Below are 54972 nucleotides of genomic sequence, written 5' to 3'. Positions count from 1 at the left end.
GCTCGATCATCTCGACGAGCAGGTCATCCATCGACTTCGCGCTGATCACGAGACCCGCGTCCTCGAGCTGCGTGCGGTAGCGGTTGTTGAACTCGTAGCGGTGCCGATGGCGCTCGCCGACGACGTCGTTGCCGTACATCTCGCGCGCAAGTGTGTTCGGCTTGAGTCGCTGGTCCTGCAGTCCCAGGCGCATCGTGCCGCCGAGGTCGGAATCCGCGCTGCGCCGCTCGACTTCGCCCGTCGAGGTGCGCCACTCGGTGATCAGGCCGATGACCGGGTGCGGGGAGTGCTTGTCGTTCTCGGTGCTGTTCGCGCCGTTGAGCCCGGCCTTGTGGCGCGCCATGTCGACGACCGCGGCCTGCATGCCGTAGCAGATGCCGAAGTACGGCACGCCGTTCTCGCGCGCATGCGCGGAGGTCTGAACCTTGCCCTCGAAGCCGCGATCGCCGAAGCCGCCGGGCACGAGGATGCCGTCGACGTCCGAGAGCAGGCGCGCGCCCTCGCGCTCGATATCGCTCGATTCGAGCCACTTGAGCTTCACACGCGTGCGCTGGCGCAGGCCGCCGTGCTTGAGCGCTTCGGCGACCGACTTGTATGCGTCCTGGTGGTCGATGTACTTGCCGACCACGCCGATCACGACCTCGTCGTCCGGATATTCGCTCGCGTCGACCACGGCGTCCCATTCCGACAGGTCCGCCGGGCCGGCTTTGAGGCGCAGGCGCTCGATAATGAGGTCGTCGAGCCCCTCCTCGTGGAAACGGCGCGGCATCTTGTAGATGTTGTCGAGGTCGACCGCCGAGATCACCGCGCGCTCGGACACGTTCGTGAACAGCGCGATCTTGCGGCGCTCGGAGTCCGGCAGCGGCTGCTCGGAGCGGCACAACAGGATGTCGGGCTGGATGCCGATCGAGCGCATCTCCTTGACCGAATGCTGCGTCGGCTTGGTCTTGAGCTCGCCGGCCGCGGCGATCCACGGCACCAGCGTGAGGTGCATGAACAGCGCGTGCTCGGCGCCCCGCTCACTGCGGATCTGGCGGATCGCCTCGAGGAACGGCAGCGACTCGATGTCTCCGACCGTACCGCCGATCTCGACCAGCGCGAGGTCGAAGCCGTCGGTGGCCTCCACGATGCAACGCTTGATCTCGTCGGTGATGTGCGGGATCACCTGCACCGTGCCGCCGAGGTAGTCGCCGCGGCGCTCCTTGCGAATCACGTTGTCGTAGATCCGACCGGTGGTGATCGAATTCTTGCGGCTCAGGCGCGTGCGCAGATAGCGCTCGTAATGGCCGAGGTCGAGGTCGGTCTCGGCGCCGTCGTCGGTGACGTACACCTCGCCGTGCTGGAACGGGCTCATCGTGCCCGGGTCGACGTTGATGTACGGGTCGAGCTTCATCATCGTCACGCGCAAGCCGCGCGCTTCGAGCACGGCGGCCAGCGACGCCGCAGCGATGCCCTTGCCGAGCGAGGACACCACGCCGCCGGTGACAAAAATCAGGGGAGTCATGGAGTTGCTGCCGCTGGAAAGCGGTAGTTTAGCGGTTGGGCGCGGCCGCGGCGATGTCCAGTTATGCGGACGGCGCCGGGGCGACCGCTGTCCGGTTCAGCCAGCCGGGTCGCTGGCGTCTCGGTCGGCGCGACGGCCAACGGCGAGTCTGTACCGATGACGCGCCCGAAATCCCGCCCGCTTGACCGCCCTGCCCCCCGTCGCCATTCTCGCGCGGCCCCTCCCGCCCCCCAGGCGTCCGCCGTTCCGGCGACGAAAAGCAGGTCCATGAACAATCGCTACAACGCCGCCGACATCGAAGTGCTGTCGGGGCTCGACCCGGTCAAGCGCCGACCGGGCATGTACACCGACACCTCGCGCCCGAACCATCTCGCGCAGGAGGTCATCGACAACGCCGTCGACGAGGCGCTCGCCGGCCACGCGAAGACGATCGAGGTCACGATCCACGCCGATGGCAGCTGCTCGGTCATCGACGACGGCCGCGGCATGCCGGTGGACATCCACCCCGAGGAGAAGATCCCGGGCGTCGAGCTGATCCTCACGCGGCTGCACGCGGGCGGCAAGTTCAACAACAAGAACTACACGTTCTCCGGCGGTCTGCACGGCGTCGGCGTCAGCGTGGTTAACGCGCTGTCGACGCTCGTCGACGTGCGCATCAAGCGCGACGGCAACGAGTACCGGATGACGTTCAAGGACGGCTTCCGCGCGTCCAAGCTCGAGGTCATCGGCACGGTCGGCAAGAAGAACACCGGCACCCGCGTGCACTTCTGGCCGGATGCCTCGTATTTCGATACGCCCAAGTTCAACGTGCGCGCGCTGCGGCACCTGCTGCGCGCGAAGGCCGTGCTGTGTCCGGGCCTCACGGTGCGCCTGCTGGACGAAACCAGCGGCGAGAAGCACGAGTGGTACTACGAGGACGGCCTGCGCGATTACCTGCGCGGCGAACTCGCCGACCGCGAGCTGCTGCCGCCGGAGTTGTTCGTCGGCAAGCTGACCAAGGACACCGAGACGGCCGACTGGGCCGTGGCCTGGGTGCCCGAAGGTGAGCTCGTGCAGGAGAGCTACGTCAATCTGATCCCGACCGCGCAGCACGGCACGCACGTCAACGGCCTGCGCACCGGCTTCACCGATGCGCTGCGCGAGTTCTGCGACTTCCGCAACCTCCTCCCGCGCGGCGTGAAGCTTGCGCCCGAGGACGTGTGGGACCGCGTCGCGTTCGTGCTCAGCATCAAGATGGCCGACCCGCAGTTCTCGGGCCAGACCAAGGAGCGCCTGAGTTCGCGCCAGGCCGCGGGCTTCGTCGAAGGCGCCGCGCATGATGCGTTCTCGCTCTGGCTCAACCAGCACGTCGAACTCGGCGAAAAGATCGCGCAGCTTGCGATCGACCGCGCCAGCGCGCGCCTGAAGACCGAAAAGCAGATCACCCGCAAGAAGGTGACGCAGGGCCCGGCGCTGCCCGGCAAGCTCGCCGACTGCAGCAGCCAGGACCTCTCGCGCACCGAGCTGTTCCTCGTCGAGGGCGACTCGGCGGGTGGCAGCGCGAAGCAGGCGCGTGACAAGGACTTCCAGGCGATCCTCCCGCTGCGCGGCAAGATCCTCAACACCTGGGAAGTCGCTTCCGGCGGCGTGCTCGCGTCGCAGGAAGTGCACGACCTCGCGGTCGCGATCGGCTGCGACCCGGGCAAGGACGACATCAGCGGCCTGCGCTACGGCAAGGTCATCGTCCTCGCCGACGCCGACTCCGACGGCCTCCACATCGCGACGCTGCTCAGCGCCCTGTTCCTGCGGCACTTCCCGGCGCTCGTCGCGGCCGGGCACGTGTTCGTCGCGATGCCGCCGCTGTTTCGCATCGACTACGGCAAGCAGGTGTTCTACGCGCTGGACGAAGAAGAAAAGCGCATCCAGCTCGAGAAGATCGAGCGCGAGAAGCAGTCGAAGAAAAAGGGCTCGGGCGGTGCGATCAACGTCACTCGGTTCAAGGGCCTCGGCGAGATGAACCCGTCCCAGCTGCGCGAATCGGCGGTCCACCCCGACACGCGCCGCCTCGTGCAGCTCACCGTCGAGGACGGCGAGGTCACGCGCGCGCTGATGGACATGCTGCTCGCGAAGAAGCGCGCGCCGGATCGCAAGGCGTGGCTCGAACTGAAGGGCGACCTCGCGACGCTCGAGGTGTGATGCGTGAGGCCGGCGGCCGCGTGCGGCCGCCGTGCGCCGCTCAGCGGGCCGGCTCGAGGCAGGCGTCGAGCAGCGTTCGGATCACGGCCTGCGCCGGCGCGGCGAGGCGCTCGTCGTACGCGAACGTGGCCTCGTCCATGTAGACGCGCTGGCTGATCTCGAGCTGCACGGCCTCGATGCTGCGCGCAGGGTCGCCGTAGTGACGGGTGATGTAGCCGCCCTTGAAGCGGCCATTGATGACCCAGTCGTACGACGACTGACCCTCGAGTGCCGACTCCAGCCGCGCCTGCAGCGCGGGCGAACAGCTCGCCCCATCCGCAGTGCCGAGATTCAGATCCGGCAGCCGCCCGTCGAACAGGAATGGCAACTCGCTGCCCTTGATCGAATGCCCCTCCCACAGCACGGCCCGGCCGTGCGTGCTGTGCAGCCGGTCGAGCTCGGCTCGAAGCGCGTCGTGATACGGACGCCAGTAGCGCTCTACACGCTCGCGGACCTCGTCCGGTGTCGGCCCCTGCCCGTCCCGGTACACCGGCTCGCCGCAGAAGCGCACGGCCGGGCACAGGCCGGTGGTGTTCTGGCCCGGGTACAGCGAGGTGTCGTCGGGCGGGCGGTTCAGATCGACCACATAGCGCGAATAACGCGGCCCCAGTATCGAAGCGCCGAGCTCGCGCGCGAATGCGTACAGGCGCGAGACGTGCCAGTCGGTGTCAGGCGCGCGGCAGGCGTCGGGCGTCATGCGCGCGGCAAGCGCTTCGGGGATCGCATGACCGTCGTGCGGCAGGCTGATAAGCAGCGGCGCGCTGCCGCGGTGCAGGGTGTAGACGTCGTCCATCGTGCGATTGTCGTCGATGCAGTCCATCTCAGCGCATCAGGACGATCTCTTCCGCGCTCGTCGGATGGATCGCGACGGTGTCGCGCAGATCGTCGAGCGTCACGCCTTTGCGGATCGCGACCGCGAAGCCCTGCAGGATTTCATCGGCGCCTTCGCCCAGGAGGTGCAGGCCCACGACTCGGCGTTCCGCGCCCACGCAGACGAGCTTGAACAGGCTCCGCAGCGGCGAGTCCGCGAGCGCGTGCAGCATCGGGCGAAAGCCCGCGCGCGCCACGTGCACGTCGTCGCCGAACTGCGCGCGCGCCTGCGCTTCGGTCAGCCCGATCGTGCCGAGGGGTGGATGGGAGAACACCACGGTGGGCACGAGGTCGAGTGCGAGCGGTGGCACCTCGCGGGCGCCGAAGACGCGGTCCATGAGCCGGCGCGCGGTCGCGATCGCCACAGGCGTCAGCGCGATATCCGGAGTGACATCGCCGACGGCGTACACGCCGGGCACGACGGTGCGGTGACCCGCGTCGACCGGGATCTGGCCGCGTGCATTGACCTGCAGTCCCGCCTGCTCGAGGCCGAGCCCCGCGGCGTTCGGCCGCCGGCCCGTTGCAAATAGCACGCGGTCGAACACGGCACGATCGAGCGCGGGCGACGTCACCGTTCGCACCCCGCCTTTGGCCTGCTCGAGCGCCTGCACTTGCGTATCGAAGTGCAGCTGGATGCCGAGGTGGCGGTAGTCCTCCGCGAGTTGCGTCGCGAGCTCGACGTCGAAATGGTCGAGGAGGCGCGGTCCGCGAACGAGCAGGTCCACCCGGCATCCAAGCATCTGCAGCACGCCGGCGAGTTCGACCGCGATGTAGCCCCCGCCGACCACCGCCACGCGTTCGGGCGGCTGCGTCCAGCGGAAGAAATCGTCCGAGGTCCCGCCGAGTTCCGCACCCGGCAGTGGCGGCACGAACGGGCGGCCTCCCGTCGCGATCAGGATATGCGGGGCGCTGATGCGGACGCCGTCGTCGCCTTCGACGCAGTCCGGCGCGACGAACTGGCCGCGGACGGGAAGCACCGTAATGCCGGCCCCGTCCAGACGGCGGCGGTAGCTCGCGTGGATGTTCTCGACATAACGCTGCCGGTGCGCGATGAACGCGGGCCAGTCGAGCGCGCCGCCGGTGGTAGCGAACCCCAGCGTGCCGGCCTGGCGCAGGCGCCCCGCGAGTTCCGCAGCCAGCCACATGGCTTTTTTCGGCACGCAGCCCGCGTTGACACAGGTGCCGCCGAGCGCATCCGGCTCGAGCAGGGCCACGCGCGCCCCGTATTCGGCCGCACGGAATGCGCCGGCGAGACCGCCGGACCCTCCACCGATCACGATGAGGTCGAAATCGTGCGCCACGTGTCCTCCTTGTACTGGATGCCGCCTGCTCGCCCGGTGTGAAACCGGGCTGCGCGGCGCTATCGGTCAGCGTGCATCCCACGGTGTCGACGCTGCGCGTTCGTTGCAGGACCTGGGCGCTCCGACGCTTGCTGCCGGTCGGCGTCGAAGTGCGCTTGGCACGCGGCGCGCCGCGGACGTCGATTGTTGGGGGCCGTCGCAGCGGCGGTCCGCCCAGCGACGCGGGAGGCGAAGGACTGCGCTTGCGCCGTAAGCGACTGCACGCAACGAAGACAGCGGCGCTCCGCAGGCTCGGATGTTGGCGCGCTCCGATTGGACCGAACCGCGGCGACGGTCAGCCGGGCCGGTCGGAATCGCAGTCAACGCATTGATCGGTGGCCCACCGGCGGTGGACCGCGGATTCGATCGTCGCGACGCGGCCCAGCCCGGCCCGGCGGCACGCCGCTCCGTCAGACGAAGCGCGACGGCCGGTACGGCGTCGGATCGATCGCGGGCGCGCGTCCAAGCATGAGGTCCGCCAGCAGCTGCCCGGTGCCGGCGCTCATGCCGACGCCCATCATTCCGTGTCCCGTGGCGAGCCACAGGTGCTCGTGGCCGGGCGCGAGGCCGATGATCGGCACGTCGTCGCAACTCATCGGGCGCCATCCAAACCAGCGTTCACGCACTTCGGGGCCCACCGGCTCATGCAGATATTCGGCCGCGCCGCGTTCGAGCGCGCCGAGTCGGCGTTCGTTGAGCGTGTCGTCGAAGCCGGAGAACTCCATCGTGCTGCCGAGCCGGAACCCGCTGCCCCACGCGGTCACGCAGACCGAGCGCTCGCGTAGCACCAACGGCCGCTTGGGCACGAGGGATGGGGTTGAATAGGTGATCGAGTAACCCTTGCCCGGCTGCATCGCGTGTCGCAGCCACCGCTGCCCGAGCGCGACCGCCAGCCGCGGCGACCAGGCGCCGGTCGCGATCACGGCATCGCGCGCGCGCAGCACGCCGTGTGGGGTGCGCAGACTTACGTCGCCGCCGTTCGCGTCGATTGATTCGAGCGCGCAGTGCTCGTCGATGACAACGCCGCGCGCGCGCAGCGTGTCGGCCAGCGCCGCGATGTACCGGTCCGGACGCAGCGCTGCGTCGCCCGAAAACCGGATCGCACCCGCGACGCCGGGTTTCATCGCCGGCTCCTGCGCCTCATAGGTAGCCCCGTCGATGAGCTCGACGCCGATGCCGAGCTCACCCAGCAGCGGAAGTTCGCGCTGGCCGTGCTCGAAACGACGCGGATCGCGGAACACGTAGTCTTCGCCGGACTCGACGAACTCGCAGTCGAGCCCGTGCCGGGCGATCCACTCCTGCAGCCGGGCGCGCGAGTCGTTGAGCAGCGCCGACTTCGCGCGTGCGCTCGCTTCCCAGTCCCGTGCATTGCAGCGCGCCGCGAAGCGATACAACCAGCGCCAGAGCACCGGGTCGATCCGCGGGCGGATGTACAGCGGCGAGTCCGGCGACCGCATCATCTGCAGCGCCGTCGCAACCATGCCGGGCGCTGCGAGCGGCGGCGCGTGGCTCGGCGTGATCGTGCCGCAGTTGCCGTGCGAGCTGCCGCCGCCGACGCGGCCGGCGTCGATCACACGCACGCGGCGGCCGCCTTCGACAAGCGCCAGCGCGGTGCACAAGCCGATCACTCCGGCGCCGACGACGACCGCATCTTCGCGTGCTTCCATGCGCGCAGTTTACGGTGCGGCCGCGGTCTCCACGCGCGTGCGCGCCTGGCCGCCGTACGTCCATGCACGCCACAGGTGCTCCATCGGCCCGTGGCGATGACGAGCAAGCCAGGCGTGGCTCAACAGCACCTGCAGTGCGAAGACAACGATCACGAAGACCGGCTGCCAAGCGCGCGGCAGCTGCTCGAAGTAACCCAGCCCGTAACCCGAGAACACGAGCATGGCGATCACGGATTGCATGAGGTAGTTCGTCAGAGCCATGCGGCCGGCCGGTGCAAGCCACGCCAGCGCACGCCCGGTGGCCGGCGACTGCAGGCCGCGCATGACCCACGCCGCATAGCCGAGGCACATCAGCAGGTTCGCGACGGCATGCAGCCCGTATGCGACCGACATGCGCATGTCCATGCGGTCCGCCGCCATCGTCGGCTCCAGCCACCACGACAGCAGCATCAGTGCGAGCCCGACCGGCAGCGCCACCCAGCGCAGCGCGCCGAACAGGCGCGGGAACTCCGCCGGCCGCGCGATTGCGCCGCCGCGCACGAACCATGCGCCGAGCACGAACATGCCGAGCACGTGCCAGCCGAACATCAGCAGGTAGCCCATCATCGTCAGCGTGTCCTCGACGCGCTGCGCGACCGCAGCGAAATAGTCGCTGCCGCCGAACGCAAGCCGCTGCGCCTCGATCGTTGCTGCCGTGCCGGCGGCCTGAGCCTCGATGCCCTTCTGGAATTCGACGGCCGCGTCCGGGCTGGCCTGCATCATCGAGCCCATCAGACCGAACAGCAGCATCAGCCCGACCGGAAGGAGGTACAGCGCCGTCGACCACCGCGGCAGCGAACGCACCGACTTCCTGCGGAACATCAGCAGCAGCGGTAGCGAGATCAGCGCGTAGCTCACGAGCACGTCGCCCGACCAGATCAGGATCGAATGCAGCAGGCCGATCACCAACAAGCCCAGCGTGCGCCGCAGGTACAGGCGCCTGAACGGCCGATCCGCCTGCTCGGCGCGCTGCATCATCACGGCAAAGCCCATGCCGAACAGCAGCGAGAACAGGGTGTAGAACTTGCCCTGCACGAGGATGTGGATCACGGCGTCGACGGTGTAGTCGGCCCCTCGCAGCGCCGGGTCGGTGCCCATGACCCCGGCCATCAGCGGGCCGACCATCGCTTCGATGTTCATCAGGAAGATGCCGAGCAGCGCGAAGCCGCGCAGCACGTCCATCGCCTCGATTCGCTCGTTCCTTGAGATCGGCTGCAGCACCGTCGCAGTCCCCATGATCCGCCCTCCCTGAAAGCGCGCAGCATGCCCCGCACCCGCGCCCGCGTCTGCATGCCGGACGTCATCCACGGCGACGCGCTCCGCAGCGGGTCCAGGCGGCCGGACCCCGAAACGCAAACGGCCCGCCGAAGCGGGCCGTCGCGGGCACTGAACCGGGTGGGGATCAGTGGTGGTGGCCGCCTTCGCCGTGCACGTGACCGTGCTCGATTTCCTCGGCGCTCGCCTCGCGGACTTCGACGATCTCGATCGCGAAGTGCAGGTCCTTGCCGGCCATCGGGTGATTCAGGTCGACGTCGACCACGCTCATGCCGACCTTCTGGATCGTCACCGCGCGCGGGCCGAAGTTGGTGTTGAGGATGACCTGCATGCCGGCCTTCAGCGGCTGGCCTTCGAAATGCTTCTTCGGGATGCGCTGGGTCAGGCCTTCGCGCAGTTCGCCGTAGGCCTCGGCGGCCGGCACGTCGACTTCGAACTTGTCGCCCGCCGACTTGCCTTCCATCGCCTTCTCGAGGCCCGGGATGATGTTGCCGTGGCCGAAGAGGATCGCGAGCGGTTCGCGGCCTTCCGAGCTCTCGAGCGACTCCTGGCCCTGCTCGGAGACGGTGTAGTGGAAGCGGACGACGCTATCTTTTTCGATGTTCATGGCTCGGGCTCGGCTGGCGGCCAGAGGCCGCAATGAAACCGGCGGGAAATCGCCGGACTGGAACCACGGTCGTATTGTCGAGCCACGTTCGACCCGCCAAGCTGTCGGCCGTGACGAAGGCCGCGCATTATCCGGACAAGCCCCGCCCGATGCCAGTTTGCTCCTCCAGACACACCGCCCCAGCGGCGCTCGCGGTCCTGATCCTCGCGCTTGCAGGCTGCGGCGGCCCGCGTCAGGCCGCGCGTCCGGCCGCCCCGCCCCAGCGCGACTGGCCGGTGGTCGCCCCCGCCGACCCCGCCCGCGCGAATGCCGTGCTGATCCGCGCGCTCGGACTCGTCGGCACACCGTACCGCTACGGCGGCAGCCGGCCCGAGGACGGGTTCGACTGCAGCGGCCTGGTGAACTACGTCTACCGCGACATCCTCGACCTGCGGCTGCCCCGCAGCGCCCGAGCTCTCGCCGGCTGGCCGGGGCCGAAGGTCGACTCAGTGCGACTGGCGGCCGCGGACCTCGTGTTTTTCGCCCATGGCGACGGTGTCGATCACGTGGGCATCTACGTCGGCCAAGGCCGGTTCGTCCATGCACCGAGCAGCGGCGGCGCCGTTCGCATGGACCACCTCGACGGCGCGTACTGGCGCAGCCGCTATGCCGGATCCAAACGTGTCCTGCGCTGAATGAATGCGCGACGGCAGCAGCGGATGAGCTGATCTGGGACACCGGTCCGCCGGTTTCACGAATCTCTAACGAAATCTGAACCCCCTCGGATGCTTGAGCGGGCATGATCGCCGGCCATTCTGGTGATGACCGCGTGACGATGCATCCCAAAAGCACCGCCAATGCCGCCAATCCCCGTCGTCGCTTCGCGTTGACCTGGGTCCTCGCTGCATCGTTGGCCGCCCTTCCGTGGGTGGCCTCTGCAGCACCTGCCGTCGACCCTGCCGAAGTTGCCCCCGCGGCGTCCGCGGGCACCGAAGCGCCCGCTGCGGCGCGGGTCCGCCCGCCGATGCTGACCCTGCCCGATCGCGCCCTCGTGCTGGCAAGCGACCTCAACCGCCTGCTGAAGCCCGGCGCTGGCGACGCGAAAGCCGAAGGCGGCATGCGCGACGTGCTGCAGCGTGCAATGGCCCTGCTCGGCACGCCGTACCGCTGGGGCGGCAGTTCGCCCGACAGCGGCTTCGATTGCAGCGGCCTGGTTGGCTACGTGTTCCGCAACGCCCTCGGTATCGAGCTGCCGCGCGTCTCGCGCGAGATGGCGAAAGCCGGCGAACCGGTCGCTGACCGCGCGTCGCTGACCGCGGGCGATTTGGTGTTCTTCAGCCGCCGCGGCGACGAGGTTGACCATGTCGGCATCTATGTCGGCGAAGGCCGCTTCGTCCATGCGCCGCGCACGGGTCGCGACGTGACGGTTTCTAACCTCGACACCGGCTACTGGAGCGAGAAGTTCCTGCAGGCGCGCCGGGTCCAGGGCGGCTAACGCCGCTGCGTCCACCGATTTCGACGACGCGTTCGATGACGCCGCCCCCGGGCGGCGTTTTCGTTTCCGCAGGCCGGGTCAGGCGTCCGCACCGGGCTCGCGGAACCGTCGGATCGTCTGCTCGATGTCTTGCCCGAGCGCCATTACCTTCCGCGCGTACTCGGTGAGCCGGAGGTCGTGCGCGGTCTCCGGCGTCCAGCCCGGCACCGGGCATGGTGTGGCTGCCTCCTGATCCATCGCGACGAACACGATCACGCAATGCGTGCACAGCCGCTCCTCGCCGCCCATTGGGTCGCGCGCGGTGACCTCGACTGCGAAGTGCATGCTGCTCGTGCCGGTGTGCACGAGCGTGGCAGTGACCGAGACGATGTCGCCGATGTGCACGGGCGCGAGGAAGCGGATGCCGGCCACGGCCACCGTGACGCAGTAACGCCCGCTCCAGCCCACGGCCGCCGCGTAGCCCGCCTGGTCGATCCACTTCATGACCGTGCCGCCGTGCACCTTGCCGCCGAAGTTCACGTCGGTCGGTTCGGCGAGGAACCGCATCGTCAGTTCGCGCTGCTTGCCGCTCATTGCTTTCCGATCGTTGACACTGGGCGCCCGATCCTCGCATTCGCGGTGTCGACGCCGCGCCGCGCTGGCCGCGGGGCCACTAATTGCGGACACTGCGGCGCCCTGCCCCGGTCCTGACGCCGATGCTCCGTTCGTTGTTCCTGTCGTACGCGTTGCTGGTCGCGACGCCCGTGCTCGCCGCATCGCCCGCCCTGCTCCCGGCGCAGGCCGGCATCGAGACCCGTGATTCCTGGCGGCGGCCGATCGAGCCTTTCCGGATCGCCGAGCGCAGCTGGTACGTCGGCACGGAAGGGCTCGCCGCGGTGCTGATTCGGACCGATGCCGGTGCGGTGCTGATCGACGGCGGGCTGCCGCAGGCGGCGGGCCACGTGCTGGAGCAGCTGCGCAAGCTCGGCGTCGGGCCGGGTGAACTGAAGTGGATCGTCTTCAGCCACGCGCATTTCGACCACGCAGGCCCGGTAGCCGAGATCGCGCGGGCCACCGGTGCGCAAATCGCAGCCAACGCCGAATCGGCTGCGCTGCTCGCGCGCGGCGGCAGCGACGACGTCCACTTCGGCGATCGGCTGCTGTTCCCGCCGGCGCAGGCCGACCGCCTGCTGCTCGACGGCGAGTCGATCGAGCTCGGCGACCTGCGCCTGACGATGCACGCCACGCCGGGCCACACGCCAGGCAGCCAGAGCTGGACCTGGACCGACACGGTCGACGGCCGCCCGACGCGCATCGCCTATGCCGACAGCCTCAGCGCGCCGGATTACCGGCTGATCGACCACGCGCGTTACCCCCGCATCGTCGAGGACTACCGCCGGGGTTTCGCCGCCGTGCGCGCGCTGCCGTGCGACCTGCTGCTGACGCCGCACCCCGAAGCCAGCGGCTGGGCGACGGCCGATGCGGCGAATCGCCACCCGCGCCCGGAGCGCTGCGCTGCGTATGCCGACGGCGCCGAGAAGCGCTTCGACGCGCAGCTCGAGACGCAACGCGCCAGTGGGCAGCCAGGCGCGCGCTGATGCCGTACACCCCGATTGTCGCCACGCTCGGCTACGTGCTTTCGCCCGATCGCACGCAGGTGCTGCTCGTGCATCGCAACGCGCGGCCCGACGATGCGCACCTGGGCAAGTACAACGGCCTCGGCGGCAAGCTCGAGGCCGACGAGGACGTGCTGGCCGGCATGCGCCGGGAAATCCTCGAAGAAGCCGGCATCGACTGCACTGCGCTGTCGCTGCGGGGCACGATCAGCTGGCCCGGCTTCGGCAAGCACGGCGAGGACTGGCTCGGCTTCGTGTTCCTGATCACCGCGTTCGAGGGCGAGCCTTACACATCCAACCCCGAAGGCACGCTCGAATGGGTGCCGATTGCCCGGCTGCACGAATTTCCGATGTGGGAAGGCGACCGCGAGTTCCTGCCGCTGGTCTTCGATGACGATGCGCGCGCATTCCATGGCGTGATGCCGTACCGCGACGGCCGCATGGTGTCGTGGCGGTACTCCCGCGCCTGAGCGATGCGTCGCAGCGCCGCGACACTCGCGGCCGTCACCGCAGGCTGGGGCTGATCCGATACGAGTGGCGGTTCAGGGCGCCGCGCTTGCGTCGATCGCGACCGCACCGCGGCCGTTTTCTTGTCGGAACTCGAAGCGGTAGACCAGGCTCACCGGTTGGCGCACGGCGAGCGTGTCGGCGCAGCCCGGGCCGTCGCGGCGTTTCGTCGCCTCATCGGCGAACACACACTTGAATGCCGGATCGAAGCGCCAGGCATTGACGGCCTCGACCGCGGCGGCATCGAACGCGGCATCCGCTGCCGCGGTGCAGCCGGCACGATCGCGAAGGGGCCGCGCAAACATGACCCGCCCGTCGCCATCGACGGCCACGTGCACGCACACGGTCTGCGGCGGCAGCTGCTGCGCGAGCAACGCGCCCGGATACGCCGGCAGCGCATTCGAGGGCTCCGGCAGCGCTTCGTGGAACGCCTCGTTAGACGCGAGGGCGAGGCGCGGCTGCCCGACGTCGGCGTGGGTGATGTCCTCCGCGCCGACCCGGCCGTCGCGCACCTCCGCCGGCGCGGTCGCGACCGGCTGCCGCGATGCGCAGCCCCCGATCACGGCAGCGACGGCCGCGACGGCAAGGGGAAGGAAGAACGGGCGTGACGTCATGTCGATCGAGCTCCGGGAGGGTGGGACGTGTCTCAGGTCCGCAGATCGCGCTCGCTTCGCGCGACCGGCAACGGCAGTTCGGCCGAATCGTGCTTGCGAAGGCCAACATTGCTGGACGCCGTGTCGTAGACGGCGCGGTCGAGCAGTCCAGTCTCCTTCGCGACCAGCACGGGAATGACCATCTGCCCGGTCACGTTCGTCATCGTGCGCATCATGTCGAGCACGCGATCGATCGCGATGAGATAGCCGACAGCCTGCAGCGGCAGTCCGGCCGCCGAGAGGACCAGCGTGACCATGATCGTGGCGGTGCCCGGTACGCCCGCGGTGCCGAAGCTGCCGAGCACCGATGCAAGCAGGATGAGGAAATACTGCGACGCGTCGAGCTGCAGGCCCGCGTACTGCGCGACGAACATCGCCGCCAGCGCAGGATAGATCGCGCCGCAGGCGTCCATCTTGATGCTCGCGCCGAGCGGCACTGCAAACGCGGCGTAGTTGCGATCGACGCCCAGGTTGCGGGTGACCGATTGGATGGCCACCGGCAGCGAGGCAAAGCTCGACGAGCTCGCGAACGCGACCTCCATGCCGGGCGCGGCGCCCCTAAAAAACCGGATTGGATTGAGCCCGTGCGCCGCGAGCAGGCCGCCGTAGACGAAGACGATGTGCATCGCGCACGCGAGGTACAGCGCGATGACGAACGTGCCGAGCGGCAGCAGCTTTTCAAAGCCGTACGCACCGACGAGCGCGGCGATGAGCCCGAACGTCCCGATCGGCGTGAGCTCGAGCACGAAACGCGTGATCTGGATCATCACTTCGTTCGCCTCGCCCGCAAGGCGGCGCAGCTCCGGGGTGCGCTCGCCGAGCTTCACGAGCGCAAAGCCGATGAGCGCGGCGAGGAACAGCGCCTGCAGGATCGTGGCCGTCGGCACCAATCGCATCGCGCCGTCCGCATCCGCCGCGGGCATCGCGCCACCGAGGGCCTGGAACGGGTTGGTCGGCACGATGTCGAGCACCACCTGGACCGGCGACGGCACGTCGCGCGGTTGGAAGTCCGCGGCGCCCGCGAGCCCCTCGAGGCCGCGTCCGGGTTGCATCGCCCAGCCGACGAACAGCCCCACGCCGACGGCGAGCGTCGCGGTCACCGCAAACCACGCAAACGTGCGCCCCCCGAGTGCGACGAGCGAGCGCTGCCCGTGCAGTGACGCGACCGCGTTGATGACCGCGAAGAACACCAACGGCACGGCGATCATCTTGATGAGGTTGACGTACAAGGTGCCCAGCGGGCCGAGGAAGCGCTCGGCGTCCGGACCGAGCAGCCAGCCTGCGAGCGCGCCCAGAACGAAGCCGGCAAGCACACGCTGCCAGAACGGGAACTTGAACCACGCCGCGGCGGCACGGGACATCAGGGACATGGGAGCACCTCGCGATGAACGGCCACGATAGCCGAGCTTGCCGGGGCGGGCGACACCGCCGGCGCGTGCCCACTGTTCCAATCGGGTCGACGCTCGCCCGGCATAATCGCGGGCTTGCCGCCGATCAGGTCCCGTCGATGACCCGTCCCCTCCTCTGCCTCGTGCCCGCTCTGCTCGCGACCGCCTGTGCCTCGCGCGATCCGCGCATGGACGCGAGCGGCGCGTCGTCGATGCACGGCGTACGCGTCGCTGTGCCGGCGATCGAGCGCCCGTCCGGCGAGACCGCAGCGTGGTGGTATCGCAGCGGCGCGTCCGAGGCCGCCGCGCGAGGCGCGATGGCCGGTCGTGCGAAGAACGTCATTCTGTTTGTCGGCGACGGCATGAGCCTCACCACGGTCGCGGCCGCACGCATCCTCGAGGGCCAACGGCGCGGCGGCGCCGGTGAAGACAACCGCCTGGCCTGGGAGGATTTCCCGGCGACGGCGCTGAGCCGCACCTACAACACCGATTCGCAGACCCCCGATTCGGCCGGCACGATGACGGCGATGGCCTCGGGCGTGAAGACGCGTGCGGGCGTGATCGGCATCCACCAGGCCGCCGCACGCGGCGACTGTGCGGACGCGCTCGCCGCCCCCGTGGCGTCGCTGTGGCAACTCGCCGAGCAGCACGGTCTGGCGACCGGCGTCGTCACCACTACGAAGGTCACCCACGCCACGCCCGCGGCGACGTTCGCGCACAGCGCCGACCGCAACTGGGAAGACGACGCGGAGATGTCCGAACCCGCAAAGGCCGCCGGCTGCACCGACATCGCACGGCAGTTCGTCGAAAGCCCGCTCACGCCCGACGTGCTGCTCGGCGGCGGCCGCGGCCAGTTCCTGCCGGCCACCGAACCCGACCCCGAACACGCGGACAAGGTCGGCCAGCGCCTCGACGGCCGCAATCTCGTCGAGCAGTGGAAGCAGCGCCATCCCGCCGGCACGTTCGTGTGGAACCTGCAGCAGCTGCAGCAGGCGCCCGCGCAGGGCCCGCTGCTGGGCCTGTTCGAGCCCGGCCACATGAACTTCGAGCACGACCGCCCCCGCGACATCGCCGGCGAGCCCTCACTCGCGGAGATGACCCGCGCGGCGATCGAGCGCCTCCACAACGACCCGGACGGCTATGTGCTGCTCGTCGAAGGCGGCCGCATCGACCACGCGCACCACGACGGCAACGCCTACCGCGCACTCACCGACACGATCGCGTTCAGCGACGCGGTCCGCGCCGCGACCGAGATGACCTCGGCCGACGACACGTTGATCATCGTCACCGCCGACCACGCGCACACGCTGACGTTTGCGGGGTATCCCGTCCGCGGCAACCCGATTCTCGGCAAGGTCCGCGGCAGCAGCGGCGAAGGCAGCGACGCCGACGACTACGCGCGCGACGCGACCGGGCTGCCGTACACCACGCTCGGCTATGCGAACGGCCCCGGCTACACCGGAGCGACCACGCAGCAGCCTGAAGGCCCGAAGCGGTGGCCGCACCACGCGAGCGAGGTGCAGCCGGCGACCGGCCGCCCCGATCTCAGCGAGGTCGACACCGCGGCGCCCGACTTCCTGCAGGAGGCGACCGTGCCGACGCGGGCGGAATCGCACGGCGGCGACGACGTCGGCATCTGGGCGCGCGGCCCGGGCAGCGCAGCCGTCCGCGGCAGCGTCGAGCAAAACACGATCCACCACTTCATGCTGCAGTCGCTGCCAGCCCTGCGCGCCAAGCTCTGCGCCGCGGGCGGTTGCGATGCGAACGGCGTGCCGGTGGAACTGCCGCAGGTTGTGAATCCGCCCAAGCGCTGAGCGCGGCGTACTTTCAGACCGGCGCGGCGCGGGCGATGTGCGCGCCCGACCCGGGCGCCGGCTGCGCGAATCAGGCTTCGAGGGCCATTGCGCCGTAGTAGAAATAGACCAGCTCGGCCTCGTCGTGCACGCCCGCGCCCCACAGCGGCAGGTTGCGGCTCGCGAACGAGCTGTCCGCAAGTTCCACGATCTCCGCGCGTACGTGCACCGCGTAACCGGCCCAGCGGGCTTCGGCCTCGAGCGCGTCGAGCAACTCGCGCGCGGTGAATGGCCGCTCCTCGAGCGCGAATGCCTCGCCCATGCCTTCCGGCACCAGGAAGAATCCGTCGCCGTCGACGTGGTAGCTGGCCGCGTACATCACGGAAATGTCGCTGCCGGGGCCGTCCACGTAGGTGGCGACGCCCACGCGCCAGCGGGCCGCGTCCGGGAACTGTTCGAATGCGGCTTTGATGTCGTCGATGACGTCGGAGACGTGCATTCCAGGGGTCGACATGGCTACGGTCTCCGGCACGTCAGAACGGCTTTGCGAGCACGAGCCAGACGATCGCCACGAGCACGAGCACCGGCACCTCGTTGAACCAGCGCAGCGCGCGCGCCGACGGCAGCGGCCGCCCGGCGTCCGCGCCTTTCAGCCAGCGACCGCTCACGATGAAGTAGACGACCAGGCCGACGACGAGCGCGAGCTTCGCATGCAGCCACCCGCCGGCAATGCCGAAATGCATCCAAAGCGCGAAGCCCAGGATCACCGCAACACCGAGCATGACGTGTCCAAAGCGGTACAACCTGCGCCCCATCAGCACCAGCCGCGCGCGCACCGGCGCAGCGTCACCCGCCTCGACGATGTTCACCAGGATGCGCGGCAGGTAGAACACGGCCGCCATCCAGGCGACCACGAACACGATGTGCAGGGTTTTCGTCCAGACGTAGGCGTTCACGGCAGCTCGGTATCGGTCGGAATGGCCGCTAGGATGCCATGCAGCGGATGGAGGTCCGCTCCGGGCGCGCTGTTCCCGGGATCTGGCGTGCAGGGTCGTCGCGTATCGCCTCGGCCCGGCATCGTTTGCGCCTTCGCGCCGCTGCGCGGCAGACCTGTCATGGGGCACGTCAGTGCCGCGATGGCAGTGCGCGGGCACCCCGCACCTGATCGATCCCCGGCTGCCGCCCACAAGCGCACTGCGGGCAACCACTGCCACCATCGGACACTTCGTTGACCAAGCACTACGACGCCAACTACTTCCAGCGCTGGTATCGCGATCCCGCGCTCAAACAGGCCGCGATCGGCGGCACGGCGCGGCTCGCCCGCAAGGTCGCCCTTGCGGTCGCGACGGCCGAATACCACCTCGAGCGACCGCTCCGCACCGTGCTCGACATCGGCTGCGGCGAAGGCGCGTGGCGTGCGCCGCTGCTGAAGCTGCGGCCGAAGGTGCACTACCTCGGCTTCGACAGCAGCCAGTACGCGATCGCCCGCTTCGGCACGCGCCGCAACCTGCATCTTGCCGAATTTGGCGACTTCGAATGGTTGCGCCCTTGCGCACCCGTCGACCTGCTCGTGTGCAGCGACGTCATGCACTACGTTGATGCACGCGAGCTCGATCGGGGGCTGACCGGGCTCGCAGCGTTGTGCGGCGGCGTGGCGTTTCTGGAAACGTTCACTCGCGAGGACGGGATCGACGGAGACACGGAGGGGTTCCGGCGTCGGCCCGCGTCGTTCTATCGCACACGTTTCGAGTCCAACGGCTTCGTCGCACTGGGCTCGCATATGTGGATGTCGGCAGACGTTGCGCTTGCCGCCACCGCACTGGAGCGCCCGGCCGTTTAACGTGACGAGGGTTCACGTTCCCGTCCGGACGCAGGGGTATGCTGCGGTGCAACACCGCGTGCAGTACAGGTTTACGGGGGTGTAGAAATGCTGCTGTATCAGATGCACGAACTCGGTCGCGCCTGGATGGCCCCGATGACTTATTGGGCGGATGCCGGCGCGAAGATGTTCGGTGCAACCGGCAGCTGGCTGTCGGGCGTGCCCGGCGCATCGCGCGTTGCAGCCGGATACGAGCTGCTCTACCGCATCGGCAAGGATTACGAGAAACCGCAGTTCGGGATCGACTCGATCGAGATCGACGGCACCGAGTACCCGGTCGTCGAACGCGAAGTACTCGTCAAACCGTTCTGCCGTCTGCTGCGCTTCAAGCGCTATGCCGACGAAGCGGACGACCTCGTGCAATTGCGCGACGACCCGCCGGTACTCGTTGTCGCCCCGCTCTCGGGCCACCACGCCACGCTGCTGCGCGACACGGTGCGCACGCTGATGCGCGACCACAAGGTGTACGTCACCGATTGGGTCGATGCGCGCATGGTCCCGCTCAGCGACGGTCCGTTCCACCTCGACGACTACATCGAATACGTCCAGGAATTCATCCGCGAGATCGGCGCTGAAAACCTGCACGTGATCAGTGTCTGCCAGCCAACGGTGCCCGTGCTTGCCGCGGTGTCGCTGATGGCCGGACGCGGCGAGACGACGCCGCGATCGCTCGTGATGATGGGTGGGCCGATCGACACGCGGCAGAACCCGACGCAGGTGAACAACCTCGCGGTGCAGAAGCCGATGTGGTGGTTCGAAACCAACCTGATCCATCACGTGCCTGCGAATTACCCAGGTAGCGGACGTCGCGTGTACCCGGGCTTCCTGCAGCACACGGGCTTCGTCGCGATGAACCCCGAGCGCCACTTCCAGTCGCACTGGGACTTCTACACGGACCTCGTCAAAGGCGACCTCGACGACGCCGAGTCGCATCGCCGTTTTTACGACGAGTACAACGCCGTGCTCGACATGCCGGCGGAGTACTACCTCGACACCGTGCGCATCGTGTTCCAGGAGCACCGCCTGCCGAAGGGCACGTGGGACGTCCGCGGCGAGCGCGTGCGGCCCGATGCCATCAAGGGCACGGCGCTGCTGTCGATCGAAGGCGAGCTCGACGACATCTCCGGCCAAGGGCAGACACGCGCGGCGCACACGCTGTGCACCGGCATTCCCGAGCGAGATCGCCACCACCTCACAGTCGAGGGCGCGGGCCATTACGGCATCTTCAGCGGCCGTCGCTGGCGCACGCAGGTGTACCCGCAGGTGCGCGACTTCATTGCGAAGTACGCGAAGGGCTGATCGACTCGTGTAAAGAAAAAGGGCGCCTCGGCGCCCTTTTTTGTTTGTCGCGGCCGGTTATCAGACCGCGTGCTGCGTGCCGGACTTCACGAGCATGTGCTTTGCGAGCTGGCCGTGCAGGCGACCGATGCCGCGCACGAGATGCAGCGTGACGAACAGCAGCGCGATGCCGGCCAGCGCGATCAGCGGCCATGTCCACGGCAGATCTTCCGCACCTGCCACCTGCAGTCCTTCAATCGTGAACGCGCCGGCTTCCACCAGCACGAGCAGCACCGGCGCCGCCACCAGCGAAAGCGAGGTTGCGAGCGCGGTCACCACCACCGTGAAGTAGACGATGCCCAGCGGCAGCATCAGCAGCATGTACAGCATCGTGGCCCATGTCCGCGGATCGACGAACATCTTCATGATGCGCTCGAGCAGCGGTGCGTTCGACGTCGCGTAGCGCGGCCTGCGCGGCATGCGCTCGCCGAGCATCGCCTCCACCAGCCGGCCTTCGACAAGCGAGAGCACGCGCACGGAGCCGAAGAACAGGATCAGGAACGGGATGCCGATGATGAGCACCGACAACCCGAGCGACAGCGAGACGCCAGTGACGACCCAGGTGAAGTAGAAGACGCCGGTCGCGATCGACAGCAGCATGTAGAACAGCGCGGCGTAGGTGCGCGGCTCGAGCGCGACGCCGAAGAACTTCGCCAGCGCCGAGCGCGAGGCGCGTGGCTTCGGCGGCTGCAGCGCGGTCTGCACGCGCACTTCGGTGTCGCGGTAGATGTCCGCAACTTCGTCGGGTGCGCCGTAGCTGCTGGCGACGGACGCGATGACTTCGGCCTCCGACCGGCCCGGGTTTTCCGCCAGTTCCGAGCGCAGGTATTCCTCGGCGTCGTACAGCGCGTCCTGTACGAGCGCCGGGTCGGCACCGGCTAGCGCACGCTTGAGGTGCTCGAGGTAGTCGGGAATCGTGGCCGGGTAGCGGCGCGCACCGGCGAGACCGGCGTCGTGGGAAGCGTTCATGGGATCAGTCCTTCGAGCACGGAATCAACGGAATCGCGGGTCGCGCGCCATGCGGCGGCCCAGTCGCGCAGCACGGATCGGCCGGCGTCGGTGATGCGGTAGTAGCGGCGCGGCGGACCGGCCAGCGAGGGTTCGACGTGGCTTGCAAGAAGCTCGGCAGCCTCGAGGTTGCGCAGCACGGGATACAGGGCGCTCTGCTTGCCTGCCAGCACGCCGTCGCCGGTGCGCTCGAGCCGCTTGGCGATCTGGTAGCCGTACATCGGCTCCGGCGCGGCGGCCAGCACCGCCAACAGCGCGAGCGAGACGGTCCCCGCACTGAGCTCCTTCTGGAACTTGCGCAGCAGGGGCTCGGCGTCGGCCATCGGGACGTCCACGACTAGTGTGGAGTCCATGCTAGTGCGGAGTTCTTACTAGCACACCTGCCGTTCGTCACGGTGACCGCGAGCCGCGCGTGACGCTCGAGTTGGCATGGCGTCTACGGTCGCGTTGCTACACCGGAGGCGGTCCATCCGTGAGGAGCAAGGCGATGTCACAGGGCGACAAGTCGTCGTACACCGACAAGCAAAAGCGCAAGGCCGAGCACATCGAGGAAAGCGAGCGCAAACAGGGCAAGTCCAAGGACGATGCCGAGCGCATCGCCTGGGCCACCGTCAACAAGCAGGACGGCGGTGGGAAGAAGTCTGGCTCCGGCCGGGACAGCTGACGGCTGCGTCGACCGCAGTCGCACGCACAGGAGCACCGACGCCCCGGCAGACGTCGGGGCGCTGAGTTTGAGGCGGCGCGCGAAGACGTCCGTACCGGCGGCATCGGCACCGCGCTGGGCACTGCAGGCGCGCCTGCGACAGAATCGGGCTCCCGTCTGAAGGATTGCCGCCCGTGCCGAACCCGCACCTGCCGACCGCCCTGCTCGCCTCCGCCCTGCTGTTCGCGCTCGCGCCGGCCCTGTCGGCGCAGCCCGCCCTTTCGTCGACCCCGGCGAAACCGCGCTCGATGCAGCAGATCATCGACGAGTCCAAGCCGCCGGACTGGCGCCGCATCGACCCGGCGAATACGCTGGTGATGGAGCTCGACGCGGGCCGCGTCGTGATCGAACTCGCGCCGCAAATCGCGCCGCAGCATGCCGAGAACATCCGCACCTTGGCGCGCGAGGGCTTCTGGAACGGGTTGAGCATCAACCGCTCGCAGGACAACTTTGTCGTGCAGTGGGGCGATCCGGCCGAGGACGAGTCAAAGCGCAAGCCGCTGGGCTCGGCGAAGACGAAGCTGCCGGCCGAGTTCGAGCGCGTGCGTGCGAAGGACGCTGCCTTCGACGTGCTGCCCGATGCCGACGGCTGGGCGCCGCAGGTCGGCTTTGTCGAGGGTTTCCCGGCCGGGCGCGACCCGGCCAACGGCGCGACGTGGCTCGCGCATTGCTACGGCATGGTCGGCGCGGGGCGTGACATCGCCGCCGATTCGAGCACCGGCGCGGAGCTCTACGTCGTGACCGGCCAGTCGCCGCGGCAACTCGATCGCAACATCACGACCGTCGGCCGCGTCGTTGAGGGCATCGAACTGCTGTCGACGATGCCGCGCGGCACCGGCCCGCTGGGCTTCTACGAGAAGCGCGAACAGCGCACGCCGATCCGTGCGATCCGCCTTGCAAGCGAGTTGCCCGAGAGGGAGCGCCCTGCCCTCGAGGCAATGCGCACGGACACCGCGGCGTTCACCGAACTCGTCGAAGCGCGCCGCAACCGACGCGATGATTTCTACAAGCGTCCGGCTGGCCACATCGACCTGTGCAACGTGCCGCTGCCGGTGCGCGTTGCGGATGCGAAAACCAAGGGCGCGAAGTAACGGGGTCGGAGCGGCACCGGCGAAGCGGCCGGCACAGCGCGGTCGCCGAGGCGCGCGCGCTGCACCCCGGGCGTCACCGACCCATTACTCCGGACTCGCGAGGCCGGCCCCTGCGTCGGCGGCCCGGCTGCTGATCGCTGCCGGACGTGCGGGCACCGCAGTCGGCGCGCGTGCCAGCGCGGCCGCGTCGCCTTACTCCGGACTCGCGAGGCCGGCCCCTGCGTCGGCAGCCCGGCTGCTGACCGATGCCGGACGTGCGGGCACCGCAGTGGGCGCGCGTGCCAGCGCTGCCGCGTCGCTGCTCAGCGGCAGCGGCGGCGGGTCCGTCGGCCGGCCGTCACCGACCACACGCGGGCGGTCGCTGGCTTCGGCCGAGCGTTCGGCCGCCGGGTTGAGCACGACGATGCTGATGCGCCGATTGATCGGGTTGCGGGAGTTGGCCTGGTCGAACAGCACCGACGAGGACAGGCCCACGATGCGCGAGAGCTTCTCTTCGGCCAGGCCGCCGCGCACCAGCGCACGTCGTGCCGCGTTTGCGCGTTCGGCGGACAGCTCCCAGTTGCTGTAGCCCGTCACGCCGCCGGCGTAGGGCGTGGTGTCGGTGTGGCCACTGATCGCGATGCGGTTGTCGACCTGGTTGAAGAAGCGCCCGAGCTCGAACAGGATTGCGCGCGTGTGCGGCTTGAGCTCGGGTGAGCCCAGATCGAACATCGGCCGGTTCTGCGCATCGACGATCTGCACGCGCAGCCCTTCCGGCGTGAGGTCGATCAGCAGCTGGTCCTTGAACGGCGCCATCGCCAGGCTCTTCGAGATCGCCTCTTCGAGCAGCTTCTTGAGCTCTTCGAGCCGCTTGCGTTCCTGCTCTTCGGCCGCCTTTGCGTCGGGCTTGACCTCGACCGATCCCGCGCCGGGCGGGTTCTTGACGGCTTCAAACACCTTGATCGGTGCATCGCCGGCGCCACCGGGCCCCATCCGGCCCTCGACCGTCGCACTGCCGCGACTTTCCACCGCGCTGGGGTTCTTGAAGTAGTCGGCCACGCCGCCGAGCTGCTCGGGCGTCATGGTCGCGGTCAGCCACATGACCATGAAGAACGCCATCATCGCGGTCACGAAGTCCGCGTACGCGACCTTCCACGCGCCGCCGTGGTGGGCGCTTCCGCCCTTTTTCTTGCGGACGATGATGATCGGCTGTTGTTTCTCGGAGGCCATCGGGGTGCTCCGTCAGCCCTTGGCGGCCTTGAGGTCGGCCTCAAGGTCGGCAAACGTCGGGCGCACGTCGGAGAACAGCAGCTTGCGTGCGAACTCGATCGCCACCGTCGGTGCATAACCGCGCACCGATGCGACCAGCGCCATCTTCACGACTTCGAACGCCTTCGCATCCTCGTTCGCGCGGGTCTCCATCGCCGTTGCCAGCGGGCCCACGTAGCCGTACGCGATGAGAATGCCGAGGAACGTGCCGACCAGCGCCGAGGCAACCTTCAAGCCGATCTCGGACGGAGGCGCGCTGCCGACGACCGACATCGTGTTGATGATGCCCAGCACGGCGGCCACGATGCCGAAGCCCGGCAGCGCGTCGGCGACTTTCTGCACCGAGTGCGCGGGTTCGAGCGCTTCGTGGTGATGGGTTTCAAGTTCGTACTCGAGCAGCGACTCGAGCTCGTGCGGATTCATGTTGCTGCCGACCATCAACCGCAGGCAGTCGGTGATGAAATCGAGCATGTGATGGTCGGCCATCACCTTCGGGTACTTCTGGAAGACCGCGCTTTCCTCAGGATTATCGACGTCGGCTTCGACGGCCATCATGCCCTCGCGCCGCATCTTCATGAGGACTTCGTAGATGAGCTTGAGCAGGTCTACGTATTCCTGACGCCGATACTTTGGCCCCTTGAGCAGCCCGAGGGGCGCGCGGAACGCCGCCTTCATCACCTTGGGCGGCGTCGCGATCATGTACGCGCCCAGGGCCGAGCCGCAGATCACGATGACCTCATTGAGATGCCACAGCGCCATGATCTGGCCGCCGACCATCACGAAGCCGCCAAGCACACTGGCCATGACGACGATGCCACCAATGATCAGGAACATCCGGGGGAAATCCGAGCCGCTGCAATGTCCGCGGTATCGGCGCGGCGACGCATCTCTTGAGCGCCGATGCATGCCGCCGTCGCGCTTCGAGCCGCGCGCCCGCCTAGCGCGACCGTTACATGCGAGGCGCAGCGCCTTGCCGTGGCGGTAACGCCGCAGTGCCTAGTGTCGGACGCAACCGGCGTCGATGCGGCGCCATGTCGTCCACCGAGCTACAGGAATCGACCATGACCTCTAGACAGCAGCCCGGCTCAGACCATCGTGACGATTACGCGTCGCGCCCTTACGAAAACATGCCTTCGGTGACTTCGCGCGCCTGGGGCCCCAGCAAGGCGCACGGCGATCCCGATCCGTTCGGCTACCGCGGCCAAGGCGGCTACGGCGATTTCCGCGAGCACGACGGCGGCACACGCCACGGCGCGCATGCAGACGACGACCGCCCGCGCGGTCACCGGGGTCGTGGCCCGCGCGCGACGCGTTCGGACGCGAGCATCGCCGACGAGGTGTATTTCCGGCTGACGGAGGATCCGTTCATCGACGCGAGCGAGATCCTCGTCAACGTCGAGGAAGCGGTCGTCACCCTGACCGGCGAAGTGACCGAGCGGCGGATGAAGCACCGGGCCGAAGACCTGGTCCACGAGATCCGCGGCATCAATGAGGTCCACAACCGCATCCGCGTCGACAAGGTGCAGCGCAGCTTCACCGATTCGCTCGGCGGCCTGCGTGCTGGCGACAGCCAGAAGGGCAGCGGGTTCTCGAGCCAGTCGCCGGGCCATGGCACACCTGGTCCGCACGGCGGCGACGCCGATCAGGATCAGGCCTCGGGCAGTCGGTAACGCTCGGCCTCTCGCTCCGCGGACGCGCGCGTCGCGTCCGCGGAGGACTGCGCCACGTCGACAAGTGGATGCGGCTGCGGGGCGTGTGTGGCTCGCCGCCACAGGGCCACCCGCTCGATGCATCGCGCCGACGGCAACTGACGATCGATGGCTCCCGCCGAAGCCTCGGTCAGGGCGTCCCGGTCTCCGCCGCCAGCGCCTCGTGCTGAAACAGGCACATGCGCAGGACGTCGTGATAGCGGCCGTCGCTGAAGAACTCCTCACGTAGCACGCCTTCGCGCGTGAACCCGGCGTCCTCGTAGACGTGGATAGCGGCGGCATTGTCGACGTCGACGAGCAAGTAGAGCTTGTAGAGGTTCAGCACGCGGAACGCGTAGTTGATCGCGAGCCGCGTGGCCGCCTTTGCGAAACCATGCCCCTGCTGGTCGGGCGAGACCATGATCAGGAACTCGGCGCGCCGGTGGAGGTGGTCGATCTCGACCAGCTCGACGAGCCCCGCGCGGTGCCCGTCGCCGTCCTCGATGATGAAGCGTCGCTCGGACTGGTCGTGTATGTGCTTGCGGAACAGCTCTTCGAGCTCGACGAACGACTCATACGGCTCTTCGAACCAGTAGCTCATCACGCTGCGGTTGTTGTTGAGCTGGTGGACGAAGTGCAGGTCACCGCGCTCGAGGGGGCGCAGGGTGACGGTGGCCGTGGCGGTCGGGGAAGGAAGAGGATCCATGGCGCGAAGGTAGCCGCAGCGGTGCGCACGCGCCGTCACGCCGCCTTGGCCCGGCCGCTCCTAGCCTGCCTCCAACCTGCAGTGGAACGCCCCCCATGCCCCAATTGCGCCTGCGTGTAACCGGCAACCAAGACAATGCGCGAGCGATCGGCAACCTGCTCGCGAGCATCGATGGCATCGAGCACGTCGAGGAAGTCGCCGACCTGATGCCCCGCATGGACGACGAGGATTCGACGTCCGCCGGCCTGCCCGACGACCAGGGCCCTGGCACCCACGAACTTGAGGTCGAAGCGCGCTCCCAGGCGGCGGTCGGCCGCGTGCGGGAGGCCGTGGAGGCGCTCGCATTCGACCTGGACGTGCTCGTCGAGTTCGAAACCGATGAAGACTGGCATGACGCCTGAACGCCTGGCTCCGTGTTTCAGCAATGACACGGAGGCTTCACCAGACGGGCCGTTACCCTCCAAGCACACACTCTCCGGAACCGCGTCCAACGTGGCCACCGTCAACACCGTCATGCCTTGGTTGCGCTATCGAAACGCGTTCGTCGCGATCGACTGGCTGTGCAGCGCATTCGGCTTCGAGCCCGAATTCATTCAGGCCGATGGCCACACGGTGCGTCATGCGCGGCTGTCCTGCGGCGAAGGCACGCTGATGGTCGGCTCGGCCGAAGATGGCACGGCCTGGGACCGTCACCTGCTGCAGCCGGACGAGACGGGCGGGCGGGAGACGCAGAGCTGCTTCGTGGTGGTCGACGATATCGACGCCCACTACGCGCAGGCCGTCCGTGCGGGCGCTGAGGTCGTCATTCCGCTGTCGATGCAGGACCCGGGCATGCGCGGCTACGCCTGCCGCGACATCGAGGGGCACCTGTGGTGGTTCGGCGCGACGCTGCCGCGCTTCTCCGCAGCACCGACCCCGCACCGGTTCAGCGCGCTGCACTGACAGCGCGTTCTGACGGGCGCGCAGGCCGCGTGCCCTACTTCGGCGCGCGCTGGCTGATCGCCACGCTGCCGAGGATCATCGCGCCTGCGATGCCCATGCTCAGCGTCAGCGGCTCCCCGAGCAGACCCCACGCCCACGCGACCGCGAACAACGGAACCAGGTAGGTCACCGTCACCGCACGGCCCGCGCCGATGCGCCGGATCAGCCGGTAGTACAGCGCGTATGCGACGCCCGTGCACAGCACGCCGAGCATCGTCGCCGAGAACCACGATGCGGCCGGCACGGGCTCGGTTGGCCATTGCGCGATTGCAAACGGCAGCGTGAGCAGGGCCGCGCACCCCAACGTCGCAGCAGCGACTGCGATAGGCGGAAGGCCGACGAGATGGCGCTTCACCAGATGTGCGCCGATGCCGTACAGGAACGCCGCGGTGCAGCCGGCCACCACCGCGCCGCCGACGTTCGCGCCTTCGGTCTTGCCGCTTGCGAGCACCACCACGCCGCCGAAGCCGACGAGCAGCGCGATCGCGCGTCGCAGCCCGATCGATTCGCGGAAGAACAGAAACCCCACGAGCGCCGTGAACAGCACGGTCATCGCATTCGTGATCGCGGGAATGCCTGCCGGCGCGCGCTGTGCGGCCCATGCGAACAGCGTGAACGGCACCGCCGAGTTGATCGCGCCGATCAATGCGAGCTTGGGCCATAGCGCCCGGTTGAACTCCGCCCGCTCGCGCCACAGGAATGGCAGCAGCACGATCGCGCCGAGGCCGAGACGCATCTCGACCAGGGCCAGCGAACCAAAATCCTTCGCCGCGACGCGCATGAACATGAATGACGCGCCCCAGATCGCCGCGAGCACGCCGAGTTCGAGCGGCGTGACCCAGCCGCGCACGGCCGTCGACCCGGCAGCGGGATCGGAACCTGCAATCGCGATCGATTCGGCGGGGCGCATGAGTCAAACCGGGCTTGGGCGTGGCGCCATTGTCCGTGCGCGCCCCCGCCCCACAAGCGCATACTTTCGAGCCCTGACCCAAATCGTATTTGAGTCTCGCAATGGCCCTGCGCGCCGACTGGCTGCCCACGCTCGCGGCGTTCGAGGCCGCCGCCCGCCACCAGAACTTCGCCCACGCCGGTGAAGAACTGCATCTCACCGCAAGCGCCGTGAGCCACCACGTCCGCAAGCTCGAGTCGCGACTCGGGGTCGTGCTGTTCCAGCGCCACGCGCGCGGCGTCGCGCTGACCGCGGAAGGCCGCACGCTCGCCGATGCCGCGAGCAATGCCCTCGCGGATCTGGACGGCGTGCTCGGCGCGCTGCGCACCCCCGGCCGCGACGCCTCCCGCGTGCGCATCACGACGCTGCACTCGCTCGTGCACACCTGGCTGCTGCCGCGGCTGCCCACGTTTGCGGCGCAGCACCCCGACGTCCGACTGGCGTTCGACACCGAGATCGCACTGACGCGCTTCGACGACGGTGGCCCCGACCTCGGCATCCGCCATGGCCCCGGCCACTGGCCCGGCCTGACCGCGCACCTGCTCATGGACGATGCGTTGTTCCCGGTCGCGTCCCCGCGGTTGCCCGACCTCGCGCGCATCGAGGGCGCGGCGGACATCGCGGCGCGACCGCTGGTCGCGGACCTCGCGCGTCAGGGGTGGCACGACTGGTTCCGCGCGGCCGGGCTGCACGGCACCCAGATCGAGGAGCGCCACAGCTTCAGCGACAGCACCGATGCGCTCAATGCCGCCGCGAACGGGCTCGGCATCGCACTCGCGCGCAAGCGCATCGTCCAGCCCTATCTCGACGATGGCCGACTCGTCGCCCTCCCCGGCCCGGTGCTGCCCACGCGCTGGCAGTACTACGTCGTCTATCCCGCGCATCGGCGCCTTCGCCCGGCAGCGCGCGCATTCGTCGACTGGCTGCTCGCCCAGCCGGTCGACTAACGTGCCGCTGCGACAGCGGCGCCGAACGCCAAGCCGGGCAACGCAGCGCCCGCGGCGCACGCGGCCCGCTGCCGGATAATCGCGGAATGCCGATGACCGACACCCGCCGCGCGTTCCTGCAGATCCACTTCTGCGTGCTGCTCTGGGGATTCACCGCAATCCTCGGCAAGCTCATCACGCTGCCGGCGCTGCCCCTGGTCTGGATGCGCATGCTCATCGTCGTCGTCGCGCTCGCGTTCGTGCCGCGCGTGTGGCGCGGCCTGCGCGCGATGCCGTGGCGGCTCATCGGCGCGTACTCGGGCATCGGCGTCATCGTCGCGTTGCACTGGCTCACGTTCTACGGTGCGATCAAGCTGTCCAACGCGTCGGTCGGTGCGACCTGCATCGCGCTGGCAACGGTGATGACGGCGCTCGTCGAGCCGTGGCTCGCGCGTTCGCGGCTATCAAGGCGCGACGTGATGCTCGGCATTGCGGTGCTGCCGGGCGTCGCGCTCGTGGTCGGCGGGATCCCGGACGGCATGCGCATCGGCGTTGCGGTCGGCGCGGTGTCGGCGCTGCTGGTCGCGATCTTCGGCTCGCTCAACAAGCGGCTCGTCGAGCATGGCGATGCACTCACGGTGACCGCGATCGAATTGGGCGCCGGCACGCTCGCGCTCACGGCGCTTGCCCCGCTGATGCCGCTGCTGCCGGGCCTGTCGGAGGCGTTCGCGGGCGACCTCCTCGTGATGCCCGGCACGCGCGATGCCGCCTACCTGCTCACGCTTGCCTTGGCCTGCACCCTGCTGCCGTTCGCGCTGAGCCTCGTGGCGCTGCAGCACATGAGCGCCTTCGCCGCGCAGCTCGCGACGAACCTCGAACCGGTCTACGCGATCGTGCTCGCGATCGTGCTGCTCGGCGAACAGCATGAGCTCACGCCACAGTTCTACGTGGGCGTCGTCGTGATCCTCGGCGCGGTGCTCGTGCACCCGTTGCTGGTCCGGCCGCGGCGCGTCGGGCACCCGGAAGTGCTCGCGACATCCGAGGCGAAGGATCTGTCCAGCTGAACCGTCGCCCGACGCGACGCGGCACGGTTGTGGCAGGCTGTGCGCCGGTCCCGCCCCCACGCCGCGCCCATGTACCTGCAGCACTTCGGCCTGACCGAGCCGCCGTTCGCCATCACGCCTGACCCGCGCTTCGTATTCCTCAGTGAACGCCACCGGGACGCGCTTGCGCACCTGAGCTACGGTGTCGGCCAGGGCGGCGGCGGCGGCTTCGTCCAGCTCACCGGCGAGGTCGGCACCGGCAAGACCACGCTCTCGCGCCTGCTGCTCGAGCAGTTGCCCGACAACGCGCGCGTCGCGCTCGTGCTGAATCCGAGGCTCGCGCCCGCCGAGCTGCTCGAGACGATCTGCGAAGAGCTGCACATCGACATCGAGGGTCGCCGCGGACGCATCAAGCCACTCGTCGACGCTCTCAACGCGTACCTGCTCGATGCATACGGGCAAGGCCTGCGCATCGTGCTCATCATCGACGAGGCGCAGAACCTCTCGCACGAGGCGCTCGAACAAGTGCGCCTGTTGACGAACCTCGAGACGCCGACGCAGAAACTGCTGCAGATCATCCTGATCGGCCAGCCCGAGCTGCGCACCCTGCTCGCACGCGAGGACCTGCGCCAGCTCGCGCAGCGCATCACCGCGCGTTACCACCTGCTGCCGCTGTCGATGCCGGAGACGGCGGAATACCTGCGCCACCGCATCGCGGTCGCGGGCGGCGTGCGCTCGCCGTTCGAAGCGTCCGCAGTCGCGCGCATCCACGCGCGCACCGGTGGCATCCCGCGCCTCATCAACGTCGTCGCCGAGCGCACGCTGCTCGCGGGCTACGTGCACGAGCGCACGACGCTCGACGCCGCGCTCGTCGACCTCGCCGCCGACGAGGCCCTCGGCATCTCGCACCGCCCACGCGCGTCCACGCGCCGCTGGATGACCCCGCCGCGCCTCGCTGCGGCCGCCGCGATCACCGCGTGCGCGATCGGACTCGGCGCGTGGATCGCGTTGCCGACGGGCGAAGGCGCGCACGCAAACGCCGCGCCGGCAGTCTCGGCACGCGCCGCGGCTTCGGGCGCTCCGGCGGCATCCAGCCTGCCGGCGAGCGCATCGGCGCTGCCGGCGTCAGCGGAAACCGCGCCCGACACCGCGCCGCGCAGGCTCGACCCCGCGGGCTTCACGGCCGCGCTCGCGCAAGCGCCGACCGACGACTCCGCCACCTGGGCCGAGCTGCTACGCCGCTGGTCGTTGCCGGTTGACCGCGCATCGCTGGCGCGCATGCGCCACTGCCGCCCCGTCCCGCAACCGGGCCTCCATTGTGCGAAGGGGCGTGCCGCACTCGACGCAATCGGCGTGGTTGGCCGGCCCGCGGTGCTGCACCTCGCGCACCCGCGCGGCACGGTGCCGGCGCTGCTGCTCGGCGTCGACAACGAACACGCGCAGCTCTGGCTCGACGGGCAACGGGTGAGCGTGCCGAAACTCGCGCTCGACTCCGTCTGGAGCGGCGACTACACGCTGCTGTGGTCCGCCGCGCAGCTCGCGACGCTGCCGCTGCCGCCGGGCGGCACAGGTCCGGCGGTCGACTGGCTGCATGCGCGTCTCGCGCATGTCGGCCCGGCCGTGTTCGACGATGCGCTGCGCGAGTCGCTGCGCCGCTACCAACGCGAGCACGGCCTGCTCGCCGACGGCGTGCCCGGGCCTGCGACGCGCACCGCGCTCGCGGCGACGGACGCGGGCCCCCAGCTGCAACGCACGGAGTAACCGATGTCGCTGATTCTCGAGGCGCTGCGCAAGTCAGAAGCCGAGCGCCGCCGCGGCGCGCCGCCGCAGTTGCTGGATCCGCCGTTTGCGCCGTCTGCGCCACAGCCCGACGCGACCGCCGCGCGCCGAACATTGCCCGCGGTGCCGGCCGCGATCGCACTCGCCGTCGTCGTGCTGCTGGGGACGACGGGCTATCGGATGTTCTTCGCCGCGGACGACGGCGCCGAGCCCTCCGCGACCGCTGCTGCACCCGAGCGCACGACGGTCCCAGACGCCGCCGCGCTGGGCGCCAACGCGGCCACGCCGACGGCCATCCCGCCGTCGCTGCAAAGCCAATCGATACGACAGGACACGGCTCAGCCCGCGGACAGTGTCGCCACGGCTGCCCCAATGATCGAATCGACCGATGCCGGGGTGGGCGCCGCCGGTGGGCCCGCGTCCGTCACAGGAGCTGCCGTATCGCCGCGCGCGGAGCCGCGACGCGATGCCGGAACGGATACTCAGCGGCCCGCGCTGGCGGTGAACGCGGTCGGTGCAGGCAGCGCTGGGGCGCCGCCGTCAGAGCCTCGCATTGCCAACAACGCTCCGGCTCCGCGGGCGGCGTCACCCGCCGCCGTTCGCCCGCCCGCGGATACCGCCTTGCCACTGCCGCCCTCGTCCGCAGTGCGCGCGCCGGCTCTCGCGCGTACCGCAGCTTCGGCGCCGGCAGCGGACACCGGCCGCCCGCCGGGACCCTCGCCGGCCGCGAGGTCGGCACCCGCGCCGGCCGCCTCGATCTCGGATCGCCCGCTGCGGCTTGCAGACCTCGCACCGGCCGATCGCCGCGCACTGCCGCCGCTGCGCATGAGCATGCATCTGTTCGCGGCTGCCCCCGCCGAGCGTTTCGTGATCCTCGATGGTCAGCGCGTTGGCGAGGGCGACCGGCTCGGCGAAGCCGTCGTCGACGAGATCACGGCCGACGGCGCGGTGCTCACCTGGCAGGGCCGTCGCGTCTGGGTGCCGGTGCGCTGACCGCGGACCCGCAGCGGCCATGCGCCTGCTGCGATGAAGCTCCGGTACCACGAACCTCGGCAGCCGCGGCATGGCCGTCTTGGCGCTGCGCCACGCCCTCGCCCGCCTTCAGCGCCCTCAGTCCGACTTGCCCGGTCCCACGGGCTCGCCGCTGTTGTCGAAGGCCGGCGGGTAATAGAAGTTCAAGGTCTTGAGCGGCGCATCGCCCGTATTGCGGATTTCGTGCGCTTCGCCCCGCTCGATCACGAGCAGCGCACCGCGCTCGAGCGGCACCCGCTCACGGCCGGCTGCCTCACTGCCGATCAACGCCTCTCCGCAGCCATCGACCACGAACAGCCACTGATCCGCGCCGCGGTGGGTGTTGTCGGGCCCGCCGGTCGAATCTCCGGCGGCAAGCGTCATTTCCGCCGCCTGCACGTCGCGCACGTTGAACGCAACGCGGAATTCGTCTTCGAACGTCAGTTGCTTCGATCGCATTGCACGCTCCTGCCCGGGCCGGCGTCCACCGTGCCCGGGCAGGCGTCAACGCGACATCGAAGCCTCAGGTGCCCATGAAGCAGACGTTGAGCTTGTTGCCGTCGAGGTCGCGGAAGTAGGCGGCGTAGAACCAGTCCATCCGCTGGCCCGGCGCGCCCTCGTCTGCGCCGCCCAGTTCGAGCGCCTTGGCATGCACGGCGTCGACCTGTTCGCGGCTCGACGCCTGCAGCGCGACCATCGTGCCGTTGCCGACGCTGGCCGGCTTGCCGTCAAACGGATACGTGATCCCGAGTCCCACGCCTTCCTGGGAGCTGGCCCAGGCGATGAACTTCTCTTCCTCCATGAAGCGCTTGGCGCCGAGCAGCGCAAGCAGTTCGTCGTAGAACGCGGCGGCGCGGGGGAGGTCGTTCGTGCCGAGGGTGGCGTAGGCGAGCATGGTCGGTCCTTGATCGGAAGAGTGCGCATTGCAGCAGACATCGGACTCGCCGCGCGACTATCCTGCGCGCAGCCCGCCAAAGCCCGACTGCATGAACCCGAACACCCAGCACGACATTGCCAAACTGCTGCTGCGCGTGACGCTCGGCGCGCTCGTCCTGCTGCACGGCATCGCCAAACTCAATGGCGGCATGGGCCACATCGTGCGAATGGTCGAAGCGCAAGGCTGGCCGGGCTTCATTGGCTACTTCGTGCTGCTCGGCGAAGTGCTCGGCCCGCTTATGGTGTTGACGGGTTTCCACGCCCGGATCGGCGCACTGCTGGTTGCGATCAACATGCTCGTCGCGGTCTATCTCGTGCATCTGGGCGACCTCGGTCGCTTCACCGGCCAGGGCGGCTGGGCACTGGAACTGCAAGCGATGTTCTTCGCATCTGCGGTCGTGATCGCGCTCGTCGGACCGGGCGGCTACAGCGTCAATCAGCGCTGATGGCGCCGCCACGGGGCGCACGCCGTGTACCTGCTCCTGCTCGTCGTCGCGGCAATCGCAATCGCTGCGCTCGGCTCGGCGTCGTTCGCGGTCGCGTTCGGTCTGCTCATCATCGCCATTCCGCTCACCGTGCGCGGCTCAGCGCAGGCGGATGCCGGCATGGAGGTATCCTTGGTGACGCCGCCCGCGCTGTCGCGTACGCGGCCGCTTTTGCGCTCGTCTTGATCGCCGCACTGCTGTCGGCCGGCCGCGGCGAAGCCACGCGGGGCCCCGTGCTGATCGCCGCCCTGCTCGTCGCCTACACGGCCGGTTTCGCCTTGGCGCTGCGCACGTCTTTCGTGCCAAGTGCGCTGATTGCGCTCGTAAGCACCCTGCTCTCGGCAGCGCTGATCTGGCTGGCCGGTCGCATCGTCTGAACACACGAAAATGATGCTCAAGCCGCTGTTGATGCTCGTCGCGGTCGCGTATGCGGCGTGGCAGTTGCGCGCATGGGTGCTGGGCCAGGCATCGTGGTGCTGGCGAGCCACGCGGGCGACGGTGATCGAGGCCTATCGAGACGAGCACGTGCATCCCGAGAGCCGCCATATCGTGCACTCGGCGAACGTGCGCTACCGCTACAAGGTGGGGTCGCGCACCTTTGTGTCGCAGCGGCTCAGCTATCGGCCCACCCGGTTTCTCGGCTTTTCGCAGGCAGGTGACCTGCTCGAGGGTCTGGCGATGAACCGTGAGACGACCGCGTACGTCAATCCACGCAACCCGGCGCAAGCCGTGCTCGTCCAGGGCGCGGACTTCGGCAACCTGCTGCAGCTCGTGGTCGCGCTCCTCGCCATCGGCGCGGTGCTCTCTCTGCCCACCTAATCCGGTGCCCTACAGCTTTGCAACCCGGAACCGCCGCCCCTTGATCTTGCCGGCGCGGAGCTTCTCGAGCACTCGGTCGATCTGCTTGCGCGGCACTGCGACGTAGGAACGCGTGGGGAACACGTCAATCTTGCCGATCGCATCGCCTGCGAGTCCGGCTTCGTTGACGAGCGCGCCGACGATGTCGCCCGGGCGCAGCTTGTCGGTGCGGCCGGCATCGATGCGCAGCGTGGCCATCTTGGCGGCGGGCACGCCCGACGGACGACCGCCGACCGGGTCGACTTGGCGCCACTGCAGCGCACGCGTGTCGCCGTGCTCGGCGCGACGCGCCTGCAGGTGCTCAAGCCGCCCACGCTCGTTCGCGGCGACGAGGCTGATGGCCAGCCCGCCCTTGCCCGCACGCGCCGTGCGTCCGATGCGGTGCACGTAGGTGTCCGTGTCACTGGGCAGCGCGTGGTTCACGACCGCAGCTAGATCCTCGACATCGAGCCCGCGCGCGGCGACGTCGCTCGCCACGAGCACGGTGCAACTGCGGTTCGCGAACTGCACGAGCACTTCCTCGCGGTCGCGCTGCTCCATGTCGCCATGCAGCGCAAGCGCCGCGAAGCCGTAGTGCTGCAGCGACGAGGCGACATCGTCGACCTCGCGTCGCATGTTGCAGAACACGACACACGATTCGGGACGGTATTCGAGCAGCAGCGCCGCCAGCAGCGGCGCGCGGCGGGAGGCATCGGTTTCGACGAAGATCTCGTCGACGCGCGGCGCCTCGGCATCGGCCTCCACCTCGACTTCAACCGGTTCACGCAGCATCGCGTTCGCGACCCCGCGCACCGCGTCGGGAAACGTTGCCGAGAACAGCAGCGTCTGCCGCGTCTTCGGCGTGCGCTTGACGAGCGCGCGGATCGCGTCCTCGAAGCCCATGTCGAGCATGCGATCGGCTTCGTCGAGCACGAGCGTGCGCACGGCATCGAGCGGCAGTACGCGTTTTTCGACCAGCTCGAGCACGCGACCCGGCGTGCCGACGACCACGTGCGGCGCGTGCTGCTCGAGCGAGGCCAGCTGCGGCCCGAGCGCGACGCCGCCGACGAGCAGCGACACCTTGAGGTTCGGCATGCCGGTGGCGAGCTTGCGCAGGTTGCGCGCGACCTGGTCGGCCAGTTCGCGCGTCGGGCACAGCACGAGCGCTTGGGTATCGCCGCGCGCGACGTCGAGGCCATGCAGAAGCCCGAGCCCGAACGCGGCGGTCTTGCCGCTGCCGGTCGGCGCCTGCGCGCGCACGTCGCGGCCTTCGAGGATCGCCGGCAGCGACCGGGCCTGCACAGGCGTGGGGGTCTCATAGCCGAGCGCATCGAGTCCCTGCCGCAACGCGGGCGAGAGCGGCAGGGCGTCGAACGTGGATGGCAGTGCGGCGGTGTCTTCAGTCATGCCGGCCATGATCGCAGGTCCGCGTGTCATCGGGCCGATACGGGCTGAGTGACGGGGTCGGAGCGCACCACATGCGTCTCTCAGATGCCGCTGATTTGTCGGCGCACACGCGGCGTCTCGGTTACCTTTCGGCCATGCGACCCTGGTACGTCTACCTGCTCGAATGCCGCGACGGCAGCGTCTACACCGGCATTGCCGTCGATGTCGCGCGCCGGTACGCGCAGCACGAGGCGGGAAATGGGGCGCGCTATACGCGATCCAGGCCGCCGATGCGGCTGCTTGGGCAGCTCGAGTTCGCCGATCGATCGAGCGCCAGCCGGGCGGAGCACGCCATCAAGCAGCTGTCACCGGCTCGCAAACGGACGCTGTTTGAGGGCGATCCCGTAGCGGCCGCGGACGAGATTGCCCGGTGGCTCGACGTGTCTTCCACCGTTGCGGCGCGAAAGGGCCGCTGACTTGCCGCTGCCGCCAAACCCGCAGAAGGCTGCGGGATGTCCGGCGGACGTCTGCTGCCGGACTCGGCTCCCCCCAAGTTGAGCCGACGTATCGCCACCCCGCAAATCGCGGCAGCCGTACGCAGCTTGCGAAGCACACGACTCAGCGATCGTGACGTCGCCTCAAGTGGCTTGCCGCGCGCGCAGTGTCGACCCATGCTGCGCGCATGAAACCGATCTTGTTCGAACTCGACCGCGAATTCGTCGAACTCAACCAACTGCTCAAGCTCGTCGGCCTGTGCGACAGCGGCGGTGCCGGGAAAGCGCTCGTCGCCAGCGGCACCGTGCTCGTCGACGGGCATGTCGAGCTGCGCAAGACCGCGAAGATCCGCGCAGGGCAGCGCGTGGCCGCCCAAGGCATTGAGATCCAGGTCATCGACGCCGCGGGTTGAAGCGCCCGCCTACTCAGGTCGGCCGTTCGATTCGGCGCCAGGCGGCCTTTGCGAACTGGTGCAGGCCATATGCGACCAGCCCAATGCCGACCACCGCGAGCAGCCCACCGCGATCGAGCATCTGCAAGGCCTGGTCGGTGCCGCCGGCCGCCTGCGCGTTGTAGTGACGGCCCGCATTGAACACGAACCAGCCGACCGGCAAGAGCACGAGTCCGCGTGCGCCGATGCCGAGTCGACCGAGCGCAACGATCCACTGGTCATCGCGCGTCATGTGACTGCGCACATCCGCCTTCCAAGCTTTCACCAGCTGATGCAGACCGTAGGCGATGACGCCAAGACCTGCCGCCATGACCAGCCAACGCCCGGCCGGCAAGTCCATCAATTTCGCAATCCACAGCTGCTGGCCACTACCGTCACCTCCCTGGCTCCGGCCACGCGAAAGTTGGAACGCCGTCCAGGCCAGTGAGCCGTAGATCACAGCGCTGAGCAGGTAGAACGCGCGCAACGCCATGTGCTTCGCGTCGTGCTCGTGGTGCTCGGGGTCGAGCACACCCTGCACCACCCGCCATGCCGCATGCGCCAACAGCCCCAACGCCACAAGCAGCAGCAGCAGCTGTCCGCCTGTCTCATCCGCCAGTGAGGAAAGCGCGCCCGTGGCGCCTTCGGGCGAACCCGCGGCCGTGGCGGCGCGAAACGCCAGGTAGCCAATGATCAGATAGACCACGCCCTTCGCCGCGTATCCGAGCCGGGCCAGCGGAGGCACCCAACTTGCAACTTCATTGGTGGCGCGGCGGCCAGCCGCACCAAGCGGAGCATTCATCACGCCTCTCCTCGTATTCGACACCAGCGTTGTCCCAGAAGCACCGTGCGGGATGCGTGAACCGCGACCGGCAGAGGCGAACATCGCAGCAATGCAGAGCTGCGTACGCCGCATGCCTGGCTGCGCACTGACGCCGCGCTGACGCCATTTCCGTTGCTAAAGGCGTGTGTCGGAGCAGCTGCAGGCACTAGCACGAGGAGTACGTCCGGCACCCCGCAACCCCTGCTACAAGCGGCAAGTTTTTCATGCGGCACGGCACGCACCCTACGGTGGAGTGCGGCGCGCACGCTGGCACGCGAGTTGCGGCAAGTCTTCATTAGCTGATCCACGCGCACGCTTCGTGCGCATCGTCTGCTGTCTTAGGAGGACACCCATGCTCGCAACAACTTACCGGCGCCCGTACAAGGTTCGCGCCGAACACGTGCCCGATCCAATGATCGAACATCCCAACGATGCGATCGTGCGCGTTACGCGCACCTGCATCTGCGGCTCGGACCTGCATCTCTATCACGGCCTCGTGCCCGATACGCGCGTTGGGAGCGTGTTTGGACACGAGTTCTGCGGCATCGTCGAGGAAGTCGGACCTTCGGTGCAGAACCTCAAGGTTGGCGATCACGTCACCGTTCCGTTCAACATCTTCTGCGGCACCTGCGAGATGTGTCGCAAGGAGCTCTACGGCAACTGCCGCAATGTCAATCCGCAGTCGACCGCGGTCGGCGGCATTTACGGTTACTCGCACACCGCGGGCGGCTACAACGGCGGGCAGGCGCAGTACGTGCGCGTGCCGTTCGCCGATATTGGCCCGACGAAGATCCCGGCCGGCATGCATATCGAAGACGCCGTGCTGCTCACCGACGTGGTGCCCACGGGCTATCAGGCCGCGGAAATGGGCGACATCCAGGAAGGCGACACGGTCGTGATCTTCGGTGCGGGCCCGATCGGCATCATGGCCGCGCGTGCGTCGTGGCTGCTGGGCGCGGGCCGCGTGATCGTCGTCGACCATGTCGACTATCGCCTCGACTTCGTCAGCCGTTTTGGCCCTGCGGAAACCGTGAATTTCCGCGAAGTCGACGACATGGCCGTCCACATCAAGAAGATGACGGACTGGATGGGCGCGGACGTGTGCATCGACGCCGTGGGCGCCGAAGCCGCGGGCAACGCATTGCAGCGCTTGACCGGCGTCAAGATGAAGATGCAGGCCGGCGCCGCCACCGCGTTGCACTGGGCGATCAACTGCGTGCGCCCCGGCGGTAACGTGTCGATCGTCGGTGTCTACGGGCCGACGTTCAACGCCGTGCCGATCGGCAACGCGCTCAACAAGGGCATCACGATGCGCATGAACCAGGCAAGCGTGAAGCGCCATCATCCGCGCCTGATCGAACACATCATGGAAGGCCGCATCAAGCCGCGCGAAATGATCACGCACCGCGTGCCGCTCGAGGCTGTGGACGACGCGTACCACATGTTCGCGTCCAAGCTCGACGGCTGCATCAAGACCGTGCTGATTCCGCCGGGCATGTCGAGCATCGACGAATACCCGAGCGGCCAGTCCGCCCCGAAGTTGCATTGAAGGAGCCACGCCCATGACTTTTGACCGTTCACAGATCCCGGGCTGGGGCGCCGACCTCGACCGCAAGAACCGCCCGGCCGTGCCGATGGAACGCACACCGCCACGCCTCGAAGGCGTGCACTGGGATGAGCCGTCGCAGCAGCCTCAGCACATGGAAGTGCTGCACTCGATCGAGAGGCCGCACATCACGCCGGTCTTCGGTGCGACCGTGCCGCCGTCCGGCCTAAGCGGCGTGCTGCGCCGACGCGCGTTCACCTACAGCGAGAACGACCTGCGCCACTGGATGACGCTGCTGATGGCCGACCGCGTCAACGTGGTCGAAGGCGTCGTTGACGACATGCGCCGCAACCCCGCCTCGCATCCGCTGGTGCTCGCGGGCGTAGCGGGCGCGCTCGGCTGGTGGATGTACAAGAAAAAGCGCGGCTGATACCTGCCGCGATCTGCCCGCCGCCTGCCGCAATCACCTGCGGCAGGCGGCGGTTTTGTGTCAGTCGTCTTGTTTCGGCGCGATGCCCGGGTACGGCTGCGCTTTCAGCAGGCGCGCGAGGTGCGCGGCGTTCGACGCAAGCGCCCGCGCGGTCTGCTCGACTTTATCCGGGATCCCATCGAGGTCCTTGAAGTCGGTCCCGCCCATCGCCTCGCCCACCCAGTAGCTGGTCGCACCGGCGGGGATCGTCCAGCCGACGTCCGCGAGCGCCTGATACAGCTCGGCTGACACGTGGTGCGCGCCGTCCTCGTTGCCGACCACGGCCACGACCGCGACTTTCGACGTGACCGGCATCCGGCTGCGCTCGTCGGTCTCGCCTAGAAACGCGTCCATGCGTTCCAGCACGCGCTTGCACACGCTGCTGGGCTGCCCCATCCAGATCGGCGTTCCCAGGATCAGCACATCGGCTTCGAGGATCCGCGCGCGGATTCCGGGCCACTCATCGCCGTCGCCCTCATCCGAACTCACGCCCGGCTTCACGTTGCGGCTCGCGATGCGGATCGTGTCGACAAGTTCGACGTCGTGCTCGCGAAGATGACGCGCAACGAGATCGATCATCAGGTCGGTCGAGGAGGCTTCGTCGCCCGACTTGAGCGTGCAGTTGAGCGCGATGGCTTTGAGCATGGAGGTCTCCAGTGAGCTGCGATGCGGGGATATGCGCGCGTCTGCGCGATGGGCGATGCAGTGTCGGCGCGGCGTTTCGCACCGGTCACGGTAGTAGAAAGCGCGCGAGCGTCACGTCAGCGGACGCTCTCTGCGCCCGCATCACGCTCGTGCTGGCCTGATGGAGCGGACCTCGACGATGGAGCTCCCGTGCGCATCCGATCCACCATCGCCGGCGCGACGCTGGCCGTCGCCACGCTCTTCACCGCCGGCTGCGAGCGCGCGCTGTTCGGGTTTGCGAACCGTGGGCTCGCGCCGCCCGAATCGAGCGTGACGTACGCGCCCGATTTGGGCCTCGCACTCGACGTGTACCGCCCTGATAACGCCGGCAGCGAGCCCACCCCGGTCGTCGTGTTCTTCTACGGCGGCAACTGGCAACGCGGCGACCGTGTGCAGTACCGCTTCGTCGGGCGGCAGCTTGCGCGACACGGCGTACTCACCATCGTCGCCGACTACCGCACGTGGCCTCGCGCGGGCTTTCCAGCGTTTATCGAGGACGGCGCGAAGGCCGTGGCCTGGGCCCGCGCAAATGCAGCGCGCTTTGGTGGTGATCCCACTCGGCTGCACGTGGCCGGGCATTCGGCGGGCGCGCAGATCGCGGCGCTCATCGCGACGGATGCGCGCTACCTCGCGCCGCACGGCCTGACGCCCGGCGCGCTCGCAGGGGCCATCGGCTTGGCCGGTCCGTACGACTTCGAAATCACCGGCCAGTACGTGCCGATCTTCGGCGCACCGGCCCAGTGGCCGCAGGCGCAGGCCGTGAACTTTGTCGACGGCGACGAGCCGCCATTCCTGTTGATCCACGGCGTCGACGACAACGTCGTCGAGCCACGCGATAGCCGACAGCTTGCCGAGCGGTTGCGCAACGCCGGGGTGCGCGTCGAGCTTCTGATGCTCGACGGCGGCGGCCACGCAGCGCCGATCGCAGGCCTGTACGACACAGACCGCGCGCCGCAGGTGCTGCCCGCGATTCTGGATTTTGTCGGGGCGGCACAAGCCAAGTAACGCGCATGCACGCGGACGCCGGAGCGCGCTGACGCCGGCGGAACGCCAGGGCGTCCGTGCACTGCTGCCGTTGCCAAGCGCGCGCTCGAAACACCCCGCGCACGCCGCCTTCAGCCGTGCGCGCTGCGCTCGTGGTCGTGCTTGAACCGGATCACGCGCCAGAGGTACCAGACGGCCATCGCGCCAAGCACCACTTTCGTTACCGGGTCGAGCCAGCGCCCGATGCGCTCGAAGTTCTCGCCGAGCTGCTGACCCGCGAACACCAGCGCGCCCGTCCAGACCGCGGTGCCCAATGCGGTGACGAGCACAAACCGGCCCAACGGCATGCAGTGGATTCCGGCGGGAATCGAGATCAGCGAACGGAGCCCAGGGATCAGCCGGCAGATAAAGACCGCCCACAGGCCACGCTTTTCGAACCACGTTGACGCGCGGTCGATATCGCGCGGTGAAAGCGTGAGCCAGCGACCGTTACGGTCGGCGAATCGCTTGAGCCGCTCCTCGCCGAACCATCGCCCGAAGCCGTACAGCAGCAACGCACCGATCACGGAGCCTGCCGTGCCCGCAAGCGTCGCACCGACGAGCGTCATGCGGTCCTGGGACACCAGGTATCCCGCGAGCGGCATGATCAACTCCGACGGTATCGGCGGAAAGACGTTCTCGAGGAACGTCAGCCACACCACGCCGATGTATCCCAGCGAGTTGAGCGTGTTCGTCACCCAGCCGCCCATGGCGCGCACCTCGTGTCCGGAGGGAAGCACCGACTTTCTCAACCCCGCCGTCAACAGCATGTGCCGCCATCGACCGGTCGACCGGGCGAATTCAGAGCAGGCGGGCGTCAACGTGAGCGCTGGTCGCGCGTTGTTGCAAGCACGCGCGGCACTTCGCCGCGTCCGGAGCCGATGATGATGACGATGATGATGACGATGACGATGACGATGACGATGATGAAGCGACTGACCCTCCCCACCCTGCTGATGCTCCCGCTTTCGACAGCATTCGCCGGCGGGCCCGCCCGCGCCGCGCTGGATGCGAACGGCGACGGCGCGATCGACCGCAGCGAAGCGGCCGCCCACCCGAAACTCGCCGAGCGCTTCGACCGTCTCGACGTCAACCGCGACGGCCGCCTCATTGACGGCGAGCGGCTTCGCCATGGACACCGTGGCGGCGTCGAGCGCCTCGACACCGATCGCGACGGTCGCGTCAGTCGCGCCGAGTTCGACGCAGGTGCTGCACGTGCAGGCCGCGGCTTGGCACGCATTGACTTTGCCGCGGCGGACACCAACCGCGACGGTCACCTCGTGAGGACCGAAGTACGCGCCCACCATGAGCGGATGCGACCGCAGCGCGAGGCCGAGCACAACGCCCGTGCCGACGAGCGTTTCCGCCCGGCCGATCTCAATCGCGACGGTCGCCTCAACCGTATTGAGGTCGACGAACACATGCCGCGCGTCGCGAGCCGGTTCGCATGGCTCGACGACAACCGCGACGGCTTCCTGAGTCGCGCCGAGCTTCAGGCCGGATCAAAGCGCTGACCCCATGCCGCCGCGTGGCGCCCCACGCGGCGGCGCGGACTCGTAGACGGCTTGTGGCGTCGGCCCCGCCTATCCTGTGCGGCCTGCCCTGCCACGAGCCGGACGATGGATCGCATCCCGCACTGCCGGTTTCCCAATGCCGAACGGCCACGTGTGCCCGTGCTTCACGAACGACGGCCCGCAAGCCGGGCCGCCGTCGCGGCTCGCCGCGTCGCCGCATGATGGACCTCACCGCCCGGCCGATCATCCACCTGGTGCTGCACGCGCTCGTGCCGCTGGCGATCGCGCTCGTGTTCTACCGGCCGCAGTGGAAACGCGCGTGGCTGTGGATGCTCGCGGGTTGGATCATCGACGTTGACCACCTGCTCGCCGACCCGATCTACGCGCCCGGACGTTGCAGCATCGGCTTCCACCCCTTGCACACCACGCCGGCCATCGTGCTCTACGCGCTCATGCTGCTGCCGCGCCGCACGCGCCTGCTTGCAATCGGCCTGCTCGTCCACGTGGGCCTCGACGCGATCGACTGCGCGCTGATACACGATGCGGCGCCCGGGCCGTAACCTGCGTTCACCGGGCACTGCACCGCGCGCACGCTAGAGTCAGCGCTGCCGCCGCGACCGCGGCGACACCACGCGACCTGCCGGACACCCGCGATGAATGACGCCGTTCCGACCCGACGTTTCCGCCGACTGCCCGGCTGGATGCGCGTGATGTTCGTGGCCGGCTCGTTGGCGCTGAGCTGGATGGTCTACACCTGGGCCACATCCGAGCCCGTCGACACGCCGCCGCATACGCTTTCCACCGGCCCCGGCGTGCCGCCGGGCGACATGATGGTGTCGCTCGCCGCGAACCTCAACGCGCCGCTCGTGGCCGGCAACCGCGTCACGTTGCTCGAAAACGGCGACGAGATCTTCCCCGCGATGCTCGATGCGATCCGCAACGCGGAGCGATCCGTCAATCTGCTCACGTACGTGTACTGGACCGGCGACATTGCCGAGACGTTCGCGAACGAACTCGCTGCGGCCGCGAAACGCGGCGTGAAAGTGCGCGTGCTGCTCGACGCGTTCGGCGCGCGGCTGATCGACCCGGCTTGGGTCAAGAACATGGAACGGGCCGGCGTGGACGTGGCGTGGTTTCGCCCGCTGCGCTGGGACACGCTCGACCGGTTCAACAGCCGCACGCACCGCAAGGCGCTCATCGTCGACGGCCGCATCGGTTTCACCGGTGGCGTCGGCATCGCGCAGGAGTGGGCCGGCAACGCGCAGGACGCCGAGCACTGGCGCGACGACCACTTCCGCATCGAAGGCCCTGCGGTGCGGTATCTGCAGGGCTCGTTCGCGGATAACTGGCACGAAGCCAGCGGCGAGGTGCTCGTCGGCGATCAGGTGTTTCCCCCGCTCGAGGCGGCCGGCAGTGCGCGCGCGGTCCCGATCAGCACCACGCCGGGTGTGCACTTCACCGGCATCCCGCTGACGTACTGGCTGCTGGCGCGCACGGCGCGGCAAGAGCTGTTCATCGCCACCCCGTACTACGTGCCCGACCCCGACCTCGAGCTCGGCCTCATCGAGGCCGCACAGCGCGGCGTGCGCGTGGTGCTCCTGGTCCCCGGCCCGCACCAGGACAGTGCACTCGTGCGCTACGCGAGCCGCACGTACTACCGCAAGCTCATCGAGGCAGGCGTGGAGCTTTACGAGTTCCAGCCGACCGTGATGCACACCAAGCTCATCATCGTCGATGGTGCGGTCGCGCTGATCGGCTCGCCGAATTTCGACGCCCGGTCGATCGAACTCAACTACGAGGTCGCGTTTGCGGTCCAGGACACGGCGTTTGCCCAGCGAGTGCGCGCGTCGTTCGCGCACGACCTCACGCGCTCGAAGCGGGTGACGATTGCCGACGTCGAGCGGTGGAACGCGCTGCAACGCTTTCGCGACCACATGGCGCTGCTGCTGCGCGAGCAGCTCTGACGCGCTTTCGCGCCGATAACGCGCTGGCCGTTATCGTGCGGGGCAGCTGACCTTCGACATCGCACCCGCCGGCGCTGTCGATCCGATCGCCGCCGCGGAGCCGCCCATGACTCGACCGCCGTGCCGCCGCCGTTGCCGCCTGTCGTGCTCGGCCTACACGCACTGCCGTGCCTGCGGGAGCACCTGAGTGGACAGGACCCGGCTTCCGCACACGGCTCGTACGGCCAGGCGCATTGGGATCGGAGCAGCGTTGGCCATGCTGATCCTGCTGATTTCGGGTGTACTCGCCTACCGCGCGGTCGAGACTGCACGCTCAGCCGAGCACTGGGTCGCGCACACGCATCAGGTGATCGCGCGCATCGAGGGCACGCAGGCCGCGCTGACGCGTGCGGAGAGCGCGCAGCGCGCGTACCTGCTGACAGGCGTCACGGCGCAACGCGACGCGTTTTTCGAGGCCGCGGCGCAGGCCCAGCGCAGCCTCGACGCGGTCGGCCGCCTCACGATGGACAACCCGGAGCAGCAGAAGGCCCTTCCCCGGCTGCGTCACCTGCTCGCCCGACGCCACGACAGCCTTGCCGACGGTATCGCCCTACGCACGCAGGGACGCGAAGCCGAAGCCGCAGCAAACGTCGCATTGCGCGGCATCGGCGAGATGGCGGCGCTGGCCGAAGGCCTCGACCGCATGCAGGCGGAGGAAGACCGCCTGCTCGATCACCGCCTGGAACGCGCCGAAGACGCCGCGCAACTCGGCGTGGCGGCAACGGTCGGCGTCAGCGGCCTTGCGGTCGCGCTGCTCGGGTCACTCGCCGTGCTCTCCTCGGCGCATGCGCGCCGGCTGGCAGGCGAACGGCGCGCCTTGCTCGAGTCGCAGGCGCAAACGCGCGCCACGGCCGCGCAGCTTCGGGAAGCGAACGAGCGCCTGCGCATTGCCGCGCAGGAGCTCGAGAACCGCGTCACCGAGCGCACGGCCGAGCTGGCCGAAGCCAATGCCGAGCTCGAGGCGTTCGCACGTACGGTCGCCCATGACCTGCGCGCGCCGCTGCGCAACATGCAGGGATACGCGACGGCGCTGCTCGAGGACGAGGCTCCTCGGCTCAGCGAAGGAGGGCGCGAATACGCGGCGCGGCTGTCGAGCACCACGCAGCGGCTCGACACGCTCGTTACCGATCTGCTCGAGTACAGCCGCATCGCGCGCGGGCAGCTGCGGACCGAGCCTCTCGCGCTCGATGCCGTGGTGACTGAAGTGCTGCGCGACCTCTCGAACGAAATCGCGGCCCGCAGTGCGCGGATCGATGTCGACGAGCCGCTGCCGGGCGTGATCGCCCACCCGCCTACCCTCGCCCACGCATTGTCGAACCTCGTCGGCAACGCGCTGAAGTTCGTCGCGCCGGGCACGACGCCCCACGTGCGCATCGGCGCCCGGCGCGAAGGTACGGCGGTCGTGCTGTCCGTCCAGGACAATGGCATCGGCATTTTGCCCGAGCACCGCGACCGCATCTTCCATGTGTTTGAACGCCTGCACGGGCAAGAGCGCTACCCCGGCACCGGCATCGGCCTGGCGATCGTGCGCAAGGCCGCCGAGCGCATGGGCGGGGCGGTGTCCGTGCACGAGGCACCCCGCGGCGGCAGCGTGTTCGAGCTGCGGCTGCCGCCGGCCCCGTGAGCGCGCGCGCCGCTCGACCGTGCGGATGCGCCACAATGCCAGGCCGGCCTGGCCGCGCTCGATGACCGCGGAATCCCGATGACCACGCTGCGCCTGCTGTTGCTCGACGACAACCCCGATGACCGCGCGCTCGCATTGCGCGAACTGCACCGTCAGTTCGGCCACGTCGACGCCACCGAAGTGAACGACCGCGCCGGTTTCGAGTCGGCACTCGAAGCCGCCGGCTTCGACGTGGTCGTGACCGACTATCAGATGCAGTGGACCACCGGCATGGAGGTGCTCGAGCGTGTCAAAACGCGCTGGCCGCGCCTGCCGGTGATCATGTTCACGGCCACCGCGACGCAGGAAATCGCGGTCGAGGCGATGAAGGCCGGGCTCGACGATTACGTGCTCAAGAGCCCGCGCCATTACGTGCGGCTGCCGGTCGCGGTGCGCGCGTGCCTGGACCACAACCAGATCCGGCTGCGGGCCGTGCGGTCGGAAACGCGCCTGCAGGCCCTGCTCGACCACGCGCGGATGGGCGTGTTCCGGCTGTCGACCGACGGTGTCTTGCTCGACGCGAACCGCGCCCTTCGCACCATGCTCGCGCTCGACGCCACGGCCGCGCTCGACACCGCGTCGCATCCGCTGCTCGATGCCGCGCGCGAACTCGCGTCCGGGCTTGATTCGCGCGGCGACACCGCCGAGCGCGAAGTGGTGGTCCCTGCCTGCGCCGGGAGCGACGACGCGTACTACACGCTGCGCGTCGTCCGGGTGGCCGTCGACGGCGATGACGCGATCGACGGCCTCGTCGACGACACCTCCTCGTTGCGCCGCGCGGACCTCGCACTGCACGCGCTCAATCGCGACCTCGAACACCGTGTCGAATCCCGCACACAGGCGCTGCGCGAGGCGAACGAGTCGCTCGAGGCGTTCGCGTATTCGGTCTCGCACGACCTGCGCGAGCCGGTGCGCACGCTGCAGGGCTATGCACGTGCGCTGCAGGAGGACTTCGCGTCCGGCCGGCTCGACGACGCGCTGCAGTTCGTGCGGCGCATCGACGACATCGCGGCACGCGTCGACGGCATGGTCGGTGACCTGCTCGAGTATTCGCTGCTCTCGCTCGTGGCGCTCCCGCCCGATTCAGTCGACCTCGACGTCGCGGTCGACGAGGCCTGCGGCCACCTTGCCTACGACCCCGCGTTCCGAACCGCGCGTCTGCTGCGCCACGGTGCCCCTTGGCCGGCTGTCCACGCACATCCAGGCACGCTCGTGCAGGTGCTCGTGAACCTGCTGTCCAATGCCGCGAAGTTCGTCGCGCCCGGCGTCGCGCCGGAAATCACCGTGAACGTAAGGCAGGTGCACGACCGCGTGCGGGTCTCTGTCGGCGACAACGGCATCGGGATCGCCGCAAAGGATCAGCCGCGCATCTTCGAGGTGTTCCAGCGCCTGCACGGCCAGGAGCGCTACCCCGGCACCGGGATCGGGCTGGCGCTCGTGCACAAGGCGGTCGAGCGCATGGGCGGACACGTCGAAGTCGAATCCGAACCTGGCGAAGGCGCCTGCTTCACGCTCGACCTGCCCGCCGTGGGCAGCGTGACATGACCTCACCGCTGCAGCTGCTGCTCGTCGACGACAACCCCGACGACCGCGCGCTCGTGCTGCGCGAGATCCGCAAGGTGTTGCCCGAGGCTCGCGTGGACGAGATTGGCGACGCGGAGACGTTCGACGCGTTGCTCGAGGCCGGCCGGTGCTGGGACGTCGTGGTCACCGACTACCGCCTGCGTTGGTCGACGGGCCTCGACATCTTCGCGCGGCTGCGCGCGGATCGGCCGGGCACGCCGGTGATCATGTTCACCGCGAGCGGCGACGAGGAGCTCGCCGTCAGCGCGCTCAAACAGGGTGTCGACGACTACATCACCAAGACACCGAAGCATTACGGACGCGTCCCGTACGCGGTGCAGGCCGTAGCCGAGCACGCGCGACGCACGCGCGAGTCGGACCAGGCGCAGCAGGCGCTCGAGCGCACCCAGACCCTGCTCAAGCTCGCGCTGGAAGCGGGCAGCATGGACACATGGGAATACGACCTCGTACAGCGCCGGCTTGCCCTGCACGGCCGTTCGCCGCGACTGCTCGGCGGGCAGCGCCGCGAGCTTGCGTCCGACCGGCTGCACCAACTCCTCCACGACGACGACCGCGAGCGCGTCACCGCCGAGTTCCTGGCCGCCGCGTCCGGCGCGACGCGCTTCGAAAGCGAGTTCCGCATCGCGACGGACGGTTCGCTGCGCTGGTTGCGCGCCGCGGGCATCACCGACGGCGCCACGCGCATGGTTGGCATCGTGGAGGACGTTACGCGCCGCAAGCGCGTGGAGGAACAGCTGCGCGAGGCCGACCGCGAGAAGGACCGCTTCATCGCCACGCTCGGCCATGAGCTGCGCAACCCGCTCGCGCCGATCCGCTACGCCGCGCGACTTCTCGACGAGCATGCCGAGCCCGCGCGCGTCGTGCAGGCGCGCGACGTGATCGAGCGACAAGCCGCGACGATGGCAAAGCTGCTCGACCAGCTGCTCGACCTCACGCGGATCCGGCTCGGGCGCATCGAGCTCGAGCGCGCTCCGCTGGACCTGCGAACGCTGCTGCACGAAGCCTGCGAAGACGCGCGGCTGATCGCCGACGCTGGAGGTCAACGCATGGGACTCCGGGTGCCCGACGCGCCCGCGGTCATCGACGGCGACGCCCTGCGCCTGCGCCAGGCAGTCGACAACCTGCTGCATAACGCGCTGAAGTTCACGCCGCCCGATGGCCGCGTCGACCTGGAACTCGCGGTCGAGGCCGATGCGGCAATCGTGCGGGTGCGCGACACCGGGGTCGGCATCGAGGCCGACATGCTCGAGCGCGTGTTCGACTCGCTCGTGCAGGTCCAGACCGGTCCTGGATCGACGACACGCGGCGGCCTCGGCATCGGTCTGGCGGTCGTGCGCTGGCTCATCGAGTTGCACGGCGGCACGGTCGAGGCTACGAGCGCGGGCCTCGGCAGCGGGACGACATTCACGCTGACCCTGCCGCTCGCACACGCCGCTCCGGAGGTGACGCCCGAGGTGACCGGCTTCGAAAGGGCGCCCCGCGCGCTGCGCATCGTCGTCGCAGATGATCAGGCCGACGCGGCGTACAGCCTCGGCCTGGTGCTGGAGATGCACGGCCATGAGGTGCGCACCGCGCTCGACGGACTGCAGGCACAAGCCATTGCTGACGCCTGGCAGCCGGACGCGATGGTGCTGGACATTGGCATGCCCGGTGCAACCGGCGATGCCATCGCGTCATGGGCGCGGGAGCAGCCGTGGGGCGAGCAGGTCCGGCTCGTCGCGGTCACCGGATGGGGCCGCCCCGAGGATCGCGTGCGCCTGCGTGAGGCGGGCTTCAACGTGCACCTGGTCAAACCGGTCGCGGTCGACGACCTGCTTGCTGCGCTCGACGGAAGCCGCGAGTAGCCTGCACCCATCTCGTATGGACTGCGGTTGCAGGACGTGCTGCGCCGCACGCGCTCAGGCGAGCGGCTATGCCCCTCGGGGGACCGACCCGGCCCAAGTCTCGCGCGCGGCCACTGGCAGGACGCGACCGCCGTTCATCCACGCGAACACTGTGGGCACGAAGCGCGCGATGAACATCCCCACGGAGAGGCTGATCGCGACAGTGAGCGCCACGCTGGCCACATAGTGCGCAATCATCCAGCCGTCGGACTCCACCGGCAGCAGCGGCCAGAGCGCGAGCTTCACTGCGGCGATGAGCGGGAAGTGGGTCGCGAAGACGAAGAACGACAGCCCTCCGTACCGCGCGATCTTCGCCCCCACCTGCGTACGCGCCAGCTGCAGGCAGAGTCCCCAGCACGCCAGCACGCCGATCGGTCGCATCGCGCGCGTGGCCAGGTTCAGCAGCTCCGGCCGGTGTGGCTGCACGTCGATCGCAAGCGGGGCGAGCGTTCTCAGCGCGACCAGCGCCACATAGAGCAACAGCAAAGCAATCGTCGCGCCGCGGCCGATGTGCAGCGGCACGCGGTACATGCGCAGAAAACCGCCGAGGTAGAAGAAGAACGCGACGTCGGTGCGGAAGAACACGAACAGGTCGTGGCCGAACAGCCACGCGACGCCGAGCACGGCCATGCCGAGATACGGCGCATGGCGCAGCGCGAGCCACAGCACGGGGCTCAGCAGCACCGTGACCAGCAGGTCGCGCACGAACCAGAACTGGAACGCGATCGGATGCGCGGTGAGCGCGAAGACCGCGTTGACGTGCTGCATGAACCCAGCTTCCGCCGGCTGGAAATTGAGCTGCGCAAGAAACCCGTGATTGGGCAGATGCACGCAGGCGAGCATCGCGACCATCAGGTACAGCGTGTTCCAGAACACGAGCGGCAGGTACAGCGAACCGACGCGTTTCCAGATGCGCTCGCGCAACGCAGGCATTGCGCGGTCGGAATCGAACGTGAAGTACAGCCAGCCCGAGACCATGCTCAGCAGCGGCACAACCGAGAAGAAGAAGAACAGCACGAAGCTGTTGACGAACGTGGCCAGCGGGAATGCCGCCGGGTCCATGCCGTCGAACGGCGAGTTCATGGAGTTCGGGTACGCCACGTAGTGCAGGAAAACCAAGCCCACGATCAGCGTGATGCGCGCGAAGCTGATCGTCTGCGACATTTCCGGCTTCGTAAGCGGCGGCATGTCACCGCGGAGGCGGCCGAACAGGTCAGAGATCGGGTGCTGGGCAGGCTTCATGCTTCGGTGCCGGAACGGTCTCCACACCGGAGCGGTTTCGAATCCGGTGTCATTTCGGTGAACGAAGGGGCCGCGGCCGTGCGGCCATGCGTTTCAAATCGACAACAGCGCTCGTCCATGCTCATGCCGCCGCAGCCGGGCCACGGCCATCGATCGCGCCGCGGCGTTTCAGTGAACGCCGTGTACGAGCCGCTGCAACAACTGTTCGGCCAGCCGCGCGCCACTGTCGCGCAGTGACAACTCCAGAGGACACAGACGTACGACGCCGGCCCGCCAGCGCACGGGAGTACGCAACCAGGTCATCGCGGTCGCGTCGTCGCCCAGCATGAGGCAGGCCTGCGCATACAGCCGCACGATACGCAGCAGCCGATCCGAGTCATCCGAGTCCAGGCGCATGCCGGCGCCGATCAACAGACGCGCGCGCGCTGCGGACAGCACGTGCCCAGCCGGAATGCGGATCTCGTCGACAGCGCGGCGGTATGCGGCAGCGGGAACACCCACCTGCACGAGGAAGGCCAGGTCCGTCTCGTCGACGAACTCGAGGCCGAGCACGCGGCCCATGCGCTCGTACAGCGTTTCCTTGACCGGGTTCGGCGCGAGAACCGGATACAGCCCGCTGACCCAGCCCTGGATATGTTCGTGATCGAGCATGGCGGTCCCCCTGTGCTGGTTGCAGTCCATTCAACGCGCTCGGCCGTGAAGCCCATGCGGAGGCATCCGCTTCCGACATTTGCCAAGCGTGGCCGTCCGCCGCGATGGCGAGCGCGCGACGCCGCCGACGCGCGCCTGGACCCTACACTCGGTGGACGACCAGCACGCGATCCGGGGGGGAATCCATGCTGATAACAGATCGACGCCGCTCTACCCGAGAGGAACAAGCGCGTTCGCGCGCCGGCCTGCCGCTGACCCAGCGCGCCCGCCTCGCCGAGCTTGAACAACAGGGGTGGGCGCTGAGCTGCATCCGGGCTGCGCCGCCGCAGGTGATCGTGCTGTCGCCGAAGGGCCGCGCTGCGCTGCTCACGCGCGAGGGGCGGCTCGCCGACCCGATGGGCGTGACGCTGCGTCATCGCTGAGTACGCGGTTTCGCGCCGCGGCGACGCGCCTGGCTCAAGGATGGCTCGACCGCGGCGCGCTGCCGCGCCGGCCGTGCAGCCTCATGGGAGCGCACTACCTCAACCTGGCTCTGATCGTGCTCGGCAGTCTCGTGCTCGGGCTCGGACTGGTGTCGCGCAAGCTCGAAGCGAGCCCGTTGCCGCCGACCGTGATCGCGCTTGCAGTGGGTGTCTTCATCGGCCCGGCCGGGCTCGAGCTGGTCGCGCTGTCGGACTTCGGCGAGCGCACGCGCATCCTCGAGTACGCGGCGCGGCTGACGCTTGGCATCGGCCTCATCGGTGTCGCACTTCGCGTGCCACGGCGCTTCCCACGGCGACATGCGCGAGAGCTCACGGTTCTGCTGGTCGTGGGCATGCTGTTGATGTGGATGCTGAGCACGACGCTCGTCCATCTCTTGCTGGGCTTGCCGCTGGAGCTGTCCGCGTTGATTGGCGCGATCATCACGCCGACCGATCCGATCGCCGCCACGCCGATCGTCACGGGGGACGTCGCGAAGCAGCACGTGCCCGAGAGAATCCGCAACCTGATCTCGTTCGAATCCGGCGCAAACGACGGCCTGGGTTACCTGCTGGTCTTCCTGCCTTCGCTGCTGATGCTGCTGCCCGCGGACCGGGCGTGGCGACACTGGTTCATGGAGACCGTGCTGTGGGAGGTCGGCGTGGCAACCATGTTCGGTCTCGCGCTCGGCTACGCGGCTGGCGTCGCGCTGAAGTTCGCCGAGCGCCATCGCCTCATCGAGGAGAAGTGGCGCCTCGTCTACACCGTCGCGCTCGCGCTGCTGGCCACGGGCGCGGGTCGACTCATCAAGAGCGATGAGCTGCTCGTGGTGTTCGCGGCCGGCGCGATGTTCGTGCAGGTGGTGAGCAGCGGCGACCGGAAAAACGAGGAGCACGGACAGGAGGCGATCAACCGCTTCTTCGCGCTGCCCTTCTTCGCGGTGTTGGGCATGGCCCTGCCTTGGGAGGGCTGGGCGAAGCTCGGCACGGCCGGCGGGATACTCGCGGTCGCGGTGTTGCTGTTGCGCCGCCCGTTGCCGCTGTGGGTGATGCAACGCGCGCTCCCGAGCGTGCACAACCGGGCGGACGCGCTGTTCGTGGGCTGGTTCGGGCCGATCGCCGTGGCGGCCGTGTACTACGCGATGCTCATGTCGCACCGCATGGGCGAGCCGCGGATCTGGCACGTCGTCAGCCTGGTCGTATGCGCATCGGTGCTCGCGCACGGTATGACGGCCGTCCCGCTGACACGGTGGTACGGCCGCCACACGGAGGGAAAACGCGGCCACGGCGGGGGAAATGACGACGGCCATCCGCATCCCGACCACGACGCACGCTGACGCCAGCGCCTCGTCGACGCGGCTGCATTCGCGTGGCAAGCCGGCCGCCTCAAGGGGACACGCGGTCACCGACGCTGACGGGAGGGCCGCGATGCATACCGGTGGATACGCGCTACGGCTCGCGAACCACGGTGCCGAAGATCTTGTCGCCCGCGTCCCCCAGGCCCGGCAGGATGTAGCCACGCTCGTCGAGGCGATCATCGATCGACGCAGTGTAGATCTCGGTGGTCGCCGTATCATTAAAAAA

59 protein-coding genes and 2 pseudogenes (1 of these 61 cut by a window edge) are annotated in these 54972 nt (G+C 68.8%); 35 read left to right on the top strand and 26 right to left on the bottom strand.

Translation table 11 applies throughout. The features are described from left to right. Window positions 1–1504, bottom strand: partial view of a CTP synthase gene (pyrG, locus tag IE075_RS00480; protein WP_189452266.1) — the 5' portion only. Its footprint begins 167 nt before the window's first position; 1504 of the gene's 1671 nt are visible here — the first part of the coding sequence; it begins with the start codon at window positions 1502–1504; the stop codon falls past the left edge of the window. 267 nt (window positions 1505–1771) lie between these two features. Between pyrG and parE the strand changes: the two genes are divergently transcribed. Then, window positions 1772–3679 carry a DNA topoisomerase IV subunit B gene (parE, locus tag IE075_RS00475; protein WP_189452264.1) on the top strand — a complete coding sequence of 636 codons (1908 nt, stop codon included), beginning with the start codon at window positions 1772–1774 and terminating at the stop codon, window positions 3677–3679. Between the two features lie 40 nt (window positions 3680–3719). On the opposite strand, the gene hutG is transcribed toward parE, so the two are convergent. The 5 genes from hutG to IE075_RS00450 all read right to left on the bottom strand — a co-directional run bounded on the left by hutG (window position 3720) and on the right by IE075_RS00450 (window position 9516). Next, the gene (hutG, locus tag IE075_RS00470) at window positions 3720–4511 is read right to left on the bottom strand and encodes an N-formylglutamate deformylase (protein WP_189454683.1); all 792 of its coding nucleotides are present in this window, start codon (window positions 4509–4511) and stop codon (window positions 3720–3722) included. Between the two features lie 28 nt (window positions 4512–4539). Continuing rightward, the gene (gene gorA / locus IE075_RS00465; protein ID WP_189452262.1) at window positions 4540–5889 is read right to left on the bottom strand and encodes a glutathione-disulfide reductase; all 1350 of its coding nucleotides are present in this window, start codon (window positions 5887–5889) and stop codon (window positions 4540–4542) included. Window positions 5890–6338: 449 nt separating this feature from the next. Further along, window positions 6339–7595: an NAD(P)/FAD-dependent oxidoreductase gene (locus IE075_RS00460; RefSeq protein WP_189452260.1), complete on the bottom strand. Its 1257-nt coding sequence runs from the start codon at window positions 7593–7595 to the stop codon at window positions 6339–6341. A 9-nt stretch (window positions 7596–7604) separates the two neighbouring features. Further along, window positions 7605–8870, bottom strand: coding sequence for a DUF418 domain-containing protein (locus IE075_RS00455; RefSeq protein ID WP_189452258.1), 1266 nt, complete (start codon window positions 8868–8870; stop codon window positions 7605–7607). 166 nt (window positions 8871–9036) lie between these two features. Beyond that, the gene (locus IE075_RS00450) at window positions 9037–9516 is read right to left on the bottom strand and encodes an FKBP-type peptidyl-prolyl cis-trans isomerase (protein ID WP_189452255.1); all 480 of its coding nucleotides are present in this window, start codon (window positions 9514–9516) and stop codon (window positions 9037–9039) included. Between the two features lie 149 nt (window positions 9517–9665). Between IE075_RS00450 and IE075_RS00445 the strand changes: the two genes are divergently transcribed. Together IE075_RS00445 and IE075_RS00440 are read left to right on the top strand one after the other, a co-directional pair. Beyond that, window positions 9666–10190: a C40 family peptidase gene (locus IE075_RS00445; protein WP_189452253.1), complete on the top strand. Its 525-nt coding sequence runs from the start codon at window positions 9666–9668 to the stop codon at window positions 10188–10190. Window positions 10191–10330: 140 nt separating this feature from the next. Beyond that, window positions 10331–10990 (top strand): C40 family peptidase, encoded by a 660-nt coding sequence (locus tag IE075_RS00440; RefSeq protein WP_189454681.1) that lies wholly within the window; start codon window positions 10331–10333, stop codon window positions 10988–10990. Between the two features lie 78 nt (window positions 10991–11068). On the opposite strand, the gene IE075_RS00435 is transcribed toward IE075_RS00440, so the two are convergent. After that, window positions 11069–11563, bottom strand: coding sequence for an acyl-CoA thioesterase (locus IE075_RS00435; protein WP_189452251.1), 495 nt, complete (start codon window positions 11561–11563; stop codon window positions 11069–11071). Between the two features lie 122 nt (window positions 11564–11685). Between IE075_RS00435 and bla the strand changes: the two genes are divergently transcribed. Both bla and IE075_RS00425 read left to right on the top strand, forming a co-directional pair. Then, a complete protein-coding gene (gene bla, locus IE075_RS00430; RefSeq protein WP_189452249.1) occupies window positions 11686–12567 on the top strand; it encodes a subclass B3 metallo-beta-lactamase in 882 nt (293 codons plus the stop codon). Continuing rightward, entirely contained in the window at window positions 12567–13055 is a 489-nt protein-coding gene (locus IE075_RS00425; protein WP_189452247.1) for an NUDIX hydrolase, read from the top strand. The genes bla and IE075_RS00425 overlap by 1 nt, the downstream gene beginning before the upstream one ends. Window positions 13056–13127: 72 nt before the next feature. On the opposite strand, the gene IE075_RS00420 is transcribed toward IE075_RS00425, so the two are convergent. Next, window positions 13128–13706, bottom strand: coding sequence for a hypothetical protein (locus tag IE075_RS00420; RefSeq protein WP_189452245.1), 579 nt, complete (start codon window positions 13704–13706; stop codon window positions 13128–13130). A gap of 32 nt (window positions 13707–13738) precedes the next feature. Continuing rightward, window positions 13739–15115, bottom strand: coding sequence for a dicarboxylate/amino acid:cation symporter (locus IE075_RS00415; protein ID WP_189452243.1), 1377 nt, complete (start codon window positions 15113–15115; stop codon window positions 13739–13741). 137 nt (window positions 15116–15252) lie between these two features. On the opposite strand from IE075_RS00415, the gene IE075_RS00410 reads away from it, so the two are divergent. Then, complete coding sequence (locus IE075_RS00410; protein WP_189452241.1) at window positions 15253–16947, top strand: alkaline phosphatase; 1695 nt, start codon at window positions 15253–15255, stop codon at window positions 16945–16947. A gap of 70 nt (window positions 16948–17017) precedes the next feature. On the opposite strand, the gene IE075_RS00405 is transcribed toward IE075_RS00410, so the two are convergent. Next, window positions 17018–17440 carry a hypothetical protein gene (locus tag IE075_RS00405; protein ID WP_189452239.1) on the bottom strand — a complete coding sequence of 141 codons (423 nt, stop codon included), beginning with the start codon at window positions 17438–17440 and terminating at the stop codon, window positions 17018–17020. A gap of 19 nt (window positions 17441–17459) precedes the next feature. After that, window positions 17460–17882, bottom strand: coding sequence for a CopD family protein (locus tag IE075_RS00400; RefSeq protein ID WP_189452236.1), 423 nt, complete (start codon window positions 17880–17882; stop codon window positions 17460–17462). Between the two features lie 272 nt (window positions 17883–18154). On the opposite strand from IE075_RS00400, the gene IE075_RS00395 reads away from it, so the two are divergent. Together IE075_RS00395 and IE075_RS00390 are read left to right on the top strand one after the other, a co-directional pair. Next, on the top strand, window positions 18155–18766 hold the full coding sequence (locus IE075_RS00395; RefSeq protein ID WP_189452234.1) for a class I SAM-dependent DNA methyltransferase: 612 nt from the start codon (window positions 18155–18157) through the stop codon (window positions 18764–18766). An 87-nt stretch (window positions 18767–18853) separates the two neighbouring features. Then, on the top strand, window positions 18854–20104 hold the full coding sequence (locus IE075_RS00390; protein WP_229792242.1) for a polyhydroxyalkanoate depolymerase: 1251 nt from the start codon (window positions 18854–18856) through the stop codon (window positions 20102–20104). Between the two features lie 60 nt (window positions 20105–20164). Here the strand turns inward: IE075_RS00390 and IE075_RS00385 are convergent, their stop codons facing one another. After that, window positions 20165–21112, bottom strand: a complete 948-nt coding sequence (locus IE075_RS00385) for a sensor domain-containing protein (protein WP_189452232.1) — start codon at window positions 21110–21112, stop codon at window positions 20165–20167. Continuing rightward, entirely contained in the window at window positions 21109–21474 is a 366-nt protein-coding gene (locus IE075_RS00380; protein WP_189454677.1) for a PadR family transcriptional regulator, read from the bottom strand. The genes IE075_RS00385 and IE075_RS00380 overlap by 4 nt, the downstream gene beginning before the upstream one ends. Window positions 21475–21638: 164 nt before the next feature. Here IE075_RS00380 and IE075_RS00375 point away from each other — a divergent pair. Beyond that, window positions 21639–21806 (top strand): annotated as a pseudogene (locus IE075_RS00375) (HupB); the annotation flags it as partial. Between the two features lie 182 nt (window positions 21807–21988). Next, window positions 21989–22945, top strand: coding sequence for a peptidylprolyl isomerase (locus IE075_RS00370; RefSeq protein ID WP_425489323.1), 957 nt, complete (start codon window positions 21989–21991; stop codon window positions 22943–22945). A gap of 192 nt (window positions 22946–23137) precedes the next feature. Here the strand turns inward: IE075_RS00370 and motB are convergent, their stop codons facing one another. Both motB and motA read right to left on the bottom strand, forming a co-directional pair. Next, a complete protein-coding gene (gene motB, locus IE075_RS00365; RefSeq protein ID WP_229792241.1) occupies window positions 23138–24154 on the bottom strand; it encodes a flagellar motor protein MotB in 1017 nt (338 codons plus the stop codon). A gap of 12 nt (window positions 24155–24166) precedes the next feature. Then, window positions 24167–25027, bottom strand: coding sequence for a flagellar motor stator protein MotA (gene motA / locus IE075_RS00360; protein WP_189452228.1), 861 nt, complete (start codon window positions 25025–25027; stop codon window positions 24167–24169). 302 nt (window positions 25028–25329) lie between these two features. Here motA and IE075_RS00355 point away from each other — a divergent pair, with 302 nt between their 5' ends. Beyond that, window positions 25330–25863 carry a BON domain-containing protein gene (locus tag IE075_RS00355; protein WP_229792240.1) on the top strand — a complete coding sequence of 178 codons (534 nt, stop codon included), beginning with the start codon at window positions 25330–25332 and terminating at the stop codon, window positions 25861–25863. 169 nt (window positions 25864–26032) lie between these two features. Here the strand turns inward: IE075_RS00355 and speG are convergent, their stop codons facing one another. Further along, window positions 26033–26587 (bottom strand): spermidine N1-acetyltransferase, encoded by a 555-nt coding sequence (gene speG / locus IE075_RS00350; protein WP_189452224.1) that lies wholly within the window; start codon window positions 26585–26587, stop codon window positions 26033–26035. Window positions 26588–26682: 95 nt separating this feature from the next. On the opposite strand from speG, the gene IE075_RS00345 reads away from it, so the two are divergent. Together IE075_RS00345 and IE075_RS00340 are read left to right on the top strand one after the other, a co-directional pair. Continuing rightward, the gene (locus IE075_RS00345; protein WP_189452222.1) at window positions 26683–26988 is read left to right on the top strand and encodes a hypothetical protein; all 306 of its coding nucleotides are present in this window, start codon (window positions 26683–26685) and stop codon (window positions 26986–26988) included. Window positions 26989–27100: 112 nt separating this feature from the next. Further along, a complete protein-coding gene (locus IE075_RS00340) occupies window positions 27101–27529 on the top strand; it encodes a VOC family protein (protein WP_229792353.1) in 429 nt (142 codons plus the stop codon). A 34-nt stretch (window positions 27530–27563) separates the two neighbouring features. On the opposite strand, the gene IE075_RS00335 is transcribed toward IE075_RS00340, so the two are convergent. Beyond that, window positions 27564–28478, bottom strand: a complete 915-nt coding sequence (locus tag IE075_RS00335) for a DMT family transporter (RefSeq protein WP_189452218.1) — start codon at window positions 28476–28478, stop codon at window positions 27564–27566. A 101-nt stretch (window positions 28479–28579) separates the two neighbouring features. Here IE075_RS00335 and IE075_RS00330 point away from each other — a divergent pair, with 101 nt between their 5' ends. The 4 genes from IE075_RS00330 to IE075_RS00315 all read left to right on the top strand — a co-directional run bounded on the left by IE075_RS00330 (window position 28580) and on the right by IE075_RS00315 (window position 33258). After that, a complete protein-coding gene (locus IE075_RS00330; RefSeq protein ID WP_189452216.1) occupies window positions 28580–29464 on the top strand; it encodes a LysR substrate-binding domain-containing protein in 885 nt (294 codons plus the stop codon). A gap of 86 nt (window positions 29465–29550) precedes the next feature. Then, the gene (locus IE075_RS00325; RefSeq protein ID WP_189452214.1) at window positions 29551–30507 is read left to right on the top strand and encodes a DMT family transporter; all 957 of its coding nucleotides are present in this window, start codon (window positions 29551–29553) and stop codon (window positions 30505–30507) included. Between the two features lie 69 nt (window positions 30508–30576). Next, window positions 30577–32247, top strand: coding sequence for an ExeA family protein (locus IE075_RS00320; protein ID WP_189452212.1), 1671 nt, complete (start codon window positions 30577–30579; stop codon window positions 32245–32247). A 141-nt stretch (window positions 32248–32388) separates the two neighbouring features. Next, window positions 32389–33258 (top strand): general secretion pathway protein GspB, encoded by an 870-nt coding sequence (locus tag IE075_RS00315; RefSeq protein WP_189452210.1) that lies wholly within the window; start codon window positions 32389–32391, stop codon window positions 33256–33258. Between the two features lie 117 nt (window positions 33259–33375). Here IE075_RS00315 and IE075_RS00310 read toward each other — a convergent pair whose 3' ends face one another. Beyond that, on the bottom strand, window positions 33376–33735 hold the full coding sequence (locus tag IE075_RS00310; RefSeq protein WP_189452208.1) for a cupin domain-containing protein: 360 nt from the start codon (window positions 33733–33735) through the stop codon (window positions 33376–33378). Window positions 33736–33799: 64 nt separating this feature from the next. Then, window positions 33800–34171, bottom strand: a complete 372-nt coding sequence (locus tag IE075_RS00305) for a VOC family protein (protein ID WP_189452206.1) — start codon at window positions 34169–34171, stop codon at window positions 33800–33802. A gap of 91 nt (window positions 34172–34262) precedes the next feature. Between IE075_RS00305 and IE075_RS00300 the strand changes: the two genes are divergently transcribed. The 4 genes from IE075_RS00300 to IE075_RS00285 are packed head-to-tail and all read left to right on the top strand — an operon-like array spanning window position 34263 to window position 35516. After that, a complete protein-coding gene (locus IE075_RS00300; RefSeq protein WP_189452204.1) occupies window positions 34263–34658 on the top strand; it encodes a DoxX family protein in 396 nt (131 codons plus the stop codon). 24 nt (window positions 34659–34682) lie between these two features. Then, window positions 34683–34883, top strand: coding sequence for a hypothetical protein (locus IE075_RS00295; RefSeq protein WP_189452202.1), 201 nt, complete (start codon window positions 34683–34685; stop codon window positions 34881–34883). Then, entirely contained in the window at window positions 34880–35074 is a 195-nt protein-coding gene (locus tag IE075_RS00290) for a hypothetical protein (RefSeq protein WP_189452200.1), read from the top strand. The genes IE075_RS00295 and IE075_RS00290 overlap by 4 nt, the downstream gene beginning before the upstream one ends. A 10-nt stretch (window positions 35075–35084) precedes the next feature. Beyond that, a complete protein-coding gene (locus IE075_RS00285) occupies window positions 35085–35516 on the top strand; it encodes a DUF3592 domain-containing protein (protein WP_189452199.1) in 432 nt (143 codons plus the stop codon). 9 nt (window positions 35517–35525) lie between these two features. Here IE075_RS00285 and dbpA read toward each other — a convergent pair whose 3' ends face one another. Beyond that, window positions 35526–36941, bottom strand: a complete 1416-nt coding sequence (gene dbpA / locus IE075_RS00280) for an ATP-dependent RNA helicase DbpA (RefSeq protein ID WP_189452197.1) — start codon at window positions 36939–36941, stop codon at window positions 35526–35528. Window positions 36942–37075: 134 nt separating this feature from the next. On the opposite strand from dbpA, the gene IE075_RS00275 reads away from it, so the two are divergent. Together IE075_RS00275 and IE075_RS00270 are read left to right on the top strand one after the other, a co-directional pair. Further along, window positions 37076–37396 (top strand): GIY-YIG nuclease family protein, encoded by a 321-nt coding sequence (locus IE075_RS00275; protein WP_189454672.1) that lies wholly within the window; start codon window positions 37076–37078, stop codon window positions 37394–37396. Window positions 37397–37602: 206 nt separating this feature from the next. Beyond that, window positions 37603–37827 (top strand): RNA-binding S4 domain-containing protein, encoded by a 225-nt coding sequence (locus IE075_RS00270; RefSeq protein ID WP_189452195.1) that lies wholly within the window; start codon window positions 37603–37605, stop codon window positions 37825–37827. Between the two features lie 13 nt (window positions 37828–37840). On the opposite strand, the gene IE075_RS00265 is transcribed toward IE075_RS00270, so the two are convergent. Beyond that, on the bottom strand, window positions 37841–38731 hold the full coding sequence (locus tag IE075_RS00265; protein ID WP_189452193.1) for a DUF1206 domain-containing protein: 891 nt from the start codon (window positions 38729–38731) through the stop codon (window positions 37841–37843). A gap of 289 nt (window positions 38732–39020) precedes the next feature. Here IE075_RS00265 and IE075_RS00260 point away from each other — a divergent pair, with 289 nt between their 5' ends. Both IE075_RS00260 and IE075_RS00255 read left to right on the top strand, forming a co-directional pair. After that, entirely contained in the window at window positions 39021–40217 is a 1197-nt protein-coding gene (locus IE075_RS00260; RefSeq protein WP_189452191.1) for a zinc-dependent alcohol dehydrogenase, read from the top strand. A gap of 13 nt (window positions 40218–40230) precedes the next feature. Next, complete coding sequence (locus IE075_RS00255; protein ID WP_189452188.1) at window positions 40231–40644, top strand: hypothetical protein; 414 nt, start codon at window positions 40231–40233, stop codon at window positions 40642–40644. A gap of 60 nt (window positions 40645–40704) precedes the next feature. Here IE075_RS00255 and IE075_RS00250 read toward each other — a convergent pair whose 3' ends face one another. Beyond that, window positions 40705–41328 (bottom strand): flavodoxin family protein, encoded by a 624-nt coding sequence (locus IE075_RS00250; RefSeq protein ID WP_189452186.1) that lies wholly within the window; start codon window positions 41326–41328, stop codon window positions 40705–40707. A gap of 189 nt (window positions 41329–41517) precedes the next feature. On the opposite strand from IE075_RS00250, the gene IE075_RS00245 reads away from it, so the two are divergent. Next, window positions 41518–42372, top strand: coding sequence for an alpha/beta hydrolase (locus tag IE075_RS00245; RefSeq protein WP_189452184.1), 855 nt, complete (start codon window positions 41518–41520; stop codon window positions 42370–42372). Window positions 42373–42482: 110 nt separating this feature from the next. Here IE075_RS00245 and IE075_RS15900 read toward each other — a convergent pair whose 3' ends face one another. After that, window positions 42483–43100, bottom strand: a complete 618-nt coding sequence (locus IE075_RS15900) for a DedA family protein (RefSeq protein WP_189454671.1) — start codon at window positions 43098–43100, stop codon at window positions 42483–42485. Between the two features lie 171 nt (window positions 43101–43271). Between IE075_RS15900 and IE075_RS15895 the strand changes: the two are divergent. The 7 genes and pseudogenes from IE075_RS15895 to IE075_RS00210 all read left to right on the top strand — a co-directional run. Next, window positions 43272–43571: pseudogene (locus tag IE075_RS15895) on the top strand (EF-hand domain-containing protein); the annotation flags it as partial. Window positions 43572–43703: 132 nt separating this feature from the next. Further along, window positions 43704–43904, top strand: a complete 201-nt coding sequence (locus tag IE075_RS15515; protein WP_229792238.1) for an EF-hand domain-containing protein — start codon at window positions 43704–43706, stop codon at window positions 43902–43904. Window positions 43905–44122: 218 nt separating this feature from the next. Further along, window positions 44123–44464 (top strand): DUF6122 family protein, encoded by a 342-nt coding sequence (locus IE075_RS00230; RefSeq protein ID WP_425489322.1) that lies wholly within the window; start codon window positions 44123–44125, stop codon window positions 44462–44464. Between the two features lie 93 nt (window positions 44465–44557). After that, window positions 44558–45868, top strand: a complete 1311-nt coding sequence (locus IE075_RS00225; RefSeq protein ID WP_189452181.1) for a phospholipase D-like domain-containing protein — start codon at window positions 44558–44560, stop codon at window positions 45866–45868. Window positions 45869–46124: 256 nt separating this feature from the next. Beyond that, window positions 46125–47531: a sensor histidine kinase gene (locus IE075_RS00220; protein WP_189452179.1), complete on the top strand. Its 1407-nt coding sequence runs from the start codon at window positions 46125–46127 to the stop codon at window positions 47529–47531. A gap of 78 nt (window positions 47532–47609) precedes the next feature. Further along, a complete protein-coding gene (locus IE075_RS00215; RefSeq protein ID WP_189452177.1) occupies window positions 47610–49115 on the top strand; it encodes a sensor histidine kinase in 1506 nt (501 codons plus the stop codon). Then, window positions 49112–50998 carry a hybrid sensor histidine kinase/response regulator gene (locus IE075_RS00210; RefSeq protein ID WP_189452175.1) on the top strand — a complete coding sequence of 629 codons (1887 nt, stop codon included), beginning with the start codon at window positions 49112–49114 and terminating at the stop codon, window positions 50996–50998. The genes IE075_RS00215 and IE075_RS00210 overlap by 4 nt, the downstream gene beginning before the upstream one ends. A 66-nt stretch (window positions 50999–51064) precedes the next feature. Here the strand turns inward: IE075_RS00210 and IE075_RS00205 are convergent, their stop codons facing one another. Both IE075_RS00205 and IE075_RS00200 read right to left on the bottom strand, forming a co-directional pair. Continuing rightward, on the bottom strand, window positions 51065–52279 hold the full coding sequence (locus IE075_RS00205; protein ID WP_189452173.1) for an acyltransferase family protein: 1215 nt from the start codon (window positions 52277–52279) through the stop codon (window positions 51065–51067). Window positions 52280–52447: 168 nt separating this feature from the next. Further along, window positions 52448–52930: an antitoxin Xre/MbcA/ParS toxin-binding domain-containing protein gene (locus IE075_RS00200; protein WP_189452171.1), complete on the bottom strand. Its 483-nt coding sequence runs from the start codon at window positions 52928–52930 to the stop codon at window positions 52448–52450. A 185-nt stretch (window positions 52931–53115) separates the two neighbouring features. Between IE075_RS00200 and IE075_RS00195 the strand changes: the two genes are divergently transcribed. Next, window positions 53116–53352: a hypothetical protein gene (locus IE075_RS00195; RefSeq protein ID WP_189452169.1), complete on the top strand. Its 237-nt coding sequence runs from the start codon at window positions 53116–53118 to the stop codon at window positions 53350–53352. Window positions 53353–53435: 83 nt separating this feature from the next. Next, entirely contained in the window at window positions 53436–54725 is a 1290-nt protein-coding gene (locus IE075_RS00190) for a cation:proton antiporter domain-containing protein (protein ID WP_189452167.1), read from the top strand. A 112-nt stretch (window positions 54726–54837) separates the two neighbouring features. Here the strand turns inward: IE075_RS00190 and IE075_RS16055 are convergent. Continuing rightward, window positions 54838–54972: uracil phosphoribosyltransferase (locus IE075_RS16055; RefSeq protein ID WP_308427813.1), on the bottom strand; the 135-nt coding region annotated here is incomplete at its 5' end.

The organism is Cognatilysobacter bugurensis, assembly GCF_014652095.1.
Lineage (GTDB): Bacteria > Pseudomonadota > Gammaproteobacteria > Xanthomonadales > Xanthomonadaceae > Cognatilysobacter > Cognatilysobacter bugurensis.
Note: the sequence above shows the minus strand (reverse complement) of the source record. Positions and strands in the feature narration are given on the sequence as shown.

Excerpts from the sequence above, each read along its gene's own strand:
- parE (WP_189452264.1), top strand. The coding sequence starts at position 1,772 with ATGAACAATCGCTACAACGCCGCCGACATCGAAGTGCTGTCGGGGCTC.
- hutG (WP_189454683.1), bottom strand. The coding sequence starts at position 4,511 with ATGGACGACGTCTACACCCTGCACCGCGGCAGCGCGCCGCTGCTTATC.
- IE075_RS00460 (WP_189452260.1), bottom strand. The coding sequence starts at position 7,595 with ATGGAAGCACGCGAAGATGCGGTCGTCGTCGGCGCCGGAGTGATCGGC.
- IE075_RS00455 (WP_189452258.1), bottom strand. The coding sequence starts at position 8,870 with ATGGGGACTGCGACGGTGCTGCAGCCGATCTCAAGGAACGAGCGAATC.
- IE075_RS00450 (WP_189452255.1), bottom strand. The coding sequence starts at position 9,516 with ATGAACATCGAAAAAGATAGCGTCGTCCGCTTCCACTACACCGTCTCC.
- IE075_RS00445 (WP_189452253.1), top strand. The coding sequence starts at position 9,666 with ATGCCAGTTTGCTCCTCCAGACACACCGCCCCAGCGGCGCTCGCGGTC.
- IE075_RS00440 (WP_189454681.1), top strand. The coding sequence starts at position 10,331 with ATGCATCCCAAAAGCACCGCCAATGCCGCCAATCCCCGTCGTCGCTTC.
- IE075_RS00435 (WP_189452251.1), bottom strand. The coding sequence starts at position 11,563 with ATGAGCGGCAAGCAGCGCGAACTGACGATGCGGTTCCTCGCCGAACCG.
- bla (WP_189452249.1), top strand. The coding sequence starts at position 11,686 with ATGCTCCGTTCGTTGTTCCTGTCGTACGCGTTGCTGGTCGCGACGCCC.
- IE075_RS00425 (WP_189452247.1), top strand. The coding sequence starts at position 12,567 with ATGCCGTACACCCCGATTGTCGCCACGCTCGGCTACGTGCTTTCGCCC.
- IE075_RS00420 (WP_189452245.1), bottom strand. The coding sequence starts at position 13,706 with ATGACGTCACGCCCGTTCTTCCTTCCCCTTGCCGTCGCGGCCGTCGCT.
- IE075_RS00415 (WP_189452243.1), bottom strand. The coding sequence starts at position 15,115 with ATGTCCCTGATGTCCCGTGCCGCCGCGGCGTGGTTCAAGTTCCCGTTC.
- IE075_RS00410 (WP_189452241.1), top strand. The coding sequence starts at position 15,253 with ATGACCCGTCCCCTCCTCTGCCTCGTGCCCGCTCTGCTCGCGACCGCC.
- IE075_RS00405 (WP_189452239.1), bottom strand. The coding sequence starts at position 17,440 with ATGTCGACCCCTGGAATGCACGTCTCCGACGTCATCGACGACATCAAA.
- IE075_RS00390 (WP_229792242.1), top strand. The coding sequence starts at position 18,854 with ATGCTGCTGTATCAGATGCACGAACTCGGTCGCGCCTGGATGGCCCCG.
- IE075_RS00385 (WP_189452232.1), bottom strand. The coding sequence starts at position 21,112 with ATGAACGCTTCCCACGACGCCGGTCTCGCCGGTGCGCGCCGCTACCCG.
- IE075_RS00380 (WP_189454677.1), bottom strand. The coding sequence starts at position 21,474 with ATGGCCGACGCCGAGCCCCTGCTGCGCAAGTTCCAGAAGGAGCTCAGT.
- motB (WP_229792241.1), bottom strand. The coding sequence starts at position 24,154 with ATGGCCTCCGAGAAACAACAGCCGATCATCATCGTCCGCAAGAAAAAG.
- motA (WP_189452228.1), bottom strand. The coding sequence starts at position 25,027 with ATGTTCCTGATCATTGGTGGCATCGTCGTCATGGCCAGTGTGCTTGGC.
- speG (WP_189452224.1), bottom strand. The coding sequence starts at position 26,587 with ATGGATCCTCTTCCTTCCCCGACCGCCACGGCCACCGTCACCCTGCGC.
- IE075_RS00345 (WP_189452222.1), top strand. The coding sequence starts at position 26,683 with ATGCCCCAATTGCGCCTGCGTGTAACCGGCAACCAAGACAATGCGCGA.
- IE075_RS00340 (WP_229792353.1), top strand. The coding sequence starts at position 27,101 with ATGCCTTGGTTGCGCTATCGAAACGCGTTCGTCGCGATCGACTGGCTG.
- IE075_RS00335 (WP_189452218.1), bottom strand. The coding sequence starts at position 28,478 with ATGCGCCCCGCCGAATCGATCGCGATTGCAGGTTCCGATCCCGCTGCC.
- IE075_RS00330 (WP_189452216.1), top strand. The coding sequence starts at position 28,580 with ATGGCCCTGCGCGCCGACTGGCTGCCCACGCTCGCGGCGTTCGAGGCC.
- IE075_RS00325 (WP_189452214.1), top strand. The coding sequence starts at position 29,551 with ATGCCGATGACCGACACCCGCCGCGCGTTCCTGCAGATCCACTTCTGC.
- IE075_RS00320 (WP_189452212.1), top strand. The coding sequence starts at position 30,577 with ATGTACCTGCAGCACTTCGGCCTGACCGAGCCGCCGTTCGCCATCACG.
- IE075_RS00310 (WP_189452208.1), bottom strand. The coding sequence starts at position 33,735 with ATGCGATCGAAGCAACTGACGTTCGAAGACGAATTCCGCGTTGCGTTC.
- IE075_RS00305 (WP_189452206.1), bottom strand. The coding sequence starts at position 34,171 with ATGCTCGCCTACGCCACCCTCGGCACGAACGACCTCCCCCGCGCCGCC.
- IE075_RS00300 (WP_189452204.1), top strand. The coding sequence starts at position 34,263 with ATGAACCCGAACACCCAGCACGACATTGCCAAACTGCTGCTGCGCGTG.
- IE075_RS00285 (WP_189452199.1), top strand. The coding sequence starts at position 35,085 with ATGATGCTCAAGCCGCTGTTGATGCTCGTCGCGGTCGCGTATGCGGCG.
- dbpA (WP_189452197.1), bottom strand. The coding sequence starts at position 36,941 with ATGACTGAAGACACCGCCGCACTGCCATCCACGTTCGACGCCCTGCCG.
- IE075_RS00275 (WP_189454672.1), top strand. The coding sequence starts at position 37,076 with ATGCGACCCTGGTACGTCTACCTGCTCGAATGCCGCGACGGCAGCGTC.
- IE075_RS00270 (WP_189452195.1), top strand. The coding sequence starts at position 37,603 with ATGAAACCGATCTTGTTCGAACTCGACCGCGAATTCGTCGAACTCAAC.
- IE075_RS00265 (WP_189452193.1), bottom strand. The coding sequence starts at position 38,731 with ATGTTCGCCTCTGCCGGTCGCGGTTCACGCATCCCGCACGGTGCTTCT.
- IE075_RS00260 (WP_189452191.1), top strand. The coding sequence starts at position 39,021 with ATGCTCGCAACAACTTACCGGCGCCCGTACAAGGTTCGCGCCGAACAC.
- IE075_RS00255 (WP_189452188.1), top strand. The coding sequence starts at position 40,231 with ATGACTTTTGACCGTTCACAGATCCCGGGCTGGGGCGCCGACCTCGAC.
- IE075_RS00250 (WP_189452186.1), bottom strand. The coding sequence starts at position 41,328 with ATGCTCAAAGCCATCGCGCTCAACTGCACGCTCAAGTCGGGCGACGAA.
- IE075_RS15900 (WP_189454671.1), bottom strand. The coding sequence starts at position 43,100 with ATGGGCGGCTGGGTGACGAACACGCTCAACTCGCTGGGATACATCGGC.
- IE075_RS15515 (WP_229792238.1), top strand. The coding sequence starts at position 43,704 with ATGCGACCGCAGCGCGAGGCCGAGCACAACGCCCGTGCCGACGAGCGT.
- IE075_RS00230 (WP_425489322.1), top strand. The coding sequence starts at position 44,123 with ATGATGGACCTCACCGCCCGGCCGATCATCCACCTGGTGCTGCACGCG.
- IE075_RS00225 (WP_189452181.1), top strand. The coding sequence starts at position 44,558 with ATGAATGACGCCGTTCCGACCCGACGTTTCCGCCGACTGCCCGGCTGG.
- IE075_RS00220 (WP_189452179.1), top strand. The coding sequence starts at position 46,125 with ATGCTGATCCTGCTGATTTCGGGTGTACTCGCCTACCGCGCGGTCGAG.
- IE075_RS00215 (WP_189452177.1), top strand. The coding sequence starts at position 47,610 with ATGACCACGCTGCGCCTGCTGTTGCTCGACGACAACCCCGATGACCGC.
- IE075_RS00210 (WP_189452175.1), top strand. The coding sequence starts at position 49,112 with ATGACCTCACCGCTGCAGCTGCTGCTCGTCGACGACAACCCCGACGAC.
- IE075_RS00205 (WP_189452173.1), bottom strand. The coding sequence starts at position 52,279 with ATGAAGCCTGCCCAGCACCCGATCTCTGACCTGTTCGGCCGCCTCCGC.
- IE075_RS00200 (WP_189452171.1), bottom strand. The coding sequence starts at position 52,930 with ATGCTCGATCACGAACATATCCAGGGCTGGGTCAGCGGGCTGTATCCG.
- IE075_RS00195 (WP_189452169.1), top strand. The coding sequence starts at position 53,116 with ATGCTGATAACAGATCGACGCCGCTCTACCCGAGAGGAACAAGCGCGT.
- IE075_RS00190 (WP_189452167.1), top strand. The coding sequence starts at position 53,436 with ATGGGAGCGCACTACCTCAACCTGGCTCTGATCGTGCTCGGCAGTCTC.